The following is a 42,491-nucleotide window of genomic DNA, read 5'->3' on the forward strand; positions in this document are numbered from 1 at the left end:
GGAAGCTCACCCCCCTCCCTAACCCTCCCCCCCAAGGGGGGAGGGAACAAAGCCGAAGAGGGGTTGCGTGGACGCACGTTCGAGATGGGGTAGCTCGGCATGTACGGCCGAGGGGTCTCGTTACACATCACCCATCACTTCCTTCGCCTTCAGCAGCTCGACCGCCCCGCCCTTGTTCACCGCGTACTGGAAGTTCGTCCGCGGCGTACACGCGGCCCCAACGTGGCCCTTCGGGCTGAGCGCCAGGAACGCGACGTTCGCGGTGTGAACGCCCCGCCGCGCGGCCGAGGCGTGAACCCGCTTGCACGCCAGTTCGCACGCCTCCTGCGGCGACTTGCCGCCACGCATCTGCTCGACGATGTACGTGCTCCCACTGATGCGGATGATCTCCTCGCCCACGCCGGTCGCGCCGGCGGCCCCGGCCTGGTCGTCCACGTACAGCCCGGCCCCGATGATGGGCGAATCCCCGACTCTGCCCGGCAGCTTGTACGACAGCCCGGACGTGGTGCAGCACCCGCCGAGGTGGCCGGCCTTGTCGAGACCCAGGACGGTCACCGTGTCGTGATTGTTCTCATCGATCGGCACGTTATAGACGTTGATGTCCTCCGGTCCGGCGGGGGCCGGTTGTTCCTTCATCGGCTTCTGCCGGTCCGGGTGCTTCTCCAGCCACTCCTTGATCGCCTCGGCCGTGTGCGGCATCTCCAGCGGGAAGCCTTGTTGCAGGGCGAACCACTTCGCCCCCTCGCCGACGAGCAGGATGTGCGGCGTCTTTTCCATCACCCGCCGGGCGACGGCGGAAGCACTACGGATGTGTTCCAGCCCGGCGACGGCTCCGCACTTAAGCGTCTGGCCGTCCATGACGCACGAGTCGAGCGTCAGCCGGCCGATGCGGTCCGGAATGCTGCCGAACCCGACCGAGCGGACGGTCGGGTCGTTCTCGACGGCCTGCGCGCCGAGTATGACGGAATCGAGCGCAGGCTTGCCGTCGGCGAGTTGCTTCCCCGCCGTCTCGACGGCGAGCTTCCCGAACGGCCACGTGGCAATGACGACAGGTTCGGCCATGACAACCCCGGATGCGAGTGCGGAGATTGTCGATAGGGTATCCGATTCGGCGTGAAGTGGGGAACGAGAAACCCGAATCGCGATAACTATTCGTCGTCGTCCGCGTCGGACTCGACGGCGACCGCCTCGGCGGGTGCCGGCTGCTTCTTGCCGCCCTTTTGTTGGGCTTTCATGTGCTTGATGAGGCGGACGCCGACGACGAGTGACACGACCATAAACAGGGCCAACGCCACCGCGATGACAACGAGAAACGTCGGAACCTTGCCGGCCTTCTTCTCCTCGGCGGCCGCCTTTGGCAACACCGATTCCTTTTCCTTCGGCTTATCCGCGACGACCGGTTCCGGTGGTACGTCTTTCTTCTTCGGCAACACGACCGCGGCGGGCTTCAGCGTGGTCACCTGGCCGTCGGTGTCGAGGACGTGGATTTCTTCCAACTCGAAACCGTAGTTTGCCCGCGCCGATTCCGGAGCTACGACCGTGCCGACGAATTTCACCGGCTGCCGATCCGGTAACGACGCGAGTTGCTCCGCGAGAGATTTGACAGCGAGAATGCGGAGCCAGGTCACCGCCGACTTGCCGTCGTGGAAAACGGACAGTTCGACCATCGACCCGGCGGGCTTCGTCGCCTTGCCGAGCAGACCGTCGAGCGTGAGCCGGCTGCCGAGGTAGAGTTCGGGTGACTTCTCCACGTCCTTGAGCGTCGGGTTCTTGAGCTTCGCGGGGGCCTTCGGTTCCGCGGCCTTGTCTTTCTTTTGAGGGGCCTGACCCGCCGCGACCGCAACCAGGGAAGTGAAACAGACGATGAGCGGCAGCCAACGATGAACCGAGATCACGGCCGTTCCCCCAGGGCAGACTGTCGGCGGCGCGGGTTCGGGCCGTGCCGCAACATCCCTACTAGGAAATAGCACACGAACCGCGGGAATGTCGGACGGGGTGTCAGGTTTTCGGACCCGGCCGGCCGGCGGCGCGGTCGCGGAGTTTCTCCAGCTTCTTGAACCCCGCCTCGACCGTCTTCTTCAGCGCGGCCAGTTCGGTCAAACTCAGCTTCCGCGCCTTCCCCTTCGGCAGCCGGTCGAGGTCCACCGGGCCGATGGCGACGCGGCGGAGCTTCATGACCTTGTGGTTGAGCTTCGCGAGCATCCGGCGGATCTCGCGATTCTTCCCTTCGCACAGCACGATCCGCAGCCAGGTGCTATCGCCCTGCGCCTTGACCCGACGTACCCGCTTGGCTTTCACCTTGCCGTCGCTCAGCCAGACGCCATCGAGCAGCTTCTGGAGGTCCTGCTTGTTCGGCTGCCCGGCCACGAGGACGAGGTACGTCTTCTCCACCTGGAACTTCGGGTGCATGAGCTGGTAGGCCAGCTCGCCGTCGTTCGTCATGAGAAGCATCCCCTCGCTCGCCTCGTCGAGCCGGCCGACGGTGTAGACCCGTTGCTCGATCCGCGGGATGAGGTCGAGGGCGAGCGGCCGGCCGGCCGGGTCGTGGTTCGTGCAGAGGTAGCCGACCGGCTTGTTCACGACCCAGTAGACGGTCTTCTCGACCCGCACAGGGGCGTCATCGACGCTGACCTTGTGCTGGTCCGGGTCGATCTTGACGCCGAGGTCGCGGACGACGCGGCCGTCCACCTTGACGCGGCCGGTGGCGATCAGCTCGTCGCACTGCCGCCGGGACGCGACGCCGGCGTGCGCGAGGTACTTGTTGAGGCGCTCCATGCGGGCATTCTACGACACGGGAACGCGGGCGCAAGGCTACACGGCCCGTGCCCGTTCTGTTAACCTTGAAGAACGTCTCCCCGTTCGAGGTCTGCCCGCATGCTCCGCCTCATTCTCGCCGTCGCCGCCTGTGCGGTCGGTTCGTCCGCGTCGGCCCAGGACAGCCTGAAGGCCGAGGACTTGGCCCGCGTCAAGTCGGCGACCGTGTTCGTCAAGGTCGGCACGCCGCGGTCCGGGGCCGTGTCCACCGGGTCCGGGTTCCTCGTCCGCGCCGTCGGCGACACCGGGTATCTGGTGACGAACGATCACGTCGTCGATCTCTACGACGGGGCGGACGACGATAAGAAATGGGCGACGCCCATTGAGGTCGTCTTCGAGAGCGGCACGGAGAAGGAGCGATCCGTCAAGGCGAAGCTCGTCGCCGCGGATACCGTCCGCGACCTCGCGACAATCAAGATCGAGAACGTCAAAGACTTGCCGAAACCGCTCGACATCGCGGACCCGCCGGAGGCGCGGGAGACGATGGTGGTGTACGTGTGCGGGTTCCCGTTCGGCGACCGGCTGGCTATTGGGAAGAAGAACCCGGAGATCAGCGTCGCCCGCGCGACCGTGTCCAGCCTGCGGCGGGAGGTCGTGCCGGGGCCGGTCACGACGGTGCAACTCGACGGGTCGCTGAACCCCGGCAACAGCGGCGGCCCCGTCGTCGCGGCCGACGGCAAGCTCATCGGCGTCGCCGTGCGGAGCCTCATCGGCCGCGGCGTCGGCGAGGCCGTGCCGCAGCACGAGGTCGCCGCGATGCTCCGCGGCCGGCCGGGGCAGGTCGTCCTCGTGCCGAAGAACCCGGACGACGAACCGAAGGGCGACATCCCGGCGCGGCTGTCCGTCGATGTCGTCGATCCGTTCAAGCAGGTGAAGTCCGTCACGGCCTACGTGCTACCGACGGGCAAGGAGCCGCCGAAGCCGCTGACGACGCCGGGGCCGATCCCGAACGCGATGAAGGTTCCACTCACGGTGGAGAACGGCCGGGCGAGCGGCGACGTGACGATCCCGAAGGACAGTCCGAAGGGCCTCGTCGTTCAGATCGAGATGGAGGTCGGCGACACGAAGTTGTTCACGAACGCGGCCGTGGTCCCGGTCGGCGCGACGCGGCCGGGGATGTTCGGCGGCAACCGGCCGAGCAACCCCTACGGCCCCCAGCGGACGCCGGAGGGGAACCTGAAGCTCGCGAGCGGGGCGGTGCTGCCGTTCCCGAACGTGCCGCCGAAGTTCCCGACGGCGAAGGACTCGGACAGCGTCAGCCTCGTCAACGCGGCCCCGGAGGGTTACCTGAACAAGCCGGTGCGGATGGACGCGCTCAGCACCTGCACGGTCAACCCGACCGACAAGGGCGAGTTCGAGCTGGCCGTCGAAACGGACACGGACAACACGCCGACGGACGTGCGGGTCGTGCTGCCGAAGGACCTGGCGCTCCAGGTCGCCGACCTCGGCATCCCGGAACTGATCCCCGTCGGCATCACCTTGAAGTACCCGGTCCGCGTCATCGGCAAGCTGGCGAAGCCGGTCGGCCGCGAGCGGCGGTACACATTGACCGCCGAGCAGCTCGAATTCCTCGACGACGACGGCAAGCCGGTCACGACGCTCAAGCCGGAGCTGACGCTGCCGACCGGGAAGCCGACGCTGGCGATCGTGAACCGGTTCCCGGACCGGTTCGTCGGCCAGACGTTGACGGTGGAGGCTTACGTCAAGGGGACGCGGTACGCCGGCGGGACGGGAATGGAACTCGCCACGCAGAACCAGGCCCCGCCGCTGAACCTGGACGTGTACACGTCCCGCAGCCTCGCCGGGCAGGTCGAGAGCGACATCGCGAAGGACGAGCTGCCCGCCCGCGCGAAGGTGACGATCGAGGTCAAGGCCGTCCACGGCCGGACGAACAAGGGCGTCGTCGGCGTGAAGCAGGTCGAGGTCCTCGGCGACGGGGACAAGGCGGTGAAGACGCTCAAGACTTCCGCGAACGTCGAGTACCCGTTCATCCCCGCGGCGGCGAAGGCCCCGCCGACGCCAGAGCCGCCGAAGGTCGTCGAACCCGCGAAGGCGGACGAGAAGGCCGCGCCGACCCCGCCGGCCGCGAAGGACAACACGCTCGTCATCGCCGCCATCGTCGGGGCCGTCGCGCTCGTCCTCGGCGGCGTGTTCGTGTTGATGAAAGCGATGCGGAAGCCGAAGGCGGTGGAGGAAGAAGTCGTCGAGGAGCGGCCGCGGAAGCGGGACGCGCCGCCGCGGGCGAAGCGGGCCGGGCCGCGGCCGGCGAACGACGACAACCCGTTCGCGAACCTGGGGTGACGGACCACCCCGGCCGGCCTGGGACCGCGGGCGTCCCGCCCGCCACGGTCCCAATCGCATAAGGCTGATCCCGGAGCCGGTGAAGGTGGGCGGGCGGGACGCCCGCGGTCCCGGCTGTGCCGCCGGCTCGCGTCACTTCCCCGGCGGCGGGTCCTGGCCGGCGATCTCGCCCATCTTCCGGAGGAACTCCTTCACCGGCGGGCCGTCGAACTGCAGCCGGCCGATCCGCATCTCCAGCCGCCGGTCCGTGCCCGCGTACTCGTCCGTCGGCCGGTGCAGCATGATCGTCTGCACCCGGCCGTCCGTCAGCGTCACCACGATCCGGCCCATCCAGATGCCCCGCTGCGATTGCGACGGCGTCGCGTTCCGCATCAGCGCTAGCACCCGCTCGAAGTCGGCTTCCGGCACGGGGAACAGCCCCCGCGTGCCGCCGATGTCCGGGCCGCCGTCCGGCCGGTTGAGGATGAACACGTCGATGGCCTGCACCCGCGCGACATCCACCTCGTCCACGGACGCGAACGCCGGGTCGCGGAACGCCCCGACCAACAGCGGGATGACGACGGCCGGGAACAGCAGGATGAGCACGATCAGGCCGACCCACAGGGGCAGCCGGTTCCGCGGGGGTCGGGGCGGCGGGTCGATCTCGGTCACGCTCGGCCTCGGAGTTGGGGGCATGAGGTCGTTCTACGCACCCAAACCGTCGGGAGCGACGGCTCGCGGCAGGGGGTGAGCAGCAAGTTGCGCGAGAATTCACGCCGCCTTCACGGATTCCACTTATTGAAAAGTAAACCTACTTCCGGTGACCGTGCGCCGGGTGCGTGCGGTCGTGTTCCTTTTCCGGGAGAACTCCTTGCGCGACGCGCTCCACCACCGAGCCACACAATCCGCCCGACGGGCCTTCACGCTCATCGAGCTGCTGGTCGTCATCGCGATCATCGCGATCCTGATCGGCCTGCTCCTGCCCGCCGTCCAGAAGGTCAGGGAAGCCGCCGCCCGCAGCCAGTGCATCAACAACATGAAGCAGTTGGGCCTCGCGGTCCACAACTACGAGTCCGCGTACCAGGTGATGCCGTCCCCCGGCCAGTGCGACTCGACCGGCGGCGGCACGACGACGTACTCGATCCACTCGTGGTGTACGACGCTGCTGCCGTACATCGAGCAAGAGAACGTCTACCGGAACTTCGACGTGACGTTCAACCCGTTCGACCCGACCTCCGGGTACGACACGACGTTCCTGCACCGCAAGGCCCGCGGCCGGAGCTACAACGACGTGGCCGCGGTCAACGCCAACGCCCGCGCGGCGGCCAAGACGTTCATCAAGACGTTCATCTGCCCGAGCACCCCGGTCCCGCAGCAGCGCGGCCAGGACAACTACGGCGGCATCGACTACATGGCGATCGCGATCACGGACATCGAGGACGGCCGCCCCGGCACGCCGGCGGCGAACACGGCCGAACTCGGCAGCCGGCCGACGGACGCCGTCCGCCGCGGCCTGACCTCCGACCAGGGGGCGATGAGCTGCGAAGGCCGCCCGGTCATCGGCATCACGGACGGGTCGAGCAACACGATCCTCTTCATCGAAGACGCCGGCCGCCTGGACCCGCGGCTGAACAGCCCGTTCTCGGCGAACTCCGCCCGCGTCCTGCCGGTCGCGTCGGACTCGGCCGAGCAGCTGAACATCCCGGCCACGAACGCCCGCCGGGTGTACGCCTGGGCCGACCCGGACGCCGCCACGAACGGCTACTCCGGCCCGAGCAACTCGACCGGCATCCGCACGGCTCGGTACAACAACAACAACACGCCGGTGGGCGGCCCGACGACCTGCACCTGGCAGACGAACAACTGCGGCCCGAACGACGAGCCGTTCGCGTTCCACACCGGCATCGTCGTCAGCTGCATGGCCGACGGCTCCGTCCGGACGCTCCGCGACAGCCTCGACTGGCAGATCACCCGCGCCATCGCGACCAGCTCCCGCGGCGAGACGGTCAACGGCCTCGATTAAGCTCCCGGCCGTCGCGCAACACTCGGGCCGGCGTCCGCGGGGACGCCGGCCCTTTCCCTTACACGATCCCACGAGGTCAACATGATTCGTTCGACGATCCTTCTGGCGGTCCTCCTCGCCGCGGCCGGCTGCGGGCCGAGTACGCCGCCCGCGCGGACGGACAGCATGGTCCCGGTGACCGGCACGGCGACGCTGCCCGGCGGCAAGCCGGCCGCAAACCTGACGCTGGTTCTGCTCCCCAGCGGCTCCGGCACGCTCCAGGCGCAATTCAACACGGATAAGGAAGGGAAGTTCAAGGGCGAGGCGTTCGCCGGCGAGTACACGTACTTCTTCGAGGGGAAGGCGGACTCGGCCGTGTACAAGGCGCTTCCGCCGGCGTACAAGGGGGCGAGCGCCGACCACAAGGTCACGGTCAAGGCCGGGGACACGTTGAGCATCAAGGCGGAGTAAGCAGTCCGACTCAGGAAATGAAAGCGGCCGCCGGGTAGCCGGCGGCCGCTTGTTTTGTAGGGTGGGTCGAGTCTTCGAGGCCCACCGCGGGAGCGAGTGCTCGTCGTTGAAGTTACGTGCTTGACTCCCCACAATCCCGGCACACCCGTTGGTCGGGCTTGGGATCGCACCCCATGACTCGGCCTCGCACGTCCAACTCGAACGAACAGCACCGTTCGAGGACCTCCCGCAGCATCGCCCGGCCGCGTTGAATCCGAGACTTCGCACCCGACAACGAGAGGCCGAGCCGGTCGGCTACGTCCTGCTGGGATTGTTCTTCGATTTCAGCCATCTGCACCGCCTGTCGATAGCCGTCCGGCAACGACTGAATCATTTCATCCAACCATGCGATGCCCCGACAGCCGGGTTGCGACTCGCGATCCTCGGCACACTCGCTTTCAGAGTCGGAGAGTGCCACCGCCCTGTTCGAGGCCCTGCGGTGATGGTCGTGAACCACGTTTCGAGCGATCCGGTACACCCATGCCGCCAGCCGTTCCGTCTCCTGGAGCGTTCCCACGTTGCGGTGGACCCGCACGAACGTCTCCTGGAGCAGATCGTCGGCAACGTGGTCGTCGGGAACCCTACGGCGGATGAACCGCCGCAGGGCCGAACTCAGGTGCGACCAGATCGCCTCGGTCGAGGGTTGAGTCGCCATCACGGACTCAGTTAGGCTTGGGTTGCGGTGGGACGCAGCAGCCCGTGCGCGGGCAGCAGCCGGCCGTGTTGCAGCAGGCCGCCGGCACGCAGCAGGCCACCGGCACGCAGCAGACGGTCGGGGCGCAACAGCCGGGTGAGGCACAACATGCCGCGTTGTTGCCGGCATCGGAAGACGTGGGTTGCATGGGTCAGCTCCTGTTCGTTCGCGGTCGTCGCGGCTGAACGTCAGCCGCTTCCGAACAAACAGACGCAGCCGGGCGAAAAAGGACGCAGGAATTCGGCAGCAACTCGTTCGCGGTGGGCCTCGAAGACTCGGCCCACCCTACTAATCAAATGATCTGCTTGATCGGTTCCGCCCCCTCGACGCCGACCAGCTTCTGGTCCAGCCCGCCGTAGAAGTACGTCAGCTTGTTCGGGTCCAGGCCCATCTGTTGCAGGACCGTCGCGTGCAGGTTCTTGACGTGGTACCGGTCCTCGACGGCGTTGTTCCCGAACTCGTCCGTCTTCCCGACGGACACGCCGCCCTTGATGCCGCCGCCGGCCATCCACATCGTGAACCCGTAGCTGTTGTGGTCCCGGCCGGTCCCGCTCGCGTACTCGGCCGTCGGCTGCCGGCCGAACTCGCCGCCCCAGATCACGATCGTGCTGTCGAGCAAACCCCGCCGCTTCAGGTCCTTCAACAGGCCGGCCACCGGCTTGTCGGTGTCCCCGGCGTGCTTGTTGTGGTTCTTCGCGATGTCCGTATGGGCGTCCCAGTTCTCGTCGTTGTGCGCCCCGCCGCTGTACACCTGCACGAACCGCACGCCGCGTTCGACGAGCCGCCGGGCGAGCAGCATCTTCTTGCCGAAGTCCTCCGTCCGCGACCCGTCGATGCCGTACAGGTCCTTCGTCTCCTTCGTTTCCTTCGTGAAATCGACCGCCTCCGGGGCATACTGCTGCATCTTGAACGCGAGTTCGTAGCTGGCGATCCGGGCCGCGAGTTCGCTGTTGTCCGCCCGGCTGGCGAGGTGCTGCTCGTTCTTCTCCTTCAGGTGGTCCAGCAGCGCCCGCTGCTGCTCGCGGGTGAACCCGGTCGGCGGCTGGAGATCGAAGATCGGCGTGCCGCTCGCCCGCAGGGTGACGCCCTGGTACGCGGCCGGCATGTAGCCGCTGGACCAGTTCTTCGGCCCGCTGATCGGCCCGCCGGAGTTGTCGAGCATGACGACGAAGCCGGGCAGGTTCTGGTTCTCGCTGCCGAGGCCGTAGGTCACCCAGCTGCCCATGCACGGGTTGCCGGACAAGAGGCGGCCGGAGTTCATCATGAGCAGGGCCGACCCGTGGATCGGCGACTCGGCGTACATGCCCTTGAGGAACGCGATGTCGTCCACGCACGTGGCCACGTGCGGGAACAGCTCGCTGACCCACGCCCCGCTCTGCCCGTGCTGCTTGAACTTCCACCGCGGCTCGACGATCCGCCCCTCGCTCTTCTTCCCGCCCCGGCCGAACGTCTTGATCGGAACGGTCTTGTTGTCCTTGCCGGTCAGGTACGGCTTGTGGTCGAACGTGTCGATGTGGCTGGGGCCGCCGTAGCAGAACACGAAGATGACCGACTTCGCCTTCGCCGGGAACATCGGCGGCTTCACGGCCATCGGGTTGAGCAGCGAGTTCGGCTGCTTCGTCTCGTTCGCGGCGGCCTTGTTGAAGAAGCTGTCGGCGGTGAGCAGCCCGGTGAGCGCGAGGCCGGGGAACTTCGCCCCGCTGTCCCAGAGGAACTCCCGGCGGGTCCGGCGGCAGAACTGGCTCGTACCTTCTGTCATCGAATTTCTCCGGGATGCTTACAAATTATCTTAGCAGCGGACGCGGCGGGCGGGAAGGAAAATCTAGCAGTAGTTTCTTGTAGGGCGGGTCAAGGCTTTGCGCCGACCCGCCGTCGGGTTCCCGCCGGTTTAATCTTTTTCTGCTGCGGTGGAGTTCGTGCGGCGGGTCGGCGCAAAGCTTGACCCGCCCTACAATCACCTCAGTTTAACTCATCTTTGAACCGGAACAACCCATGCCCGACTCGTACACCGCGATTCAGGTCGTGATGATGCCGAAGGACACGAACCCCTACGGCACGATCTTCGGCGGCGTCATCCTCAGCTACATCGACGTGGCCGGGTCGATCGCGGCCCGGCGGGAGGTCGGCCTCCGCGGCGGGCGGGCGGACGCACAGTTCGTGACGGTCGCGATCAATCGCGTCGAGTTCAAGAGGCCGGTCCTCGTCGGCGACGTGGTGCGGTTCCAGACGACGTGCAGCCGGGTCGGGCGGACGTCCATCACCATGCACATCGACGTGATCGCGGAACGCGGCATGGAGGTCTTTTCCGTGACGGAAGCCGAGGTGGTCTACGTCGGCGTCCTGCCGGACGGGGCGGACCGGAAGCCGGTGCAGCTGCTGCCCGCGACGTGACCATTTGTACATAATACGTGTCGCGTCAACCCAGGTGGCGAGTCCGCCACGGGGGGCCACCCGTGGCGGTGGCGGCGGTGGCGGTGGGGCCTGTCAGACTGGCAGCCGGCAGTTTGCCCGACGGTCTTGGAATCGCTTCGGGAATCGTATAAATCAGGGTGTGAGTGAAGCCGTCGTCTCGAGGCCCCGTCATGGGTTATTCGTCGAACCACTTGTACTTCAACGATTTCGAGGTCGGCGCGGCCTGGGAGTCGGGCGGCCGGACGGTGACGGAGGCGGACATCACGAACTTCGCCGGGTTCAGCGGGGACTTCAACCCGATGCACGTCGATCACGCCTACGCGGCGGCGACGCCGTTCCGCCGGCCGATCGCCCACGGGTTCGGCGTGTTCTCCATCGCGAGCGGCCTCGGCGTGCAGTCGCCGGCCGTCCGCACGATCGCGCTGCTGTCCGTGAAGGAGTGGAACTTCATCCTGCCGGTGTTCGCCGGGGACACGATCCGCGTCCGCACGACGGCGGTGGAGAAGGCGCTTCGCGGCCGCGGCAAGCGGGGCGAGGTGAAGTGGAAGCGGAGCATCGTCAACCAGGACGGCAAGGTCGTCCAGGAAGGCTTCGTGGTCACGCTCGTGGAGTGCCGCCCGCTGCCGAAGCCGGTGATGGAACCGGCCGCCGTCCTCGCCGGCGCGAACGGGTCGATGTGACCCGGTGTCCGTTCATCTCGTCCGCTTCCCACGAACGACTCACATGACCATCCGCACCCGCTTCGCTCCGTCGCCGACCGGCTACCTGCACATCGGCGGCGTCCGCACCGCCCTGTTCTGCTGGCTGCTGGCGAAACGCCACGGCGGGAAGTTCATCCTCCGCATCGACGACACGGACGACGCCCGCAACCGGGCCGAGGCGGTGAGGCCGATTCTCGACGGGTTCAAGTGGCTCGGCGTGGACTGGGACGAAGGCCCGACGGCCGACGCGAGCGGCGACAGCTTCGGCCCGCACGAGCCGTACTTCCAGGGCCAGCGGAACGACAAGTACGAGGCGGCGGCGATGAGGCTGCTGGCCGAGGGGAAGGCGTACCCGGACTACACGACGCCGGAGCAGCAGGACGCCGCCCGCGAGCACGCGAAGCTGGCCCGCAAGCCCTACGTCCACCGCGGCACGAACCGCGACGTGCCGGCCGACGAGAATGTGAAGCAGTACGCGGCGAAGAAGGCCCCACTGCTGTTGCGGGTGGAACTCGGCCAGAAAGTGACGTTCACGGACGCCGTGAAGGGCAAGCACGAGGTCCACACCGACACGATCCGCGACCCGATGCTCCTCCGCGGCCCGGACGAGAAGGGGTTGTGCCGCGCCGTCTACAACTTCGCGACCGTTGTCGATGACATCGACTTCGGCATCACGCACGTCGTGCGGGCGATCGAGCACCTGGAGAACACGCCGACGCAAATCCTGATGTACCAGGCGCTCGGCGCGAGCCTCCCGACGTTCGGACACGTCCCGCAGGTGTACTACAACGGCGAGAAGATGAGCAAGCGGAAGACCCCGCCGCTCACCGCCGACGAGGTCGCCAAGCTGAAGGCGTGCGGTTGGACCGACGACGAGATCAAGGGGCGGGACGACCTGAACATCATAGCCGTGGCGTTCTACAAGGAGATCGGCTACCTGCCCGAGGCGATCATTAACTACCTGTGTCGGCTCGGCTGGAGCCTGGACGCCGAGACGGAGTTCATGACGCTCGACACGCTGAAGGCGAACTTCACCCTGGAGCGGGTGACGGACGCCCCCGGCAACTACGACGCGAAGAAGCTGTTCTGGATTCAGGGCGAGCACATGAAGCTCGTGCCGACGGCCGAGAAGGTCGAGCGGTGTGTGCCGTTCCTGAGAAAGGCGAAGCTGATCGGCGACACGCTCGACGACGCGACGCGGGCCGTGTTGACCCGGATCGTCGAAGCGAGTGGCGACCGGATCAAGCTGTTCAGCGACGTGCTGGCGTTCGCGACGCCGATCCTGAAAGACGAGATCGCCTACGACCCGAAGGCGACCGAAAAGGCATTCAAGGACCCGGCCGCGAAGCCGCTACTCGCCGAGTTCGCCGACGTGTTGAAAGCGTGCGAGCCGTTCGACGCCGCGACGACCGACAAGGCGATGCACGATTTCGTTGCGGCGAAGGGCGTGAAGATGAACGCGATCCAACTCCCGGTCCGCGTAACCGTCACGGGCACGAGCGTCGGGTTCGGCCTCTTCGACACGCTGGCGATCCTCGGCAAGAATCGGGTATTGAACCGGATCGAAGCCACCCTCAAGCGATAGCCCATGAAAAAAGACTACCACCTCTGCGGCCTCGGCAACGCCATCGTGGACATCTTCCTCGACCTGACGGACGCCGAGTTCGCCCCGCTCGGGTTCGAGCGGGGCACGATGCGGCTCGTCGAGAAGGCCGAGCAGGAGGCGCTGTTCGCGAAGTTCCGCGACGCCAACCACGACCTGCCGCTCGTCAGCGGCGGGTCGGTCGCGAACAGCGTCATCGCGCTGTCGCAGCTCGGCGGCAAGGGGGCGTTCGTCGGGTGCGTCGGCGACGACCGGTACGGCCTCCACTACGCCGCCGAGTTCGAGAAGCTCGACATCGACATCGGCAACCCGATCCTCAAGGACGAGACGACCGGGACGTGCGTGTGCGTCATCACCCCGGACGCCGAGCGGACGATGCGGACGCACCTCGGCGTGTCCAGCCACCTCGCCGCCCGCCACGTGGACAAGAACCGCGTCCAGAACAGCGAGTGGCTGTTCGTCGAAGGGTATGTGTTCGCCAACCCCGAGACCGGGCAGCACGCCATCCGCGAGGCCGTCGCCATCGCGAAGGCGGCCGGGACGAAAATCGCCCTGACCTGCTCGGACGCGTTCGTCCCGGCCGTTTTCGGCGACCCGTTCCACGAGGCGCTACGGCAGAGCGACTTGCTGTTCTGCAACGCCCCCGAGGCGTGCGCCGTCGCGAAGGCGAACAACACCGAGGAGGCGTTCGCGAAACTCAAGATGCTCGTGCCCAACGCCGTCGTGACGGACGGGCCGAACGGGGCGTTCGTCCGTTACGGCGGCGTCGAGTCGCACGTGCCGGCCTACACGTGCGAGCCGAAGGACCTGACCGGGGCGGGCGACATGTTCGCCGGCGCGTTCCTGTACGGGATCACCCACGGATACGCCCCGGACGCGGCCGCCCGCGGCGGGAACCTGCTCGCGATGAAGGTCATCTCGCAGGTCGGCGCGCGGCTGCACCACGGCGTCAAGGACTACTGGAAGCAAGCCACGGGTGGGAAGTGACATGGCCCGATTGAAACTGTTCACCGGCGTGAGCGTCGGCCCGGCCGTCCGGTCCGCGGCGGCGGCGCTTCAACAGGCGCTCGCCGGGTGCGGGGCGAACGTAAAGTGGGTCGAGCCGGAGAATCTGCACGTCACGATCAACTTCCTCGGCGAAGTGGACGACCGCGACCTGCACGGCATCTGCCGCGCCCTCACAACCGTGGCGAAGGCCGAACCTTCCTTCCGACTGAGTGTCCAGGGTGTGGGCGCGTTCCCGACCCCGCGGCGACCGAAGATTCTGTGGGCCGCCCTCGCCGACGGGGCCGAGACGTTGCGACGGATTCACAACATCTCCGAGCCGAAGTTGCTGGAACTCGGCGTCTACCGTCGCGAGGAGCGCGGGTACACGCCCCACCTGACGCTCGGCCGGGTGAAGGACGAGGCCGACGGGCAGCTGCTGGCGGCGGAGCTTCCGAAGCACGACGACTGGCGCGGCGGCGACGTGTTCGTCGAGGAGTTGTTGCTATTCAACAGCGACTTGCGACGGGAAGGCGCGGTCTATTCGGTCATCGCGCGGATGCCGCTCGGATGAGTTGCGGCGGCTCGCAACATCTGACACAATTCGATGACGCACCCGTAGCTCAACTGGATAGAGCAGCCGCCTTCTAAGCGGCAGGTTGTGAGTTCGAGCCTCACCGGGTGTACTCCCTTCCCCGAGGCGCGCATGCGATTCGTCATCCCGCTGGTCGTGACGCTGTCCCTCGTTCCCACGACGGGGCGGGCCGACGATTCTAAGGCGTTCGGCGTCGTGGTGTACGGGACGACGCCGGGCGGGATCGCGGCGGCCCTGGCCGCGGCCGACGACGGCGAGAGCGTCCTGCTCGTCGAGCCGACCGGACGGATCGGCGGCCTCGTCACCAACGGCCTCTCGCACACCGACTTCCGCACGTTCGAGGGGCTGACCGGCACGTTCTTGGATTTCACCCGCCGCGTCGAAGCGCATTACGCCCGCACGTATGGCAAGGACTCCGCGCAGGTGCGGGACAGCTTCCGGGGGACGTTCGGCGAGCCGGGGGTGAACCTGGCGACGTTCCGCGCGATGCTCGCCGAGCGGAAGACGATCACCGTCCGCAACCGTACCCGGCTGACCGCGGTAACGATGAACGGTGACACGCGGATCGCGTCCGTCACGTTCGCGAACGCGGACGGGACGAACTGGACGGCGACGGCCGCCGTGTTCATCGACGGCAGCTACGAGGGCGACCTCATGGCGAAGGCCGGCGTGCCGTGGCGGGTCGGCCGCGAGGCGAGGGCGGAGTACGGCGAAAGCCTCGCGCCGGAGAAGGCGGACGGGCAACTCCAGGCGTACAACTTCCGGTTCGTCATGACCCGCGACCCGAAGAACCGGGTTTTGCCCGCCGCCCCGCCCGGCTACCGCCGGGACGACTTCGTTCCGGTGTTGGAATTCCTGGCCGCCGGGAAGGTCGAGAAGGTGTTCGGCTACCCGTCGAAGTGCGTGTTCAAGGCCCAACTGCCGGTGCTGCCGAACGGCAAGTACGACATCAACGACGTGTCGAACGGGCTGATCCGGCTCTCGCTGCCGGGCCGAAACCTGGAATGGCCGGACGGCGACGCGGCCGCGCGGGAGCGGGTCTTCCGCGAGCACCTCCGCGACCAGGCCGGGCTGCTCTACTTCTTACAGACGGACGAGGCTGTCCCGAAAAAGCTCCGCGACGAGGCCCGCGAGTGGGGCTGGTGCAAGGACGAGTTCGCGGACACCGGCCACCTGCCGGCGCAGTTCTACGTCCGCGAGGCCCGGCGGATGGTCGGCGTGTATGTCTTCACGGAGAAGGACTCGGAGCACGCGACGGGCGACGCCCGCGCCCGCCTCCACGCGGACGCGATCGCGGTCGGCGACTACGGCAACAACTGCCACGGCACAACCCACGAAGGCCCACGGTTCGGCGGCAAGCACGCCGGCGAGTTCTACAAGCCGGTCCCGCCGTACCAAATTCCCTACGGTACGATCGTGCCGAAGGGGGTGCGGAATCTGCTCGTGCCGGTGGCGGCCAGCTCGTCGCACGTCGGGTTTTGCGCGCTACGGCTAGAGCCGATCTGGACCTCGCTCGGCCAGGCCGCCGGGCATGCAGCCCACCTCGCGCGGGAGAACGTCCCGGTCCAGGCGGTCGATGTGCCGCGGTTGCAGGCCCGGCTCCACGGGGCGAAGTCGGCAACGGTTTATGTCAGCGACGTGAAGCCGGGGGACGCAGACTTCGCCCTCGTCCAACGGTGGGGCACCGCCGGCGGGTTCCACGGCCTGGCGGCAACCCCGAAGGGCAGCCCGCGGGGGCGGAACATCACCGGCCAGTATTACGAGGCGTTCCCGCACCACGCGGCCGACCTCGCCGCCGTCCTGGACCCGGCCGTCGAGGAGCGATGGCTGCGGCTGGCCGCGACGATGAAACTCGCGGTCGAGAAGTTGCCGAGGGCGGACGGCAAGGTCACGCGGGGCGACTGGCTGCGGGCTGCGTTGAAACCGGCGGACGACCCGAAGAAGTGACTCGCGAAAGGGGCAGAGCGGGATAGGGGAGTCGAACCCCTTTCACAGCCTTGGGAAGGCTGGGCACGGCCGATATACCAATCCCGCAACACTCGAAATCTTAGCAACGCCGGCCGAAGCCGCAAGTCTACTTTTCCATCAGACACGAGCCGCCGGACCGGGGTTCACGCCGTCCCGAACTGGCGGTCCCCGGCGTCGCCCAGGCCGGGGACGATGTACCCGACCTCGTTCAGGTGCGAATCGACCGCCGCCAGGTAAATCGCCACGTCCGGGTGCGCCGCCTGGAGCGCCGCGACGCCCTCCGGGGCGGCGATCAGCCCCACGAACTTCACCCGCGGCGTGCCGGCGAGTTTCAACAGACGAATGGCCTCGATCGCCGACCCGCCGGTCGCGAGCATCGGGTCGAGGACGATCCCCAGCCCCATGTCCGGCTTCGGCGGCAGCTTGTTGTAGTACGTCACCGGCTTCAGCGTAGCGTGGTCGCGGTACAGCCCGATGTGCCACACGGCCGCTTCCGGCAGCGCGTCGAGCATCGCGTTCGCCATCCCCAGCCCGGCCCGGAGGACGGGGACCAAGCCGACCTTCACGTCCAGTTCCTGCCCGACGCACTCGACCAGCGGCGTCGGCACTTTAACATCGCGAAGCGGTACGTCCCGCGTGGCCTCGTAGAAGAGCACCTGTGAAATCTCGTAGACGAGTTCCCGGAAGACCGGCGGCGGCGTGTCCCGGTGGCGGAGCTTCGCGAGCTTGTGGACGAGCAGCGGGTGGGTCGAGACGTGCGGCGGGGTCGGCATGGCGCGTTCTCGCGGTTACGTGATGCCCGGCCGCGACACCGAGCTGCCGCCGAGCGACTTCACGCCCAACAGCCGGGCGTCGAACGCGAGCGGGAGCAGGTCGCCGAGCTTGTAGCAGACCATCTGCTTCTTGTGGTTGAGCAGGTAGACCTCGATGTCGCCGCAGAGTTCCCACAGGAATTGCCGGCACGCGCCGCACGGCGGGGTCAGTTCTTCCGTCTCGGCGAACACGGCCACGCGGGTGAACTTCCGCGACCCGTCGGCGATCGCCTTGCACACCGCCACCCGCTCGGCGCAGATCGTCAGCCCGAAGGACGCGCTCTCGACGTTGCACCCGCCGTAGATCATCCCCTCGGCCGCCTGGACGGCGGCCCCGACCTTGAACCCGGAGTAGGGGGCGTGGGCCTTGTTGCGGGCGGCCGCCGCGGCGACGAACAGGGGGTCCGCGCTCATGGAACCTGCTCCAGGACGAGGGGCACGGGTGGGGAGGACGTGTCGCTGAGAGTGTATGCCGAATTTAACCGCGGTAGTACCGCCGCCAGCCGCGATTCGTCCCGATAGTGGACGGTCAGGACGGCATCGCCGGCGCGGACTTCCTCACCGGGCTTTCGGTCAAGAACGATGCCGACGGCATGATCGATGGAATCCTCCGCACGCGACCGCCCGCCGCCGAGCCGCATGCCCGCGATGCCGATTTCCTCCGCATCCACGTCGGCGACGAACCCGCCACGCGGGGCCTGGACGACGTGCCGCCGCGGAGCCGTCGGAAGGATAGAGTAATCGTCCGCGACACGGGGGTCGCCGCCTTGCTGGGCCACCATCCGGCGGAACAGCTCGACCCCGGCCCCGGAGTCGAGCGCGGCCCGGACCTTTTGTTCGGCCTCGGCCTGGCTCGAAACCACGCCGGACAGTCGGACCATCTTGGCGGCCAGTAGCACGGACAGGTCGGTGAGGTCGGCCGGCCCCCTGCCCTTCAGGGTTTCAATCGACTCGATCACCTCCAGCGTGTTGCCCACGGCCCGCCCGAGCGGGGACTCCATCGCCGTGATGACCGCCTCGCACCTCAGGCCGTTGAGCGTCGCGACGCGGACGATCCCCTGAGCCAGCACCCGCGCGTCCGGGAGCGTTTTCATGAACGCCCCGCGGCCGCACTTCACGTCCATCACGAGGGCCTCGATCCCCTCGGCCAGCTTCTTGCTGAGGATCGACGCGGTAATGAGCGGGACGCATTCGACCGTGCCGGTCACGTCCCGCAGGGCGTAGAGCGTCTTGTCCGCCGGGGCCACGTCGGCGGTCTGTCCGATCATGCCGATGCGAACGGCCCGCACCGCGGCGCGGAACTCGGCCTCGGTCAGGTGGACGTTAAAGCCGGGGATCGATTCGAGCTTGTCGAGCGTGCCGCCGGTGTGCCCAAGGCCGCGGCCGGACATCATCGGGACGTTCACGCCGCACGCCGCGACGAGCGGGGCGAGGACGACTGAGGTCTTGTCGCCGACGCCGCCGGTACTGTGCTTATCGACCTTCGGGCCGGGGATGTGTGACAGGTCGAGCCGCTTGCCGGAGTCGGTCATCGCCCGCGTGAGGGCGGCCGTCTCGTCGGATGTCATGCCGCGCCAGACGATGGCCATCAGGAGTGCGGAGAGCTGGTACTTCTCCCACCCCGTGCCGGTCGCGGCGGCGGTGACGAACGCCGAAATCTCGTCGGCCGACAGCTCGTGGCCGTCGCGCTTCTTGCGAATCACATCGACCGCACGCATGGCGTCCCCCGCGGTGACCGAACGACTTTGTACCGCGAAACCCGAACGGCTACAATTCACCCTCTCAAGAATACCCTGAAAATGAGGCGACTTGTGGTGAACCGGTGGGCCTTCCTGGTCGGGATCGAGAAACCGTTGCACGCCGAGTTGGGCGTCCGGCCCTACGCCGAGGCGGACGTGAAGGCGTGGGCCGACGCCCTCGAAGTTACCGGCGTGCCGCGGAAGAATCAGATTCACCTCGCCGGGGCTTACGCCACGAAGACGGCCATCGAGTCGCGGCTGCGGTGGCTGAAGAAGCAAGTGAAGAAGGACGATACGCTGCTCGTCTTCTGGTCCGGGCCGGGCCATGCCGATGAAGAACCGAGTGTTCTCGATTGTTGGGACACGTTGCCAACGGACCGCAGCCCCACGGGACTGATTCTGACCGATTTGCTCGACACGTTCGCGGCAACGAAGGCCAGCCAGATCATCTACTTCCTGAGCGTGTCCGGGATTCGAGAGAAGGATTTGGAAGAACATTTCGACTGCTCGGCGAAGGCCGCGGCCCTGATCGCGTGCTCGGCGGGCGAGGAACCGCGGACGACTCCGGCGATCAAACTCGGGGTCTGGTCCGAACTCGTCGCCGAGGCGATTTCCGGCCGCGCCCGCAAGGCTGCGACGAACAGGCGGGTCACGGCCCTGTCGCTTCAGCGATACATCGAGGGCGAGCTGCCCCGCCGGCTCCGCAAGCACTTCGAGGGCGGCTTGGGGCAAACGCCCGTCCTCCTCGGCGGGCAGAACACGGCCGCCATGGTCGTCGAGCTACCCGCCGGGACGGAAGCCGATGAATCCGTTCTGGACGCCGCGCGGCTCCGGCGGATCGTGTTCCGGTCGGAGACCACATCGCGGGTCCGCGACCTGATGAACTTCCGGAAGACCTACTCCGTGCCGGACAACGCCGGCCCTGGAAACCGCAAGTTCGTCCAGCGAATCGCGACCGATGACATTCGCGCGGAACTCGACCGCGTATTCCAACAGGCCCGCGACCTGTTCGGGTACAAACGAAAGGACGTGACACTGACCGTCGGCCAGGACGGGACCGGGTCGGTCCGCACGCCGGACTTCGAGTTCACAGTTTACCTGGACCTGGATGTCGATGACCCGTCGCAGGTCGTCCTCCGCCGCGAGGTCGGGCAGTTCGTCGATGCCGACTTCGTGCGGCGGCCCGAGTTTCAGTCCGACTTCGGCGCGTCGTTCGACCAGCTCGTTTTCGAGTTCGCCAAGCCGCTCGACGTGGCCGCGTTCATCGACCGGCTGGAGGACGCCCCGCCGCCCGGCGTGAAGCTGACCATCGGCGGCGACGGCAAGTCGTGCGAGGTCGCCATCGCCGGCTTCGCCGGGAGCGTGGTCGTGAAACGGTCGGCCGTCCTCGTCCGCGGCCGCGGCGGTAACGCGGCGGGGTTACTCGACCTGTTCCTTCAGTTCCTCGGCCGGGTCGGGCCACTCGGCGACCCGCCCGCGCTGCCGGCGGCAACCTGACCGGCTGTTCGCTACAACAGGGAGCAACTTACCTCATCGGGCCGCCACATGATTCGCATCGGCATCGTCGGCATCGGGTTCATGGGCCGCATCCACTACCTCGCCGCCCAGCGACTGACCGGCGCGAGGGTCGTCGCCGTGTGCAGCCGGGATAAGGCGAAACTCGCCGGCGACTGGTCCGCGACGCGGGGGAACTTCGGCCCCGAGCCGGGGAAGGTGGACCTGACCGGCGTGAAGACCTACGAGTCCTACGACGCGATGCTCGCCGACCCGGACATCGATCTCATTGACATCTGCAACCCGACCGATCAGCACCCGGCGTTCGCAATTGCCGCGCTGAAAGCCGGCAAGCATGTCCTGGTCGAGAAGGCGATTGCACTTCAGCCGGAGCAGGCCGACGAGATGCTCGCCGCCGCGAAGAGGGCCGGCAAGCTGCTGATGGTCGCGCACGTACTGCCTTTCTTCCCGGAGTTCCAATTCGCCGCCGACGCGATCCGCGGTGGCAAGTACGGGAAGCTGCTCGGCGCGCACTTCAAGCGGGTGATCTCGAAGCCGGACTGGTCGGCGGACATCGGCGACGCGAGCAAGACCGGCGGCCCGGCGGTGGACCTGCACGTCCACGACACGCACTTCATCGGCCTCGTCTGCGGCGTGCCGGCGGCGGTGTTCTCCACCGGCGTCGTCGATCCGTCCGGGGCGGTGACGTACCTGACGACGAACTACGTCTACGGCCCCGGCGGGCCGAGCGTGACGTGTACGAGCGGGGCGCTGTCGATGGCCGGGCGGCCGTTCGCCCACGGGTACGAGATCTATCTGGAGAAGGCGACACTCATCTACGATTCCGGCGGCCCGGCCTTGACGCTGCTCACGGCCGACGGCAAGAGCGAGCAGCCGAAGCTCGACGGCGGCGGCGACCCGCTGACGGCGTTCGCGACTGAGCTGCAGGTCGCGGTCGAGGCGGCACGCACAGGGAAGGAGCCGGACCTGCTCAGCGGGACGCTGGCGCGGAACGCCCTCGTCCTGTGTTACCGGGAATGTGAATCCGTGAAGTCTGGGCAAATCGTTCGCGTTTGAATCGCCTTCTCTAACTTACCCCGCCGCCCGAACCGGCACAGGGCGCGGGGACGGGCACACTTTGTCGTTTGGCAAGATGGAACGGTTGCCGGGGTTGGACGGGTCGTGTCGATGGTACTCGCGGGTCACCGAGGAACCGCGGTCATGCGACACATCTTGCCAATCTTGCTCACGCTCGCAGCCGGGGCCGGCTGCACGCACTGTTGCCACAAGGCATACGACCTCGCGCTGTCCGCCGAGGATTGCCCGGAACTTCCGGCTTGCCAGCGGGCGAAGGTGTACGCCGTCGTCGTCAACGGGTTCGACCCGCTGCACCTCGGCCGCATCGAAAAGCTCGCCGCGGAACTCAACCGCTCCGGGTTCGCGAAGGTGTACACCGTCGAGTTCCATCACGCCGCGTTCGTCGAGAGCGAGGTGCGGAAGATTCGGTGCGACGAGCCGGACGCGCGGTTCGTGTTCGTCGGCTACAGCCACGGCGCAGGCGTGGCGCAGGGCATGGCGGCGAAGCTGTCGCACGAGGGCGTCGCGGTCGATGCGCTGGTGGAACTGACGCCGGCGTACCTGCCGTGGGCGGAAGGGCACGACCTGTCGCGGGTCGGGCGGCACGTCGTCATCGGCCGCGAGTGGCAGCGGAACGGGTATGCGAACACGGAGACGTTGGCCCTGCCCGGCGTGGGAACGTACTCCGTGGCGACGAACCCGGTGACGATTCAGACCGTCCGCGACATCCTGACGGCGTCCACCGCGAACGTGCCACACGAGGAGGGGCCGTTCTACCCGATGCTGCCGTTGAACGACGACCCCGCCCCGCTGCCCGGCGAAGGGTTAGTGATCTCGAAGTGACCCGACTTCCGAAGTCCGGCATCGACCGACTTCGGAAGTCGGTCCCCCGCAGGGGCATTCGACGGCTCGGCACACGCCCTTCTTCCTTTCGACTTCCGAAGTCGAAGCCGGACTTCGGAAGTCAGGTCGTCACAAGCTCGGGACCGCGTCCTGCGAGACGTGGTCCGTCGGCTTTAGCCGGTCGCGGTCCTGGCGAGCGGCGATCCGGTTGATGAGTTCCAGGTACGCCATGGCGCTCGCCTCCACGATGTCCGTCGAGACGGCCCGCGCCGACACCTTCTTGCCCTGGTACTCGCCCTCCACGAACGCCTCGCCCTGGGCGTCGCTGTTGAACGTCACCGCCCGGACGCGGTAGTCCACGACCTTGATCGAGATGCCGGTGATGCGGTCGATCACGTTGAACACGGCGTCGATCGGGCCGTCGCCGATGGCCGCGTCGCGAAGAATCTTGCCGTCGTTCCGCCAAAGCGCGACGGCCGCGGACGGCAGCGTCCCGGTCCCGGCGTTGCACGTGAACGCCTGGAGCGTCCAGACCTTGTGAACGGTGTCGTGGATCTGCGTCTCGGCCAGCGCCTCGATGTCCGCGTCGTAGATGTCCTTCTTGCGGTCGGCGAGCACCTTGAACGCCTCGAACACCTTGTTCAACTGCTCGTCCGACAGGTGGTAGCCGAGGTCCGTGATCTTCTGCCGCAGGGCGTGGCGGCCGCTGTGTTTGCCGAGGACCAGTTCCGTCCGCGACAGGCCGATGTCCTCCGGCCGCATGATCTCGTAGGTGCTCGCGTTCTTCAGCATCCCGTCCTGGTGGATGCCGGCCTCGTGGGCGAAGGCGTTTTGCCCGACGATGGCCTTGTTCCGCTGCACCTGCATCCCGGTCGCGTGCGACAGCTTCCGGCTCATCGGCAGCAACAACCGCGTGTTGATGCCGGTCGAGAGTTGGTAGAAGTCCTGCCGCGTCCGCATGGCCATGACGACCTCTTCGAGGGCCGTGTTCCCGGCCCGCTCGCCGATGCCGTTGATCGTGCATTCGACCTGCCGCGCGCCCTCCTTCAGAGCCGCGAGGCTGTTCGCGACCGCCAACCCGAGGTCGTTGTGGCAGTGGACGCTCAGCACGCACTTGTCGATGCCGCGGACGGTCTTCTTCAAATGACGGATGATGTCCGCGTAGTGGCTCGGGACCGCGTACCCGACGGTATCCGGGATGTTCAGCGTCGTCGCCCCTGCCTCGACCGCCCGCTCGACGACCTCCGCCAGGAAGTCGAGTTCCGTCCGCGACGCGTCCTCCGGCGAGAACTCGATGTCGTCCACCTGGTCGCGGGCGCGCTTCACTCCCTCTACGGCCCGCGCCAGGATTTCATCGCGGCTCATCCGCAGCTTGAACTCGCGGTGGATGGCGCTCGTCGCCAGGAAGACGTGGATGCGCGGCCGCGGCGACCGCTTCACCGCCTCGGCGGCGCGGTCGATGTCGGCCGGGTTGCACCGGGCGAGGCCCGCGATGATCGGCCCATGGACCTGCCGGGCGATCTCGCAGACGCTCTCGAAGTCCCCCGGCGACGCGATCGGGAACCCGGCCTCGATCACGTCCACGCCGAGGTCCTTGAGGCCGTGGGCGATCTCGAGCTTCTCGTTCAGGTTCATGCTACAGCCGGGGCTTTGCTCCCCGTCCCGCAGCGTGGTGTCGAACACGATCACGCGGTTCGGATCGTTCGGCGTCGTCATCGTCGGCTCCTGGAAAGAAACTCCCGTAAACGCAAAACGGCCCCGGACTTCGATCCGGGGCCGTCAGAATCTCGTGGCTGCGTTCAACTCGGTGAACACGAGAGTTCGACCCCGGCTGGTCGGAGTTCGAGTCGTGCAAGGAGAAGCAAATCGCTGAACATGCGGTTCCTCGTGTGTTGAAAGTCTAGCGGAGTTTCCCGGCTGGTGCAACGCCTTCCGGTGAAGATTCGGCGTAATCCGGTGTCACCGGTCCGTCAGGTAACCGCGGCCGTAGGGGTTGAAATCGCCCGCGCCGAGCTTCTCGATAACCGGGATCAGCCGCTCGATCATCGGCTTCGCCCCGGCGGGGCCGAAGTCGATGCGGACCTCCGCGGTGAGTCGTTCCGGCGTCTTCGTGACGCGGCCGACGAGCGGCGGCATCGGCCCGAAGGCGGCGGTCAGCTCCTTCTCCGTGAACAACGGTTGCTGCTGGGTCGGTCCGAAACCGAGGCCACCGTCGATAACGCTCAACGGGCTGTTTCCGCCGACGCTCGGAAAAAGCACCGGCCAGCGGTCGTACATCGCGAGGCCGAGCGGGACGCCGACGGCGAACGCCGCGTCCGGCCCGGCGGCACGAAGGGCGGACAGGTTCTTGCCTCTCGTCGCGGTGCCGCACGCGGCGACCCACTTGCGGTCGAGGCCGAGGATGAGGGTCGATTCGGCCTGGGCGTAGTGAACCGTGCAGTTCGTCGGGCGGACGGAAAGCACCTTCGTGCCGTTAACGGTTTCTGAAGTTGGTGACGCCGGGGTGTCAGCTCCCGTGGGGGCCGACAACAGATTCGGTAAGACGCGGAGGAGTTCCGTTGCTGCTTGCTCCGATTCGAGGTGAAGGGCGACAAGCGGCAGCGGCTCGACCTTCGCGGGCAACTCCTGCTTCGGCGGGAGTAGGACCGACACGCCTTCGACGGAGGCCAATAAGTTCTCGCGGATCGGCAGCCGCGTCCTTTGCTCGATATCAGCGAGCGTGTCACTCGGCAGCTTCCCGACTTCGCCGTTGGCCTTCGCGAGTGCGTCGGCGAACCGCGTCACCGTTGCCGCCCGCTTCGGGCGCGATGGCAGGCCGAGCGTGACCGCCGTGGCCACGTCCGTCGGCCACGTTCGAGGAGCCATTTCGGCTACGCGGCCGTCGAGCAGATCGACCAGCGGGCTGTCGAACTTCGGGTCGCGACTCGCTTCGACCGTCAACCCGATGCCGTCGGGCCGAAGCGAGAAGTGGCCGAAGACCGTGGGCACGGCGTTCGGGTTCACCGCCAGCCTAAGGAACGCGAGCCGGGCGGGGTCGATCACGTCCTTCTTCGCCTTCTTCGCGGCGTCGGCGGCCTTTACGAATGCGGGGAGTCGGACGAAAAAGTTGACCCCCGGCATCCTCGTCACTTCGCAAAACGTCGCAGCCGCGGCGAGTGAATCCGTTGCGGCCTTCCGGTGGCGGGCGAGAACGTCGGCGACGGCCTCCTTGTTCGAGCCGACCACGAACAGCCCAGGCGCGAAGGCGAACGTCGGTTCGAGCGGCCCCTCGGTCGCCTTCGCGGGTTCCGGCACGATCTGCTTGCCGGTGTTCTGGTCGAACGTCACGACCGGTGCGGCGCGGGACTGGAAGACCGGCACGCCGTCCAGCGTGTCCACCCGGCGGAACGTCGCCTCGTTCGCGAGGTAGGCCCGCACGAGCAGCGCAGCAGCGGATGCGTCGCCGAGCAGGACGACGGCCGCGACCTTCGGCTCGTGGTCCTTCGTAAAGCCGGTCAGCCCGACGGCCGCGCCGTGCAGTTTGCGAAACTCCGCAAGGAACTCCGGGGACGTGATTGTGGTCGTGAGGGACAGACCCGGCTGGCCGTGGAACAGCCGTGGCTCCTTGTTCGAGTCGCGGCGGTCGTGCAGCAGCTTCAAGCCGTCTTCGAGAGAGGTGCCCTTCACCATCGCGGCGAGAGTGTCGGCGACCGTGGCCGGGTCGCGGAGTTCGGCGTAGGCGAGCGTGCCCGCCGGAAACAACGCCGCCGGGTCGTTCGGCCCGGCAGTCGCGCGCGAACAGCATAGAGCAAGGATCAGGACTGACGCGATTCGCGGCACGGGGACACCCTTCGAGAACGGATGCCCCCAGTGTACACCACGCGTACCAGCGGCCGCCTTGCCTCGGACGAACACGGCTACTTTTTCGGCGGTTCGAGCCGGAGGTACGCGAACAAGTCGCAGATTTGCTGGTCGCTGAGCGTGTCGAGCAGCTTGTCCGGCATCATCGACACGGCCGACGGCTTCAGGTCCTCCACGTCGTCGCGGGCCAAGACCGTCTTGCGGTTCTGCGCGTCCAGCACGGTGACGGCCTTCGCCGTCGCGTCCACGACCAGCCCGGTGAGCTTGCGGCCGTCGTGCGTGCTGACCTCGTGCTGGACGTACTCGGTGCGGACGTAGGAACTCGGATCGACGACGTTCGCGACCATGTACGGCGTGTTCTTCCGGTCGGCCGTCGTCAGGTCCGGGCCGATCTTGTTCCCCTCGCCGAAGAGTTGGTGGCACGTCGCGCAGTGCTTCGCGAACAGCTCCTTGCCCGCGGTCGGGTCGCCCTTCCCCTTGTTGAGGATGACGCCGACCCAGGTAATGCGGGCCTGCTTCTCGCCGGGCGTCGCCGGGCCGATCTTGCCGTACAGCTTCTCGACGAGTTCACTCAGCGGCTTGTCGTTGAACTGCAACAGCGGCCGGAGTTCGTTCAGCGGAACCTCGGCGGCGGGCAGCTTCTTCGCCTCGGTAGCTTGCAGGTACTGGAGTGCCGTCGCCGGGCGAGTGAACAGCACGCGGCGGGCCGACGCGCGGTCCGCGACCGGCCATGCCGGGAAGGATCGCAGCAGGAACTCGTCAACGCGGGCGTCGGAGTAGTTCGTCATCGCCGCGATGATCGCCGCCCGCAGCTTCGCGTCCGCCGTCGGAAACTGGCTCACCAACTCCGCGGGTAGTTCCGGCCGCCGCGACTCGGCGAGGATTTGCAACGCCTGAACGCGCCCCGCCGTCGGGCCGCTACCGCGGAACTGGTCGAGTAGGGTCGCGACCGTCTTCGCATCCCCGAACCGCACGGCGAGGCGTTGGAGCTCCGCTTCCTGCGGGTGCTGCTTCAACAACGCTTCGAGTGCGGCCACGAGTTCCTTCGGCGGCTGCTCGAACTTCTTCCCGGTAATCCCGGCGTTGATGCCTTTGATGATAATTTTGCGCCACACTTCTACCCCCGATGCCTGTCGGAGCAGATTCGCGATGGTTTCAAAGCCCTTGGGGAGATGTGTCAGCCGTTGAATGATCCGCTCCAAAAGGTACTTCTCCATCATGGTTCGACACCATAAAAGCGTATCCTTCGGCAAGGATTCTGATTTCGTCATGTGATGTTCGATCGCCCACCACGTCAGCAGCGGAATGTACGGATCATCTGCGTTCAACTCGAAATCGATGAGGTGATTGATAATCGGCCATGCCTTGTCAATCGGCAACCTTTTCGCGGAACACGCCACTTGAGCCAACACTATCGCCGCTTCTTCCTTGTGGACAAACGCAGTCAAATCGATCGGGAAACCACCCTCGACAATTGTTCGCACAGCCCATGCTCGCACATGAGGGTCTTTGTGATCCAACAGACTCTCGAAATTCTCCTTCTTGAGTTGACCGAGTTGGAATTGTGTCCACACGACTTCCAAAAGCGGAATGCTCGAATTGGCCGAAGCCAATTCCAGTTCCTCAAGTAACTTCTGACTCTTGGGGTCATTTCGTTCCACCAGCAACCGCCGAGCTTCGCGCCGCCACCACGCGCTCGGGTGTTTCAACAGCTCGACCAAGTCCTTCGTCTTGTACGTCCGCAGGTCGAACGTGGGGAACTTCGGCGTGCCCTGGTACTCGATCTTGTAGACGCGGCCGTTCGTCTTGTCCCAGTTGTCGATCGGGTCGAGGTGCGCCGCCCGCTTGTCGTACCAGTCGGCCACGTACACCGACCCGTCCGGGCCGAGTTGTAGGTCCACCGGCCGATGCCAGGTGTCGTTCGCGACCAGCAGGTCGCCGCCGTGCTTCGCCGTGAACGTCGAGCCGTTCGGCGACATCTTGTGCCAGTAGATCGCGCTCGACAGCAGGTTGCCGGCGATGTACTGGTCCCGCATCTCCGTCGGGAACGTGTCGCCCTGGTAGACGATGCCGCCGCAGGTGACGTGGCCGCCCTTGAAGTCCTTGTACGGGACGTGCTCGAAGTACCCGTAACTGTGCGGGTTGTGCAGCGGGCCGTGCTTCGAGAACCCCTTGACGTGGTACGCCCCCTGCATCTGGTGCAGCATCGCAAAGCCGCCCCAGTTCGTCCCCGCGATCACCTGGCCGTGCTTGTCGAAGTCGAGGCCGTAGGTGTTCCCGCCGCCCTCGGAGAACAGCTCGAACCGCTTCGACTTCGGGTGGTACCGCCAGATGCCCTGTTGGAACTCGACGACCTCCTCCGGCTTCGCCGGGTTCGGGATTTTGCACGTGCTGGTGCTGCCGGCCGCGCCGTACAGCCAGCCGTCCGGCCCCCACTGGAGGCTGTTCGCCAGCGAGTGCGTGTCGTCCAGGCCGAAGCCCTTGAGCAGCACCTCCGGGTCGCCGTCCGGCACGTCGTCGCCGTCCTTGTCCGGGTAGTACAGCAGGTACGGGGCCTGCACCACGTACACGCCGCCGTTGCCGAGGCAGAACCCGCTCGCGAGGTTCAACCCCGTGAGGAAGTCCTTCGACTTCCGGTAGACGCCGTGGTCGTCCGGGTCGTAGCAGATCGTGATCCGGTCCAGCCCCTTCGGGCCGCGCGGCGGCGGGTCGAGCACCTTGTCCCAGACCGTCCGCAGGTACTGGTCCTGCTTGACCGGCTTCAGCCCGGCCGGGTTCGGGTACTGGAGGTATTGCAGCACCCACATCCGGCCGCGGTCGTCGAAGCTGATGCTCACCGGTTGCCGGATCATCGGCTCGTGGGCGACCACCCGAACTGTGAACCCCGGCGGCAGCTGCATCCGCTTCACCGCCTCCTGGGGCGAGAAGCCTTGTCCGAACGCGGCGGCAGAAGCGATGAGGGCGAGGAACAAGGTCGAAAGGAAGCGCATGAGGAGTGTCCGGGAGGGACGGCGGGATGAACTGAGGATACGGCCGACCGCCCCCGGTGTGCAAGGGGCTGACCGCCCGCCTGCCGGTTTGGCAGGCGACACAGCCACCGCCGCCACCGCCACGGGTGGCCCCCGGTGGCGGAAACGCCACCGGGGTTGACGCGACTGTTATTATGTACAAATGGTCACGACTTCATTTCGCCCGTCCGTCGGCATCGTCGTTGACCCGGACGCGGGGGTTGCTCACAATACACCCCGTGCCACCATCTTCCGAGGGCCGTTCGATGGAATGCGACGAAATCGACTACGAAATTCTCGGCGACGACATCCAGCTCGTCGAAGTCACCCTCGACCCGGACGAGACGGTGATCGCGGAAGCCGGCGTGATGAACTACATGGAGGACGGCATCACGTTCCAGGCGAAGATGGGGGACGGGTCGAAGCCGCAGCAGGGGTTCTTCAGCAAGCTCGGGGCAGTCGGCAAGCGAATGCTGACCGGCGAGTCGCTGTTCATGACGCACTTCACGAACGAGGCCCGCGGCCGCCGGAAGGTCGGGTTCGCGGCCCCGTACCCCGGCCGCATCCTACCGCTCGACCTGTCCGAGTACGACGAGATGATCCTGTGCGAGAAGGGGGCGTTCCTGTGCGCCGCGTTCGGCACGGAGGTCGGCATCGCGTTCCAGAAGAAGCTCGGGGCCGGCCTGTTCGGCGGCGAGGGGTTCATCCTCCAGAAGCTCGAAGGCGACGGCATGGTGTTCCTCCACTCCGGCGGGACGATCATTGAGCGGGAGCTGCGGGACGGCGAGGTGCTGAAGCTCGACACCGGCTGCCTCGTCGCGATGGAGCAGGACGTGGAGTATAACATCGAGCGGGCCGGCAGCCTGAAGTCGATGTTCTTCGGCGGCGAGGGGCTGTTCCTAACGACCGTCGAGGGGCCGGGCAAGGTCTGGATTCAAACGCTGCCGTTCTCCCGGCTGTGCGACCGGATCATCGCGAACGCCCCGTCCGTCGGCGGCGCGTCGAAGGGCGAGGGGTCCATCCTCGGCGGCGTCGGCCGGCTGTTCGGCGGTGATTGATGACCCGAAATAGATAGCCGCCGGCTTGCCGGCGGGGTTTTGCGACGCCCAAAACCCCGCCGGCAAGCCGGCGGCTATCTATACGCCGGCGGCTACATAAAAAGTGCGTCGAACGACCTCCCGCCTCATTCCTCTCTGGTTCTCACCATGTCCTCTCCCGCCCCGCGCGGCCGTTGGCTCGCCCTCGTCGCCGCCCTGCTCGGCTGGATGTTCGACGGCATGGAGATGGGCCTGTTCCCGCTCGTCGCCCGGCCGGCGCTGGCCGAGTTGCTCGGCACGACGGTCGGCGAGGGGCGGGTGGCGACGTGGTACGGCGTCATCATCGCCGGGTTCCTCGTCGGCGCGGCGACCGGCGGCGTCCTGTTCGGCTGGCTCGGCGACAAGATCGGCCGCGTCCGGGCGATGACCGTCAGCGTCCTGCTCTACTCGATTTGCAGCGGGCTGAGCGCCGCGTCCCAGGAGGCGTGGCATCTCGCCGTGTTGCGGTTCGCCGGCGCGCTCGGCATGGGCGGCGAGTGGGCGCTCGGCGTCGCGCTCGTGATGGAGGTCTGGCCGAACGCCTCCCGCGGGTGGCTGGCCGGGTGGATCGGCGCGTTCGGGAACCTCGGGTACACGCTCGTCGGGTCCATCGCGTACAGCCTCATCTTCGTCGGCGCGGAACTTCCCGCCGCGCTCATCAAGCTGGGCATCCCGGAGGCGTGGGCGGCCGCGCTGACGGCGAACGGGAACTGGCGGCTGCTCATGCTCATCGGCGCGTTCCCGGCGCTGTTGACACTCCTCATCCGATTGTTCGTGCCGGAGTCCGAGAAGTGGACCCGTGAGAAGGAGTCCGGGGCCGCGTCGCACTGGTCCGAGCGCGACCTGTTGGGCGTGCTGATCGGGGCCGCCGCGGCGAGCGGGCTGATCGCGCTGTGGGCCGTGCGAGACCTCGACCTCGCGGTCCGCGTCCTGGGCTCGGTCGTCGCGCTCGCCGTCGTGACGTGGGGCTACCTACTGCCGGCGAAGCAGTACCTCACGCGGTCGGGGCTGTCCCCGGAGTTGCGGCGAATGACGTTGAAGAACATGCTCCTGGCCGCCGGACTGAGCGGCGTGCCGCTGCTGGCGACGTGGTCCGGCGTGATGTGGATGTACCAGTGGGTGGACAAGCTGCCCGGCGGCACGGTCCCGGAAGCCCGGCCGCTGATGCAAATCGCGTCGTCGATCGGCGCGGCCATCGGGTGCGTGTTCGGGGCCGTCCTGTGCGAGCGGTTCGGCCGACGGCCGGTGTACGCCGTGCTCTGCGTCCTGTCGCTCGCCACCATCGTCGGGTTCTACCAACTGAACACCGCCTACGGGACGGCCTACGTCCTGTCGGCCGGGGTGATGGGACTGATTACGGCGTCGTTCTACGGGTGGCTGCCGCTGTACCTACCGGAACTGTTCCCGACCGCGATGCGGGCCACCGGGCAGGGGTTCGGGTTCAACTTCGGCCGCATCATCGCCGCCGTCGGGAATCTGCAGATGGCGAACCTACTCGCCGCGTTCGGCAACGACTACGGCCACGCCTGTGCCGTCGTCGCGGGGGTGTACGTCGTGGGGTTGCTGCTGATCGCGGTCGCGCCGGAGACTAAGGGGAAGCCGCTGCCGGCGTGAGGTGCTGAATGGCGAGCGGGGGGCGTAAGCCCCCTGATTCTGGGTGGAACTCCCACACCGGCACGCTTACGCCGTGCCGTTCGCCTGAGTGAAGGCCCTGACTGGGCTGTTACGTGTTGCCCTTCGGGTTGTCCCAGTTCGGGCGGAACTCCTCGCTCTTGCCCCGCTCCTGGTTGTACACCACGGCGAGCATCTGAAGGGCCTGGCACTTCGCCCGGAACGCCGCGAGCCAGTCGCCCGCTTGCCCCTTGGCCGCCGCGTCCTCGTTGAACCGGGCGTGCGCCGCCCAGTCCACGTCCGGGTGCTCCTTGAGCACGTCCTTGAGTTCGTTGTCCTTGTCCGTGAACCGGTCGAAGATGCCCTGCCCCAGCTCGAACGGGTACGTCTTGTAGACCCGCAGCTCCTGCACCGGTTCGGCGGCCTCGGCCGCGTCGTGCTTCGTCTTGTTCAGGTGCAACACCAGGCCGACGATGCCGACGAGGATCAGGATCGCCGCGAGGCCGAACAGCGGCAGCGCGCCGAAGACGCTCTGCATCTGGAGCACGAGCGAGACCAGGGCGAGCAGCGAGCCGAGGCCGAGTAGCGTGTACGGCCACGGGACGATCCGGTTCACCTTCTCGACCATCCGCCCGAACGGGCCGGGGATGACCGGCAACAGGGCGGAACTCTTACCGATGTCCGCGCCGGGGACCTGGACGATGATGCACGTTATGTTGTCCCGCCCGCCGCGGACGTTCGCGAGGTGGACCAGGAACTTCGCCGCGTCCTCCGGCGTCATCGCGGCGACGACGGCCCCGATCTCGTCGGACGGGACCTCGTTGCTCAGCCCGTCGCTGCACAGCAGGAACGTGTCGCCGGGGAGCGTCGGGTGCGGGCCTTCGATGTCCACCTCGACCGTCTCGTCCGGGCCGAGGGAGCGGACGATCACGTTCTTCTTGAAGTCGCCGAGTTGGTCCGGGTCGATCCCCTGCCGCTTGGCGATCTCCCACACCCACGAGTGGTCGAACGTCAGTTGCTCGACCTTGTTCGGCCGGATGCGGTACGCCCGGCTGTCGCCGACGTGCCCGAGCCACGCGCCCTCGGACCGCAGGAACAGGGCCGTGCCGGTCGTACCGAGGCCCTTGAACTCGGGGTTCTTCTGGCCGATCTCGTAGATGTCCGCGTTGGCTTCCGTGAACGCCCGGCGGATGGCGGGGATGACGCCCTCCTGCGAGACGTGCTTGGCGAACGTGAGCGGGATGTCGCGGATGGCCTTGGCGCTGGCCTTCTCGCCGACCGCGTGGCCGCCCATGCCGTCGGCGACGATGAAGATGTGGCCGCGGGCCTGCCACGCCTGCTCGTCGGCGGCGAGTTGCACCTCGCAGGCGTCCTGGTTGTGACTCCGCTTGGCACCGACGTCCGTGAGGCGGGCGTAACGGACTTGGGAAGAGGACACCGTGGCGAACCCTCGGCACATTTATTCCGGCGACACCGTGATTCTACTTGCGGTTTTCGTTTTTTCCCGCCCGAACCGGCGAATCGCTATCTCGAACTTGTCGTCATGCGCGGCCGGGGTTGACCGCCCCGAACATTCCCGGTATTCGCGAAAGTCGGTTCATCTTAGCACCAACTCGGAGGCCGGGCGTGGGGTCAGGGGTGATTCACCGGCGTACCGCGTTTGCCCTGGCCGTCCTCGCGCTCGCCCTCGGCGGCGGGTGCGTCGAGCGGCGGTTCGTCGTCCAGACGAACGCGCCCGGCGCGCAGGTTTACGTCAACAACGTGCCGGTCGGCCCCAGCCCGGCCGACCTGCGGTGGGACTACACCGGCGTGTACGAGTTCCGGGCCGTGGCCCAGGGGTACGAGCCGGTCGTGCGGCGGGTCAACGTCCGGCCGAAGTGGTACGAGTACCCCGGCCTGGATTTCTTTTTCGAGGCGCTGTACCCGTTCCACATCGAGGACGTGCGGCGGGTCGGGTTGGAACTCCAGCCGTCGCAGTTGGTCCGCACGGACGAGCTGCTCGACAGCGCCGACCGGCTGCGGGAGCAAGGGCAAAACCTGCCCGCGCCGAAGTACCCGGACGCCGAGCCGCGGCCCCGCGGCGCGGTCCCGCCGCCCTAGCGGCCGCTCCGTAACGACGCGGCCATGTGAGCCAGCCGCTTCTCCCAGAACAGCTGCACGTCCCACGAGCACGCGGCGTGGACGCCGACGACCATCGGCCGCACGCCCTCGCCGGTTTGCGCGTCCATCTTGATCGCGGAGATCGCGACCAGCTTCGCCGTCTTCGGATCGCTGCCGGTCACCTTGAACCGCATCACGTCGATGCCCTTTATCTCGCCGGAGGTCGGGTTGTCGCCGAGCGGCGGCTCGGTCAGTTGTTGCCACTCCCGCAGGCCGTACAGCTTCTCGTACTGCCCGCGGAGGTACTCGCGCACCGTCGCGACCGCGTCATCGCCCGACGGTTCCAGCAGCAGCACGGCGACCCGCGCCTTCGGCTTGATGTCCCGCTTGACGTTCAGCTTGAACTCGGCGTCGTAGGCCGTGTCCGCCTTCGGGTCCTCGATCTTCGCGTCGGCCAACTTCTTCCACCACCCGTCGCCGTCGGTAAGGCGGTAGTCGGCATCGACGCCCACGAGCGTCTTCGCGCCGTCGGTCGTCGGCTTCCAGTCGTCGCGGAGGTCGAGGAACTTCAGCCGCTGCCGCAGGTCGTCGAGGTCGTCGGTGAGGAGCTTCACCTCGGACTCCGGCGCGGCGGCGAGGAACCAGTAGCCGACGCCCTGATGCCCCATCGCGTAGGCTTCGCCGAGGTACGTCCCCTCGCCGAGCTTCGCCGTCGCGGTGCCGCGGAACGTGACCCGCGTGGCCGGCCGGCCGATCCACGTCGCCCCGTCCTGCTCCTGCACGTCCAGGTCGTCGAAGAGCGGCTTGAGCCGCTCCGTGATGCCCTCGCGCAGCTCGCCGGGCTGCGGGTCGCGGGTCTTGAAGTCGCGGGCCTCGATCGCGACCTTCGCGCTGCCTTGCTTGTGCCGGAGACCGACGAGGTTCGCCCCGAACAGCGCCTTCACGTCGTCGTCCTTCTCCCAGTTCGGGACCGGCAGCCGGTACAGGACGTTGCGCTCCTCGAACCTCAAATCTCCCGTCGGCCCGCCGCTGCCGCCGACGTTCAGCCGGTTGAACACGACGACGCCGACGACCACGGCCGTCGCGATGACGAGCAGCACGCCGAGCAGCGGGAGCAGTTGCGACGGCTCCTGCCGCCGGTGGACGCGGGTTCGCGGCCCGCGGCTTTCTTCCGGCGGCGCGGACGTTTCGGCCGGGGGATTAATCGGAGGGGGCGGCGCGTAGCCGTTGTCGAAAGCTCGGGTTTGCTCGTTCCCGGTGTACGCGGGCGGCTGCACCGGCGGCGCGACCGGGCCGAGCGTGAACCGCATCCCGCACCGTGGGCAGGTCAGGATCGCGCCGGGCGGAACCTGCGTCGGGTCGAACAGGAACGGACAGCTCGGGTTCGGGCACTTCAGGGCGTTTGCCATGAGCAGGTCCGGGAATGACGAACGAATTCAGGGGCAGTATAGGGCAAGCAAGACCGTCACTCTGCTTATTACGTTACGCCGGAAATAACTCGCACAACAGTCCAGGGGGTCGGCGGGATTCGGTGAAACTTTTCCCGATGTGCCTTGAAAAGAGCCGGACGCACGTTGAGGCGGAACGGCAAAAATCGGTTGACTTCATCTCAACCCGTTCTAGATATCCTTTGAAATTTCGGAATTCAGCCCCGATCAAAGGCCGTGCTTACCCCCCGTCCTGACCGGCCTTTGGAGACTGTTATGACACAGACCGGCGGACTCTCCACCGGCCTAGCCTTCTTGCCCAACTGGCTATCCGACAGCGACACGGCGAGCCTGGAAACGAGCCTCCAAGCCTGGGTTCGGGCCAGCGGCTGGACCACCGTGGGCCTCGTGTGGCCGCTCGACGGGCCGGCCAAGGCGGCCCTCCTGACGAACACCGAACGGGTTGAGGCGTTGGCGACCGCGCCCGCCGAACTGTCGGAGGTCGCGAAGTCATTGTTGGGGGGCAGTCAAACCGTCGTGTGGCAGGTTCCGAACAGTTCGGGCCGGCTGTACACGCTGCTCTCCCCGCCCGGACTGCCCGTCGGGGCGATCTGGGCCGAGCGGTCGGCCCGCGACCAGTGGAGCGAGGCGGACCGCAGCTACTTTGTGCTGTCGGCGAAAATCCTCGAGCGGTCGGCCCACCTCGGCAAGAAGATCGGGCCGATCATCGAGCCGAACCGGTTGGAGCAACGGCTGAAGGACGCGTCGGTCATCGCCGGGCGGATGGCCCACGATTTCGACAACATCTTAACCGGCATCATGGGGTTCGCCGACCTGACGCAACCGATGCTCGCGGCCGGGTCGCAGCCGGCGAAGTTCGTGTCCGAGATCAACAAGGTCGGGTCGCGCGGGATCGTGTTCACGCAGCAGCTGCACCAACTGAGCAGGTCCGCTCAGGTGAAGGCTCAACCCGGTTCGATCGCGGCAGCCGTGGCGAAGGAGGAAGCCCGCCTCCGCCCCGCGATGCCAACCGGCGTGAACATCGTCTCGAACATCCCGCAGAACCTCGCGAATGTCGCGATGGACGCCGGGGCGCTCGGCACGGTCCTCGGACACCTGTTAGAGAATGCCGTGGAGGCGTCTCCGGCAAATGGGCGAATTGTGGTGACCACGAAACTGGTTGAGCTAAACTGGAGTGAGGCCCGACGATATCTCGGGCAGGTTCATTCGGATACTTATGTTGAGATTACGATTCAGGATTTCGGTACGGGTATAAAATCAGAGGTGAGGTCGCGGCTGTTCGCGGAGCCGTTCTTCACCACGAAGGTCCGACACCGGGGCCTGGGACTGGCCATCGTGTACCGCGTGTTGTTCGCTCACCGAGGGGGGATTCGCATCGACGCGGCTTCTCCCCCCGAGTCCGGGACGGTAGTTCGCGTCGTGATCCCTCTCGCTTCGGCTCGACCGGCGGTCGCACCGACGGCGATCCTCGGTACTTCAGCCTAAGGAGGTAAACACCTATGACCGTGGAAGTAGAAGACCGCCTGCGCCAGACCCCGCGTCCGGCCCGCGCGCCGGCCCCGATCAGCGAGCTGCAGAGCAGCGGGGACATCAACATCCTGATCCTGGACGACGACACCGCGACGTGTTCCGTCATCCAGGCCGCCCTGGCGAACCGGGACTTCGTGATCGACACGGTCTCCGACCCGTCGATGATCGAGTCGGTACTGACCAAGCGGAACCAGTACCACCTCATCATCCTCGACTACGTCATTCCCGGCCTGGAGCCGGACCAGGTGTTCAACTGGGTGAAGGAGTACCAGCCGGACGCGAACATCGTCGTCGTCACGGGCTACCCGTCGGTAGACAGCGCGTTGAACTGCCTCCGCGCCCGCACCTACGACTACCTGACGAAGCCGTTCCAGGTGGACCAGCTGCGGGAAATCGTGATCCGCTGTCTGGAGAGCAAGGGCTTGCTGCGGATGACGGAAGAAGCCCTCCGCGAGTCGCTCGGCGCGGCGATCCGCGAGCGGCGCAAGGGTCTCGGGTTCACGCTGTCGAACATGAGCGAGCGGACCGGCGTGTCGCTCGGCTACCTGTCGCAGATCGAGCTGGGCAAAAACTCGGCGTCGATCGAAACGCTGTACCGGATCTGCTTGGCGCTCGGCATCAAGATGAGCGAACTCTTCACGGCCGTCCAGCGGCACTAAGAGAACTCGAAGTTTATCGAAAGCCCACGGACGAACGTCCGTGGGCGTTTTCATTTCGCCCCACCCCACCTGTCCGCTAAACTGTCAACGTCTGGACAGCCGCCCCGCGCGGCCCCCACCCCGGACTTCCGTGAGGATTCCGCCGTGTCGTTCCGCCTCGCGTTTCTTGTATCGCTGCTCGCGGCCGCGCCCGCCTTTGCCGACACGCCCATAGACTTCAACCGGGACATCCGACCGATCCTGTCGAACAACTGCTTCCAGTGCCACGGCCCGGACGAAGCGGAACGGAAGGGCGACCTCCGGCTCGACACGGCCGAGGGCGCGACCGAGGCGGCCATCGTCCCCGGCAAGCCGGACGAGAGCCAACTGATCGAGCGTGTCACAACGAAGCAAGGCGGTCTCATGCCGCCGCCGAAGACGGGCAAGAAGCTGACGGCGAAGGAAATCGAGTTGCTGACGGCCTGGGTCAAGCAAGGGGCGAGGTACGCGGTCCACTGGTCCTACGCGAAATCGGTCCGGCCCACGCCACCAGAAGTCAGAGGTCAGAAGTCAGAGGTCAGAAATCCCATCGACAACTTCGTCCTTGCCGCGCTTCAGAAACAGAAGCTAACGTACCAGCCCGAGGCGGATCGGTACGCCCTCGCCCGGCGGGTCGCGCTCGACGTGACCGGGCTGCCGCCGACGTGGGCGGAGGTCGAGGCGTTCGTAAAGGACACTTCTGCCGACGCCTACGAGAAGTTCGTGGACAAGCAGCTCGCCAAGCCCGCCTACGGCGAGCACTGGGCGCGGATGTGGCTCGACCTCGCCCGGTACGCCGATTCCTCCGGGTACGCCGACGACCCGGCGCGGACGATCTGGGCGTACCGCGACTACGTCATCAAGAGCTACAACGCGAACAAGCCGTTCGACCTGTTCACCATCGAGCAACTCGCAGGCGACCTGCTGCCGAACGCGACGGAGGAGCAGAAGGTCGCGACCGCGTTCCACCGCAACACGCTGACCAACAGCGAGGGCGGCACGAACGACGAGGAGTTCCGGTCCGTGGCCGTCGTGGATCGCGTGAACACGACGATGACGACATGGATGGGCACGAGCATCGCCTGCGCCCAGTGCCACACGCACAAGTACGACCCGCTTTCGCAGACCGAGTTCTTCGGCCTGTACGCCTTCCTCAACAACACCGCCGACGCCGACCGGCCGAACGAGGCCCCGGTGCTGGAACTCGGGTTGACGGAGGAGATGAAGGCGAAGCGGAAGAACCTCGACGCGATGGCCGCGGCGTTCGAGAAGACGCTGACGGCCCAGCCGAAACCGGTTCAACCGTTCGTGAAGTTGCAGGTTGACGCCGTGAAGAAGGCCCGCGCCGCGGTTCAGCCGAAGACGACCGTGCCGGTTATGGAGGAACTGACGGGCAACGCCCGCCGCGTGACGAAGCTCCAGTACCGCGGCAACTTCATGGACCTCGGCGATGTGGTGGCCGAGCACGTCCCCGCCGCCTTCCCGCAAATGCCGAAGGACGTCCCGAAGAACCGGCTGACGCTCGCGAAGTGGCTGATGCACGAGGACAACCCGCTGACCGCCCGCGTGATCGCGAACCGGTACTGGGAGCACGTCTTCGGCCTCGGCCTCGTCCGCACGAGCGAGGAGTTCGGGTCGCAGGGCGAACTGCCGTCGCACCCGGAACTGCTCGACTGGCTGGCGACGGAACTGCACCGCACGAAGTGGGACATGAAGGCGTTCGTGAAGTTGCTCGTCACGTCCGCGGCGTACCGGCAGTCGTCGAAGGTGACGCCGGCGCTGCTCGAAGCCGACCCGGACAACCGCTGGCTGTCCCGCGGCCCCCGCGTGCGGCTGACGGCCGAGATGGTCCGCGACCAGGCGCTGGCCGTGTCCGGGCTGCTCAGCCCGAAGATGTACGGCCCCTCCGTGAAGCCGCCGCAGCCGGCGTTCGGCCTGAGCGCCGCGTTCGGCCGGTCGATGGACTGGACGACGAGCGCCGGCGAGGACAAGTTCCGCCGCGGTATCTACACGGAATGGCGGCGGACGAACCCGTACCCGTCGATGAGCACGTTCGACGCCCCGAACCGCGACGTGTGCAGCGTCCGCCGCCCGCGGACGAACACGCCACTGCAAGCCCTCGTGACGCTCAACGACCCCGTCTACGTGGAAGCGGCTCAGGCACTCGCCCGCAAGATCGTGAAGGAAGGCAAGACGACCGCCGACCGCGCCGCGTTCGCGATCCGGCAGGTCGCGACCCGCCCGGCGAGCGAGAAGGAGGTCGCCCGCCTCGTGAACCTGTTCGACGACACGCGGGCGAGCTACGCGAAGGACGCGAAGAAGGCCGAGAAGATGGCGACCGACCCGATCGGCCCGCTGCCGAAGGGCGGCGACGCGGCCGACCTCGCCGCGTGGACCGTGGTGGCGAACGTGCTGCTGAACCTCGACGAGATGCTGATGAAACGGTGACCGCTTTCGGAAGCCATAACAACTACTCGTTTGAACCCCGATACAAACTCAACTTGGGCCTACGTGAGCCGCCAAGATGGGCGTTACTCACCACTGGAGAAGTCATGCGAATCGCCATTCCCTTTCTATTTTTGCTCTTTACGGGCTGCACTACAAGTAGCAGCCAACCGCCAGCAGACACCGCGAAACCGGAACCTCCAAAAAAGGCCCAGCCTCCGGCTCCCCAACCTGTACCGCCCAAACCCAAGCCCAAAATCAATGGCTCCCGCGAGAAGCCTGTCACGGTTTCGGCGAAAGACTTTCTCTTGTTTCCTGACACCCACGGCTTGGGCTACTTCCGAATTGAGAACGTTTGGATTGGCTGGTACAAGCGTTGGGAGCAGAAGCGGGATATATCTGTCGCCATATCCACGGAAGATGAACACATTGCCCAAATTCAACCTGTCGAAAGCAAAGAACGAATTCGGGTAATGGCGTTTATCCTCCCGGAAATACTTGCCAAACCATACATTGAAGAATTCCCGACGGATAGCCGTTACAATTGCAATCTCAACTTTGAATACTAGAGAGCGGTTCGCCCATCATAGCCAAAATCAGTCGAGTCGAATTTATCAATGGGCGATTAAAGGTCAGTCGCGTTCTTGAGTGAAAGCAGCCAGAGGCTTCAGACTGCGGCTTTTCTAAATGTGAGGATCTGCCTTGCACCCGAAACTCCAACTCCTCCAGCACGCGACGCGGCGGCACTTCCTGCGGTCGTCGTCGCTCGGCCTCGGCGCGCTGGCCGTGTCGTCGCTCGTCGGGGACGCCGCCCCGGAGAACCCGCTCGCCCCGAAGAAGCCGCACTTCAAGCCGACGGCCAAGCGGGTCATCTACCTGCACCTGTCCGGCGCGCCGCCGCACCTCGACCTGTTCGACTACAAGCCGGAACTCGTCAAGCGGACCGGCCAGGACTGCCCGGACGAAATCCTCAAGGGCCGCCGGTTCGCGTTCACGTCCGGCGTGCCGAAGCTCATGGGTACGCCACGGAAATTCGAGAAGCGCGGCAAGGCCGGCGTCTGGATGTCCGACGCCATCCCGAAGTTGCACGCGCACGCGGACGACATCACCGTCGTCCGGTCGATGAACACGGACCAGTTCAACCACGCCCCGGCGGAGCTGCTGCTCTACACCGGCTCGCCGCGGCAGGGGCGGCCGAGCATGGGGACGTGGGTGACCTACGGCCTCGGGTCGGAGAGCGAGAACCTGCCGGGGTTCGTCGTGCTCATCTCCAGCGGCGTGCAGCCGAGCGGCGGCCAGGGGTGCTGGGGCAGCGGCTTCCTGCCGAGCGTCTACCAGGGCGTGCAGTGCCGCAGCAAGGGCGACCCCGTGCTGTACGTGTCCGATCCGGCCGGCATGGACCGCGACCTGCGGCGGCAGAGCCTCGACGCCCTCAAGGACTTGAACGAGCTGCAAGAGAAGGAGTTCGGCCACCCGGAAACGGCGACGCGGATCGCGCAGTACGAGCTGGCGTTCCGCATGCAGATGAGCGTGCCGGAGGTGATGGACATCAACAAGGAGACGAAGGAGGTCATCGACGATTACGGCGCGACGCCGGGCGGGGCGAGCTTCGCGAACAACTGCCTGCTCGCCCGGCGGCTGGTCGAGAAGGGCGTGCGGTACGTGCAACTGTTCGACTGGGGCTGGGACTTCCACGGGACCGGACCCGGCGAGGACATCCGCGACGGGCTGACGAAGAAGTGCGCGACCATCGACAAGCCGATCGCGGCCCTGATCCGCGACCTGAAGCGGCTGGGCCTGTTCGACGACACGCTGATCGTCTGCGGCGGCGAGTTCGGCCGCACGCCGTTCCGCGAAGGCCGCACCGCCGGCGGCAAGATTCTGGGCCGCGACCACTACCCGGACTGCTACTCGTTGTTCCTGTGCGGCGGCGGCATCAAGCGGGGCCACACGCACGGCGAGACGGACGACCTCGGGTTCAACGTGGCGACGGACAAGGTTCACGTCCACGACCTGCAGGCGACGATCCTGCACTGCCTGGGGTTCGACCACACGAAGCTGACGTTCCGCTTCCAGGGCCGCGACTACCGGCTGACCGACGTTCACGGGAGCGTGGTGAAGAAGATCCTGGCGTGACCGCCATGTTGATGCGACGGGTGGTCTTTACCCGCAAGGTTTTCAGGCTGAAAGCCTGGGACATGTCAGCCCAGGGCAACGCCCTGGGTGGG

The 42,491-nt window shown here is 66.7% G+C and carries 35 protein-coding genes and 2 tRNA genes; 21 read left to right on the forward strand and 16 right to left on the reverse strand.

Features of this window, described 5'->3' with window-relative positions; genetic code table 11:
• Window positions 1-120: 120 nt before the first annotated feature.
• The 3 genes from AC5JJ2_RS15560 to AC5JJ2_RS15570 all read right to left on the reverse strand — a co-directional run bounded on the left by AC5JJ2_RS15560 (window position 121) and on the right by AC5JJ2_RS15570 (window position 2,775).
• Entirely contained in the window at window positions 121-1,062 is a 942-nt protein-coding gene (locus tag AC5JJ2_RS15560; protein WP_495858927.1) for a glycosylasparaginase, read from the reverse strand.
• 86 nt (window positions 1,063-1,148) lie between these two features.
• Window positions 1,149-1,895: a hypothetical protein gene (locus AC5JJ2_RS15565; protein WP_495858928.1), complete on the reverse strand. Its 747-nt coding sequence runs from the start codon at window positions 1,893-1,895 to the stop codon at window positions 1,149-1,151.
• A 103-nt stretch (window positions 1,896-1,998) separates the two neighbouring features.
• A complete protein-coding gene (locus AC5JJ2_RS15570; RefSeq protein WP_495858929.1) occupies window positions 1,999-2,775 on the reverse strand; it encodes a pseudouridine synthase in 777 nt (258 codons plus the stop codon).
• Between the two features lie 99 nt (window positions 2,776-2,874).
• Between AC5JJ2_RS15570 and AC5JJ2_RS15575 the strand changes: the two genes are divergently transcribed.
• Complete coding sequence (locus AC5JJ2_RS15575) at window positions 2,875-5,115, forward strand: S1C family serine protease (RefSeq protein ID WP_495858930.1); 2,241 nt, start codon at window positions 2,875-2,877, stop codon at window positions 5,113-5,115.
• Window positions 5,116-5,247: 132 nt separating this feature from the next.
• Here the strand turns inward: AC5JJ2_RS15575 and AC5JJ2_RS15580 are convergent, their stop codons facing one another.
• On the reverse strand, window positions 5,248-5,766 hold the full coding sequence (locus AC5JJ2_RS15580; RefSeq protein ID WP_495858931.1) for a hypothetical protein: 519 nt from the start codon (window positions 5,764-5,766) through the stop codon (window positions 5,248-5,250).
• 199 nt (window positions 5,767-5,965) lie between these two features.
• On the opposite strand from AC5JJ2_RS15580, the gene AC5JJ2_RS15585 reads away from it, so the two are divergent.
• A complete protein-coding gene (locus AC5JJ2_RS15585; protein WP_495858932.1) occupies window positions 5,966-7,117 on the forward strand; it encodes a DUF1559 domain-containing protein in 1,152 nt (383 codons plus the stop codon).
• 81 nt (window positions 7,118-7,198) lie between these two features.
• The gene (locus AC5JJ2_RS15590) at window positions 7,199-7,567 is read left to right on the forward strand and encodes a hypothetical protein (RefSeq protein WP_495858933.1); all 369 of its coding nucleotides are present in this window, start codon (window positions 7,199-7,201) and stop codon (window positions 7,565-7,567) included.
• A 112-nt stretch (window positions 7,568-7,679) separates the two neighbouring features.
• On the opposite strand, the gene sigZ is transcribed toward AC5JJ2_RS15590, so the two are convergent.
• The 3 genes from sigZ to AC5JJ2_RS15605 form a co-directional block, all read right to left on the reverse strand.
• Window positions 7,680-8,261, reverse strand: coding sequence for an RNA polymerase sigma factor SigZ (gene sigZ / locus AC5JJ2_RS15595; protein ID WP_495858934.1), 582 nt, complete (start codon window positions 8,259-8,261; stop codon window positions 7,680-7,682).
• Between the two features lie 11 nt (window positions 8,262-8,272).
• Window positions 8,273-8,410 (reverse strand): hypothetical protein, encoded by a 138-nt coding sequence (locus tag AC5JJ2_RS15600; protein ID WP_495858935.1) that lies wholly within the window; start codon window positions 8,408-8,410, stop codon window positions 8,273-8,275.
• A 182-nt stretch (window positions 8,411-8,592) separates the two neighbouring features.
• Window positions 8,593-10,059 carry a DUF1501 domain-containing protein gene (locus AC5JJ2_RS15605; protein ID WP_495858936.1) on the reverse strand — a complete coding sequence of 489 codons (1,467 nt, stop codon included), beginning with the start codon at window positions 10,057-10,059 and terminating at the stop codon, window positions 8,593-8,595.
• Between the two features lie 233 nt (window positions 10,060-10,292).
• Here AC5JJ2_RS15605 and AC5JJ2_RS15610 point away from each other — a divergent pair, with 233 nt between their 5' ends.
• The 7 genes from AC5JJ2_RS15610 to AC5JJ2_RS15640 all read left to right on the forward strand — a co-directional run bounded on the left by AC5JJ2_RS15610 (window position 10,293) and on the right by AC5JJ2_RS15640 (window position 16,542).
• Window positions 10,293-10,691 carry an acyl-CoA thioesterase gene (locus AC5JJ2_RS15610; RefSeq protein WP_495858937.1) on the forward strand — a complete coding sequence of 133 codons (399 nt, stop codon included), beginning with the start codon at window positions 10,293-10,295 and terminating at the stop codon, window positions 10,689-10,691.
• Between the two features lie 191 nt (window positions 10,692-10,882).
• A complete protein-coding gene (locus tag AC5JJ2_RS15615; RefSeq protein WP_495858938.1) occupies window positions 10,883-11,392 on the forward strand; it encodes a MaoC/PaaZ C-terminal domain-containing protein in 510 nt (169 codons plus the stop codon).
• Between the two features lie 43 nt (window positions 11,393-11,435).
• Window positions 11,436-12,998 (forward strand): glutamate--tRNA ligase, encoded by a 1,563-nt coding sequence (locus tag AC5JJ2_RS15620; protein ID WP_495858939.1) that lies wholly within the window; start codon window positions 11,436-11,438, stop codon window positions 12,996-12,998.
• Between the two features lie 3 nt (window positions 12,999-13,001).
• Window positions 13,002-14,003, forward strand: a complete 1,002-nt coding sequence (locus AC5JJ2_RS15625; RefSeq protein ID WP_495858940.1) for an adenosine kinase — start codon at window positions 13,002-13,004, stop codon at window positions 14,001-14,003.
• A 1-nt stretch (window position 14,004) separates the two neighbouring features.
• Entirely contained in the window at window positions 14,005-14,574 is a 570-nt protein-coding gene (gene thpR / locus AC5JJ2_RS15630; protein WP_495858941.1) for an RNA 2',3'-cyclic phosphodiesterase, read from the forward strand.
• Between the two features lie 38 nt (window positions 14,575-14,612).
• Window positions 14,613-14,686: transfer RNA gene (locus AC5JJ2_RS15635), tRNA-Arg, on the forward strand.
• 20 nt (window positions 14,687-14,706) lie between these two features.
• Window positions 14,707-16,542, forward strand: a complete 1,836-nt coding sequence (locus AC5JJ2_RS15640; RefSeq protein WP_495858942.1) for an FAD-dependent oxidoreductase — start codon at window positions 14,707-14,709, stop codon at window positions 16,540-16,542.
• Between the two features lie 16 nt (window positions 16,543-16,558).
• Here the strand turns inward: AC5JJ2_RS15640 and AC5JJ2_RS15645 are convergent.
• The 4 genes from AC5JJ2_RS15645 to AC5JJ2_RS15660 all read right to left on the reverse strand — a co-directional run bounded on the left by AC5JJ2_RS15645 (window position 16,559) and on the right by AC5JJ2_RS15660 (window position 19,093).
• Window positions 16,559-16,629 (reverse strand) — tRNA-Gly (locus tag AC5JJ2_RS15645).
• A 77-nt stretch (window positions 16,630-16,706) separates the two neighbouring features.
• A complete protein-coding gene (gene upp / locus AC5JJ2_RS15650) occupies window positions 16,707-17,336 on the reverse strand; it encodes a uracil phosphoribosyltransferase (protein ID WP_495858943.1) in 630 nt (209 codons plus the stop codon).
• A gap of 15 nt (window positions 17,337-17,351) precedes the next feature.
• Window positions 17,352-17,789 carry a cytidine deaminase gene (gene cdd, locus AC5JJ2_RS15655; protein ID WP_495858944.1) on the reverse strand — a complete coding sequence of 146 codons (438 nt, stop codon included), beginning with the start codon at window positions 17,787-17,789 and terminating at the stop codon, window positions 17,352-17,354.
• Complete coding sequence (locus AC5JJ2_RS15660) at window positions 17,786-19,093, reverse strand: thymidine phosphorylase (RefSeq protein WP_495858945.1); 1,308 nt, start codon at window positions 19,091-19,093, stop codon at window positions 17,786-17,788. Before AC5JJ2_RS15660 ends, cdd begins: the two co-directional genes overlap by 4 nt.
• A gap of 81 nt (window positions 19,094-19,174) precedes the next feature.
• Here AC5JJ2_RS15660 and AC5JJ2_RS15665 point away from each other — a divergent pair, with 81 nt between their 5' ends.
• From AC5JJ2_RS15665 to AC5JJ2_RS15675, 3 genes are all read left to right on the forward strand, one after another.
• Entirely contained in the window at window positions 19,175-20,611 is a 1,437-nt protein-coding gene (locus AC5JJ2_RS15665; RefSeq protein ID WP_495858946.1) for a hypothetical protein, read from the forward strand.
• Between the two features lie 48 nt (window positions 20,612-20,659).
• Complete coding sequence (locus AC5JJ2_RS15670) at window positions 20,660-21,685, forward strand: Gfo/Idh/MocA family protein (protein ID WP_495858947.1); 1,026 nt, start codon at window positions 20,660-20,662, stop codon at window positions 21,683-21,685.
• 144 nt (window positions 21,686-21,829) lie between these two features.
• A complete protein-coding gene (locus tag AC5JJ2_RS15675; RefSeq protein WP_495858948.1) occupies window positions 21,830-22,528 on the forward strand; it encodes a hypothetical protein in 699 nt (232 codons plus the stop codon).
• A 129-nt stretch (window positions 22,529-22,657) separates the two neighbouring features.
• Here AC5JJ2_RS15675 and AC5JJ2_RS15680 read toward each other — a convergent pair whose 3' ends face one another.
• From AC5JJ2_RS15680 to AC5JJ2_RS15690, 3 genes are all read right to left on the reverse strand, one after another.
• The gene (locus AC5JJ2_RS15680) at window positions 22,658-24,244 is read right to left on the reverse strand and encodes a 2-isopropylmalate synthase (protein WP_495858949.1); all 1,587 of its coding nucleotides are present in this window, start codon (window positions 24,242-24,244) and stop codon (window positions 22,658-22,660) included.
• Window positions 24,245-24,487: 243 nt separating this feature from the next.
• Window positions 24,488-26,269: a hypothetical protein gene (locus AC5JJ2_RS15685; RefSeq protein ID WP_495858950.1), complete on the reverse strand. Its 1,782-nt coding sequence runs from the start codon at window positions 26,267-26,269 to the stop codon at window positions 24,488-24,490.
• Window positions 26,270-26,424: 155 nt separating this feature from the next.
• Window positions 26,425-29,358 carry a PVC-type heme-binding CxxCH protein gene (locus AC5JJ2_RS15690; RefSeq protein ID WP_495858951.1) on the reverse strand — a complete coding sequence of 978 codons (2,934 nt, stop codon included), beginning with the start codon at window positions 29,356-29,358 and terminating at the stop codon, window positions 26,425-26,427.
• Between the two features lie 284 nt (window positions 29,359-29,642).
• Here AC5JJ2_RS15690 and AC5JJ2_RS15695 point away from each other — a divergent pair, with 284 nt between their 5' ends.
• A complete protein-coding gene (locus AC5JJ2_RS15695; RefSeq protein ID WP_495858952.1) occupies window positions 29,643-30,434 on the forward strand; it encodes a TIGR00266 family protein in 792 nt (263 codons plus the stop codon).
• Window positions 30,435-30,581: 147 nt separating this feature from the next.
• On the forward strand, window positions 30,582-32,066 hold the full coding sequence (locus tag AC5JJ2_RS15700; protein WP_495858953.1) for an MFS transporter: 1,485 nt from the start codon (window positions 30,582-30,584) through the stop codon (window positions 32,064-32,066).
• Window positions 32,067-32,175: 109 nt separating this feature from the next.
• Here AC5JJ2_RS15700 and AC5JJ2_RS15705 read toward each other — a convergent pair whose 3' ends face one another.
• Window positions 32,176-33,501 carry a PP2C family protein-serine/threonine phosphatase gene (locus tag AC5JJ2_RS15705; RefSeq protein ID WP_495858954.1) on the reverse strand — a complete coding sequence of 442 codons (1,326 nt, stop codon included), beginning with the start codon at window positions 33,499-33,501 and terminating at the stop codon, window positions 32,176-32,178.
• A 200-nt stretch (window positions 33,502-33,701) separates the two neighbouring features.
• On the opposite strand from AC5JJ2_RS15705, the gene AC5JJ2_RS15710 reads away from it, so the two are divergent.
• Complete coding sequence (locus AC5JJ2_RS15710) at window positions 33,702-34,163, forward strand: PEGA domain-containing protein (protein WP_495858955.1); 462 nt, start codon at window positions 33,702-33,704, stop codon at window positions 34,161-34,163.
• Here AC5JJ2_RS15710 and AC5JJ2_RS15715 read toward each other — a convergent pair.
• A complete protein-coding gene (locus tag AC5JJ2_RS15715; RefSeq protein ID WP_495858956.1) occupies window positions 34,160-35,572 on the reverse strand; it encodes a BRcat domain-containing protein in 1,413 nt (470 codons plus the stop codon). The two genes, AC5JJ2_RS15710 and AC5JJ2_RS15715, sit on opposite strands and share 4 nt — an antisense overlap.
• Window positions 35,573-35,866: 294 nt before the next feature.
• Here AC5JJ2_RS15715 and AC5JJ2_RS15720 point away from each other — a divergent pair, with 294 nt between their 5' ends.
• From AC5JJ2_RS15720 to AC5JJ2_RS15740, 5 genes are all read left to right on the forward strand, one after another.
• On the forward strand, window positions 35,867-37,096 hold the full coding sequence (locus AC5JJ2_RS15720; RefSeq protein WP_495858957.1) for an ATP-binding protein: 1,230 nt from the start codon (window positions 35,867-35,869) through the stop codon (window positions 37,094-37,096).
• A 14-nt stretch (window positions 37,097-37,110) separates the two neighbouring features.
• Complete coding sequence (locus AC5JJ2_RS15725; RefSeq protein WP_495858958.1) at window positions 37,111-37,800, forward strand: helix-turn-helix domain-containing protein; 690 nt, start codon at window positions 37,111-37,113, stop codon at window positions 37,798-37,800.
• 144 nt (window positions 37,801-37,944) lie between these two features.
• Window positions 37,945-40,266, forward strand: coding sequence for a PSD1 and planctomycete cytochrome C domain-containing protein (locus AC5JJ2_RS15730; protein ID WP_495858959.1), 2,322 nt, complete (start codon window positions 37,945-37,947; stop codon window positions 40,264-40,266).
• Window positions 40,267-40,370: 104 nt separating this feature from the next.
• A complete protein-coding gene (locus AC5JJ2_RS15735; protein WP_495858960.1) occupies window positions 40,371-40,832 on the forward strand; it encodes a hypothetical protein in 462 nt (153 codons plus the stop codon).
• A gap of 133 nt (window positions 40,833-40,965) precedes the next feature.
• Window positions 40,966-42,399, forward strand: coding sequence for a DUF1501 domain-containing protein (locus AC5JJ2_RS15740; RefSeq protein ID WP_495858961.1), 1,434 nt, complete (start codon window positions 40,966-40,968; stop codon window positions 42,397-42,399).
• Window positions 42,400-42,491: the final 92 nt, after the last annotated feature.

The organism is Limnoglobus sp. (assembly GCF_059499385.1).

Coding starts and splice junctions, on each gene's coding strand:
- thpR (WP_495858941.1), top strand. CDS start 14,005: ATGGCCCGATTGAAACTGTTCACCGGCGTGAGCGTCGGCCCGGCCGTC.
- AC5JJ2_RS15605 (WP_495858936.1), bottom strand. CDS start 10,059: ATGACAGAAGGTACGAGCCAGTTCTGCCGCCGGACCCGCCGGGAGTTC.
- AC5JJ2_RS15715 (WP_495858956.1), bottom strand. CDS start 35,572: ATGGCAAACGCCCTGAAGTGCCCGAACCCGAGCTGTCCGTTCCTGTTC.
- AC5JJ2_RS15610 (WP_495858937.1), top strand. CDS start 10,293: ATGCCCGACTCGTACACCGCGATTCAGGTCGTGATGATGCCGAAGGAC.
- AC5JJ2_RS15600 (WP_495858935.1), bottom strand. CDS start 8,410: ATGTTGTGCCTCACCCGGCTGTTGCGCCCCGACCGTCTGCTGCGTGCC.
- AC5JJ2_RS15665 (WP_495858946.1), top strand. CDS start 19,175: ATGAGGCGACTTGTGGTGAACCGGTGGGCCTTCCTGGTCGGGATCGAG.
- AC5JJ2_RS15725 (WP_495858958.1), top strand. CDS start 37,111: ATGACCGTGGAAGTAGAAGACCGCCTGCGCCAGACCCCGCGTCCGGCC.
- cdd (WP_495858944.1), bottom strand. CDS start 17,789: ATGAGCGCGGACCCCCTGTTCGTCGCCGCGGCGGCCGCCCGCAACAAG.
- AC5JJ2_RS15615 (WP_495858938.1), top strand. CDS start 10,883: ATGGGTTATTCGTCGAACCACTTGTACTTCAACGATTTCGAGGTCGGC.
- AC5JJ2_RS15735 (WP_495858960.1), top strand. CDS start 40,371: ATGCGAATCGCCATTCCCTTTCTATTTTTGCTCTTTACGGGCTGCACT.
- AC5JJ2_RS15695 (WP_495858952.1), top strand. CDS start 29,643: ATGGAATGCGACGAAATCGACTACGAAATTCTCGGCGACGACATCCAG.
- AC5JJ2_RS15720 (WP_495858957.1), top strand. CDS start 35,867: ATGACACAGACCGGCGGACTCTCCACCGGCCTAGCCTTCTTGCCCAAC.
- AC5JJ2_RS15660 (WP_495858945.1), bottom strand. CDS start 19,093: ATGCGTGCGGTCGATGTGATTCGCAAGAAGCGCGACGGCCACGAGCTG.
- AC5JJ2_RS15640 (WP_495858942.1), top strand. CDS start 14,707: ATGCGATTCGTCATCCCGCTGGTCGTGACGCTGTCCCTCGTTCCCACG.
- AC5JJ2_RS15590 (WP_495858933.1), top strand. CDS start 7,199: ATGATTCGTTCGACGATCCTTCTGGCGGTCCTCCTCGCCGCGGCCGGC.
- AC5JJ2_RS15560 (WP_495858927.1), bottom strand. CDS start 1,062: ATGGCCGAACCTGTCGTCATTGCCACGTGGCCGTTCGGGAAGCTCGCC.
- AC5JJ2_RS15690 (WP_495858951.1), bottom strand. CDS start 29,358: ATGCGCTTCCTTTCGACCTTGTTCCTCGCCCTCATCGCTTCTGCCGCC.
- AC5JJ2_RS15670 (WP_495858947.1), top strand. CDS start 20,660: ATGATTCGCATCGGCATCGTCGGCATCGGGTTCATGGGCCGCATCCAC.
- AC5JJ2_RS15620 (WP_495858939.1), top strand. CDS start 11,436: ATGACCATCCGCACCCGCTTCGCTCCGTCGCCGACCGGCTACCTGCAC.
- AC5JJ2_RS15575 (WP_495858930.1), top strand. CDS start 2,875: ATGCTCCGCCTCATTCTCGCCGTCGCCGCCTGTGCGGTCGGTTCGTCC.
- AC5JJ2_RS15675 (WP_495858948.1), top strand. CDS start 21,830: ATGCGACACATCTTGCCAATCTTGCTCACGCTCGCAGCCGGGGCCGGC.
- AC5JJ2_RS15570 (WP_495858929.1), bottom strand. CDS start 2,775: ATGGAGCGCCTCAACAAGTACCTCGCGCACGCCGGCGTCGCGTCCCGG.
- AC5JJ2_RS15700 (WP_495858953.1), top strand. CDS start 30,582: ATGTCCTCTCCCGCCCCGCGCGGCCGTTGGCTCGCCCTCGTCGCCGCC.
- AC5JJ2_RS15680 (WP_495858949.1), bottom strand. CDS start 24,244: ATGACGACGCCGAACGATCCGAACCGCGTGATCGTGTTCGACACCACG.
- AC5JJ2_RS15625 (WP_495858940.1), top strand. CDS start 13,002: ATGAAAAAAGACTACCACCTCTGCGGCCTCGGCAACGCCATCGTGGAC.
- sigZ (WP_495858934.1), bottom strand. CDS start 8,261: ATGGCGACTCAACCCTCGACCGAGGCGATCTGGTCGCACCTGAGTTCG.
- upp (WP_495858943.1), bottom strand. CDS start 17,336: ATGCCGACCCCGCCGCACGTCTCGACCCACCCGCTGCTCGTCCACAAG.